This is a genomic window from Caballeronia catudaia (genome assembly GCF_001544755.2).
GTDB lineage: Bacteria > Pseudomonadota > Gammaproteobacteria > Burkholderiales > Burkholderiaceae > Caballeronia > Caballeronia catudaia.
The window spans coordinates 1-55,903 of record NZ_FCOF02000008.1 but is presented as its reverse complement, the minus strand read 5'-3'; the positions used below and the strand labels follow the sequence as shown (position 1 = coordinate 55,903).

Below are 55,903 nucleotides of genomic sequence, written 5' to 3'. Positions count from 1 at the left end.
GCAGACGCTGGAGCCGGGCGAGACGATCGGCTATGGCCGCACGTTCACGGCGGATCGCGCGATGACGATCGGCGTCGTCGCGTGCGGCTACGCGGACGGGTACCCGCGCCACGCGCCAGCGGGCACGCCCGTCGCGGTCGATGGCGTGCGCACGCGCATCGTCGGCCGCGTGTCGATGGACATGCTCACCGTCGATCTCACGCCGTGCCCGTCGGCGGGCATCGGTTCATCGGTCGAGCTGTGGGGCGAGCAGATCAGAGTGGATGAAGTCGCGGAGCCAGCCGGCACCATCGGCTACGAGCTGATGTGCGCGCTCGCGCGGCGCGTGCCGGTGAGCGTCGACGCGGGCGTGCAGAATCGGACCTGAGCGCATACCGCTTGACCCTCACGTAGCGTAAGGTTCTAGCCTCCATTTTGCGCACTGAACGGAGGCTTGCATGCGGTTGAAAGTAGGAGAACTGGCGAAGAGGAGCGGGCTGACCGTCCGCACGCTGCATCACTACGACGCCATCGGCCTGCTCACGCCTTCGGCGCGCGCCGATAACGGCTACCGGCTGTATAACCGCGACGACATCGCCCGGCTGCATCGCATCCAGGCGCTGCGCGGTTTCGGCCTCTCGCTTGCCGATATCGGCGCTTATCTCGCCCAGCCCGATACGCCCCTCGCCGATCTCATCGCGCGTCAGATCGCCATGCTCGACAGTCAGATCGAGAAGGCTGCGCGTCTGCGCGGCCGCCTCGACGAACTGCGCGGCATGCTGATGGACGGCAAGGAGCCCGAGCTGGCCGACTGGCTCAACACGCTGGAGTTGATGACGATGTTCGACCGTTACTTTTCCCAAAAAGAACTCGACCGCCTGCCGATGTATCGCAAATCGCAAGGGCAGCCGTCCGACTGGACCGCGCTCGTCGCCGATGTGCGCGCGCTGATGGACGCGGGCGTGCCGCCCGAGGACACGCGTGCGCGGGCGCTCGCGGACCGCTGGATGACGCTGCTCGCGCGCGATACCGGCGACGATCCGCGCCTGCTCGCCAAGCTGAACCGCATGCACGACAACGAGCCGTCGATGCAGGCGAGCATCGGCATATCGACGGAGTTGCGCGACTACGTGCTGCGCGCGTTCTCGGCGACCAAGATCGCGACCTACGAGCGCCATCTGTCGCCGGACGAGTTTCGCTTCCTGCGCGACAACTACGGCAAGCGCGCGATGGAATGGCCGCAACTGATGGCCGATGTCCGCGATGCGATCGACGAAGGCGCGACACCCGATTCGCCGCGCGCCCAGGAACTGGCGCGGCGCTGGGTGTCGCTCTTTCGCAGCTTCGCGGGCGACGATCCGCGGACGCACGCGAAGATCCGGCATGCGTTGCAGACCGAGCCGGAATTGTCGAAAGGATCTTGGGCGAACGAAACCTTGCTTGCGTTCGTGCGCGACGCAGTGAGACGTCTCGAAAGCGCGCACTAGGCGGCATCGAAAATAGCGGCGGCGCGCGCCGCCCACGCCTCTCCGCGCAACTCAGACGCCTTTGCCGTGATTGGCCAGCAATTCCGAGCGGCCAATCACCTTTCTTCCGTTATCAGCGTCATCTGCATCGGAGAAACCGGCGCCTTCGATGACCGGCGTCAGCGCTTTGAGCGCGACTTGCGGTTTGGCGCTCCGTAACGACGCCATACCTTCATTCCATGCGTGCAACATCTGCTTGGCTATCCAGCGCCATCGCGTTTCGTTTCTTGCCGCTTCGACGATGTCTTTCCCCGTCGACACGGCCGAGTCGCACAGCGCTTCGACCATTTCACGATAACGCTTGGGCGCAATGCCAAGTCGTGTGTTGAAGAAGCGTTCCAGTGTCTTGCCGGACGCCCACGTTTTGCGGCCGTCGACGCTCAACGCAGGAGGATTGTTCGCAAAGCGCGGATAGGCCTCCGTCGTGACGATGTCATAGGCGGGCGTGTAGACGACGTCATCGATGTCCGAATAGAGCAGGGCGATGTTTTTCGAGTGGCAGTCCGCGTTGCGCACGACATAGTTGGTGAGGAGCAGCCAGCCAAGCTGCTCGGCCTCCTGTCTCCAACTGGAAGCGGCGATATAGGGCTTCGTCGCGTTGAGAACCTGTTCGGTCGACGGCCGGTACTTCTCATGCGGCGGCAGACCAAGCAGGCTGCAGGCGTCTTCCACGCCGAGCGCGGGCTTGCCGTCTTCGTCGACATCGAACCGGTCGACGACGAGCACGCGGCCATCGTCCGACATGGTGGTCTTCGCCACTCGGGCGACGCCGAGTCTTGCGAGCACCTGCATCGAGTAATGCTCGTTGAATCCGAGGTAGGGCGTTTGCTCGTCGGAGCCTTTGATGATGTGCCGGCTCGTGCGCAGAGTCTGCTTACCCAGTGGTGCCGGCGCCGATGAGGATTCCGGTGCAAGGAACTTGGGCACGGCGCCTGAAATCGCCGCGCGCGCGTAGTACCGCACGAGCTCCGCGAAGTGGTCGGTCGTGATGTCTTCGTGCAGCAGGCTATTCAGGTCGAGCGGGTCGAGCTCACTGCCCGGCGCACCGCCTTCGGAGCCGACGGTGACGCGGCCAATGCCTGAGCCGCCGATGACCGCCAGAAGCGAGAGATCCGTTCCGTCGAGATAGGGGCCGAACTCCTCGCGAATCACCTGAAGCAGAAAGCCTTCCGGCAGGTTTTGCCGGAAAAAGGGATGTAAATCGCGAGGCCACACCCACGCCTGTTCGCGAACCGGCATGGTCAGGCTGACGAAGTCGTCCGAAGCAGCGTCAGCGGTGTAGCGCAGCGCATAGTCGTCTGCCTGACGATAGAGGTGAGCGACGAGTCTGCCTTTGACGAACACATGAAGGCGCATGCCTTATTCTCCCGCCTTGCGTTGTTCCGTCAGCACGTCGTCCAGCGTGCGAGCATGCCCGCGCTTGACGGTTCGCAAGTCATAGCCGGCGGCTTCGAGAAGTCGGACGAGGGCGGATACGCTCATGTCGCCTCGCGCGAGCGTTTCCATGCGTGCGAGCGTCGTACGCGCGATACCGGCGCGTTCGGCCAGTTCTTTCTGCGAAAGCCCCGCCACTCGACGGGCATCTTTCAACATCTCTCCGATATCGGCCAGCGTGGTCATTTGTAGCCCCGGGGCATCAAAAATGATGCAACTGTCCTGAATTGTAGCCCAAGAGCTACACGGCGAAAAGCGTGGTTGTAGCTCCAGGGCTACAAAAATCGATCAGAAAAGCAATTTTGTAGCTCTCGGGCTACTACGCCCTGAACGCCTACCGCCTCACCACCGCGCCTCCGACGCCCCCGGCGGCCCCGACTCCCGCGCATACCCCGCCGGCGTACGAGCCAGCCGCGCCGCGGGCCGCACCGCGACCAACTCCCCAAACCCCGATCCATACCGCTCGACATACGGCGCGAAATCCGGCTTCGTGATCTTCAATCCGCCATCGACACGCCCGAGCCCTCGTAACCACTTCCCCGTCTGCGCGAGCGAAACCTCCACGTGCCAGCTCCCGCCTTCCCGCTGCTGCTTCCACAACGCCGCCGCGGCCCCGAACGCCATCAAAAACCCGCTCGCCATATCGAGCGTCTGCATCGGCAATGGCCGCGGCTTGCCATCGCCCGCTGCTTCGCCTTCGGCCGCGTTGAACCCCATCGCGGTCTGCACGAGCGAATCGAAGCCGCGCCTCGAAGCCCACGGTCCTTCCGTGCCATAAGCCGTCAGCGACGTATACACGATCCCCGGCCGCCGCTCCGCAAGCGCCTGCGGCCCGAACCCAAGCGCACTGATCCCGCCCGGCCGATACCCCTGCGCGAACACATGCGCCTCGTCGATCAACCGCCAGAGCGTCTCCCGGTCGCGCTCCAGCCGAAGATCGAGCAACGCCGAGCGCTTGCCCCGGCTCGTATCCGCGATCGCGGGAATATTCGGCAGATGCGGCCCGTTCACGAGCATCACATCCGCGCCGAATGCGGCCAGCGCCCGCCCGCCGACCGGCCCCGCGAGAATGCGCGTGAAATCGAGCACGCGAACGCCATCGAGCGGACGCGCATCCTTCGACAACGAAGGCAGCGAGCGAGGCGAAGCATCGCCGATGCGCGTGATCGTCATCAGCGGCTGCGCGGCGATGGCCTGCCCCTGCGGCGTCGCATCCCACTCGTCGAACGTGCGCAGCATCGTGACGACGAGCCCGCGCGCCGCCGCCGCATCCTCGAAATCGCAGCCGCGCCACGTCAGCAACGCGCGCCCGGCATCCTCGCGCGTGGCCGTCTTCGGATCGAGCCCGAGCAGACGCAGCGCGCCATCCTGATGATGTTCGAAGTTCGCGTGAATGCGCACATAGCCATCGGCGCATCGATAGAGACCGGAGAAGCGTCCCCACGTCTCGGGTTCCTTGCCGTCGACGGTGAACGCGCCCGTGCATTCGACGGCCGCATGCGTCATGTCGATCGACACGCGCTGCCGCTCGACGCCGCGCGCCGCGCCGAGCTCGCATGCGGCGAGCGCCGCCGCGCCGATGGTCGCCTGCGCCGCCGTGCCGACCGCAAAGGTGGAAGGAAAAACCGGATCGTGACCGGGAAGGTCGATGTAAGAAAGCGCATCGTCGGGCAAGCCGGCGATGCGCCATATGCTGCGCAGCGTATCGAGAGACGAAGGCATGATGAGCGCTCGCACGTCGTGTGGAGCGCCCATTATCACGCCATAAGCGTCAATGACGCCGCGTCGCCAGCTCCGCGCCCTGTCGCAGCGCTTCGAGCATGCTGCCTTCGTCGGCGATGCCCTTGCCCGCGATATCGAACGCCGTGCCGTGATCGACCGACGTGCGGATCACATCGAGCCCGACCGTCACGTTCACGCCCGCTTCGAGCCCGAGCACCTTCACGGGACCGTGCCCCTGATCGTGATACATCGCGACGACGAGATCGAAATCGCCACGCCCCGCGCGATAGAACAGCGTATCGGCGGGCAGCGGGCCGGTCACATCCAGCCCGCGTTCCTGCAAGACCTTCACCGCGGGAATGATCTTCTCCTCCTCCTCGCCATAACCGAAGAGGCCGTTTTCGCCCGCATGCGGATTGATCCCGCACACGCCGATGCGCGGCTTCGCAATGCCCGCCTTCACGAGCGTCGCGTTGCCGCGTTCGATCGTGCGCTGCACGAGACCCGGCTCGATCTTGCGGATCGCATCAATGATGCCGATATGCGTCGTCACGTGAATCACGCGCAATTGCGGCGCGACGAGCATCATCGAGACTTCGTCGACGCCCGTCAGATGCGCGAGCATTTCCGTATGGCCGGGAAACTTGTGGCCGCCCGCATGCAGCGCTTCCTTGTTGAGCGGCGCGGTGCAGATCGCGTCGATCTGATTCGCCTGCGCCAGTTCGACGGCGCGCGCGATGTACTGATACGCCGCATCGCCCGCGATCGCCGACAGCTCGCCGAAGGGCAGATCGTCGGGAATCAGGCCGAGGTCGATGCAGTCGATCACGCCCGGCTCGTAGCGCGCTTCGGTTGCGTCCTTGATGCGGCGCACCGTCGCCTTGCCGCCGACGAGTTCATTCGCGCGTTCGAGGCGCCGCACATCGCCGATCACGAGGGGACGGCACTGCTTGTAGACCGCATCGTGCGCGAGGCTCTTGACGACGACTTCCGGGCCGACGCCGCTCGCGTCGCCCATCGTGATGCCGATAACGGGGAGGTAGTTGCTCATGATGTGGGGTCTGGTGATGTCTGTTCTCAACGCGCGACGGGAAGGTCCGCGCCGCGCAAATGCAAATAGGCGCCGAGCAGCGCGTGCTCGCTGCCGAACGCGCCCGCTTTCGTGACGATCGAAGGTCCGCTGCCATTCGATGGCCGTCCGAGCGCGACGCCCGCCTCGATCTCGGTCACGAGCTCCAGGCTGCCGACGCTCGCGGCGGCGAGCATCGCGCGCGCGGTTTCGCCGCCGGTCGCGATGAGCCCGCCGAGCGCGTCGAACGAAGGCGCGACGAGCGCCGCCAGCGCATTCGACAAGCGCGCGCCTTCGGCGGGATCGAACGCGTCGTCGCGGCCGATGCGCACGATCGCGTCTTCCTTGCCGCGCACTTTCGCGCCGATGCGTTCGCCCCACGTCCGCCATTCCGGATGCCGCGCGCCTTCGCGCAACACGTCGGGCGGCACGATCATTTCGCAGACGCCGGCTTCGGCGCAGAGCATCGCGCATTGACGCTCCGAAATCGCCGAAAGACTGCCGACGAGCGCGAGGATCGGGCCTTGCGTCGGGTCGATGGCACGCGTCGCTTTCATGGACGCGTTCGCATCGAAGAGATCGGGCAAGGCGGCCAGCTCGCGCGCGAGTCCACCCGAGCCGACCCAGAAAAATTGCGCATCGACCGATGCGGTCGCGCGGGCGAGCGTGGCGAGATCGTCGCTGGTTTCTGCATCGACGATGATCGCGTCGATGCCATTCGCCGTCGCCGCCGACGCCACCATCGCGGCGATGTCCTGCGGCGCGGCGCGCAAAGCATCGAGCGAAACCTGCGCGGTGCGCAAGCCGACCATGTCGAGCATCGCGCGCAGTTCCGCGTTCTGTCCGGCGTTCTCGAGCTTCCACGTTTCGGTGTCTTCGAGCGGCACGCCGCGCACGATCACGCGGCCGTCCCGCACGGTGCGGCCCGTCGCCGGAAACGCGGGCGTGACGATCGCCGGCCCGGCGAGCTTCGTCAGCGCCGCGACTTCGGCTGTCCAGTTGCCGCGCAAGGTCGAATCGATCTTCTTGTACAGACGCCGCCCCGGCGCGCGCAACGCCTGCCACGCGTTCGCCGTGCGCAGCGCCGCATCGGCGGGCGTGAGGCGGCGCGTGTCGGTGTCGGCGGCGATGACGGCTGCGTTATCGTCCGACGCGTTGGCATCGAGCGATACGACCGTCTTCAAACCCGCCGCCGCGAACGCGATCGCGCAGTCCGCGGCGCCCGATAGATCGTCGGCGACGATCAGCAAGCTCTTCATTGCGTGGCCTCGCTCGCCTTCGCGCGGGCCTTCGATTCGGACGACGCGCGCGCCTGATTCCGCGCATTCACGCGCTTCGCGATCGACGCCGTCAGGATCGGCGAGACGATGGCCGTCACGACCACGCATGCCGCGACCAGCAGCGTCGCCGACTTCGCGGCTGCTTCATACACCGGATTGGCCGCCGCGATCAGCGCAGGAACCGCCGCCGCGTTGCCCGCGGTGTTGGCCGCCGCCGCACCCGCGACGCCCGTGCCGCCCGTCAGGCGATCCGCGAAGTAGAGCGGAATGCCCGTCACGATGACGACCGCGAGGCCCAGGCCGATGCCGAGCAGGCCCGCTTGCCACACCTTGTGCAGATCCAGGCCCGCGCCGAGCGCCAGCGCGAAGAACGGAATCATCACGGGCACGGCGCGGGCGAGGAAGTCGCGCATCTCGCGGTCGAGGTTGCCGAGCAGCATGCCGACCGCGAGCGGCAGGATGCTGCCGACGAGCGTCGGCCACGGAAACGCGGAGAGGCCCGCGACGCCGAGCGTGACCATCGTCAGGAACGGGCCGGATTCGAGCGACATGATCGTGTACGCGCCCACGTCTTCCGAGCGTCCGTACTGGCCCATCAGCGCCATGTAGAGGCCGCCGTTCGTGTCGTTCATCGCGGCGACGACGGCGAGCGTCGAAATGCCCGCGAAGAGGCCCGACGTGATCGGCTGCTCGCCGAGGAAATGGCCGAGCACGATGCCCGCGACGATCGCCGTGCCGACTTTCGTCGCGAAGAGCGCACCGCCTTTCTTGATGAGATACGGCGTTGCCTTCACGTCGATGCTCGCGCCCATGCACACGTAGAACACCGCGAGAATCGGCAGCGCGCCGGTGAAGAGCGCGTTCGTGAAGGAGCCGAAGAACTTCGGCATGCCGGGCATGAACGTCGCGATCAGCGAGCCGATCAGGAGCGGAACGATCATCATCCCGCCGGGCACGCGCTCGACGGCGCGCTTGATGTGAATCTGAGCCATGCAAGTCTCCACTGTGGTTTCTGTCCGATTCGGTCATGGATTGATTGAATCGATCAGGTCGGAGTGTAGTCCTCTCGTGATTTTCGCGCAAATCGGTCGGCATACGTGTTTACTCTGATCGTTCTGGACGATTTTGCCTGTTCGAATGACCGAACCGATCAAAACGTGCATCGCGCGTGCGAAGCCGACGAAGCATTCGGCAGACCCGCTACACTGTGCGTCGCCGCCAGAACCGCAAGCATTCAGGGAGAAGGATGAAAGTCGAGAAACGCCGTGAGGCCATGCTCAAGGCCGTGCTGTCCGGCATGAACGATGTCGCCGCGCTGTGCGGGCACTTCGGCATGTCGGAGGCGACGGTGCGCCGCGACCTGCGCGCGCTCGCCGACGAACGGCGCATCGTGCGCACGTATGGCGGCGCGGCGTCGGTCGGGATGCACGAGCCGGAAGAATCGCTCGATACGCGGCGCGAGAGTTTTCGGGAGCAGAAGGAAGCGATCGCGCGCGCGGCGGCGCGGCATGTGCAGGACGGCGACACGATCTTTCTCGACGGCGGCACGACCACGGCCGCGCTCGCGCGCTGCCTCGCGGGGCGCACGGAGATTCACGTCGTGACGAACAATCTGCTCGCGGTGAGCGTGCTGGCGGCGGCGGACGTGCGCGTGACGCTGATCGGCGGCGATGTGCGGCCGTCGAGCATGAGCACGCTCGGGGCGCTCGCGCAGGTGGCGCTCACGCGCGTCACGTTCGACAAGGCGTTTCTGGGCGCGGATGGCGTCGTTGCGGGCCGCGGGCTGTGCGAAGCGACGGCGGAGCAGGCGTTCTTGAAGGAATGCATCGCGAGCCAGGCGGCGGGCTTGTTCGTGCTGGTCACGTCGAACAAGCTGGAGCGCGCGAGCCAGCAGCACTGGACGCCGCTTGCGCGCCACTGGACGCTCGTCACCGATGCGCTGGCCGAAGCGCCGGTGCGCGCGCGCTTCGAAGAGCTGGGGAATGTGACGGTGGAACTCGCGGAGATTACGTCGAGAGAATCGTGACGAGCGCGACGGCCGAATCGCCCGCGAGCTGACCGCCGTTGTTTTCCGCGAGCGCGACTTTCGCGCCGGGCCGCTGCCGCGCGCCCGCCTTGCCGCGCAACTGCTGCGTCAGTTCCACGATCTGCGCGACGCCCGTCGCGCCCACCGGATGCCCGCGCGACAGCAAGCCGCCGCTCGGATTCACGCTGATTCTCCCGCCGATATCCGCATCGCCCGAGCGGATGAGCTTCGGCGCGTCGCCGGGCGCGCACAGGCCGAGATTCTCGTAGTGGATCAGCTCGGCAGGCGCGGACGCATCGTGCAATTCGACGACATGCACGTCCTCCGGTCCGATGCCCGCTTCCTCATACGCTTCGCGCGCCGCGCGCACCGCGACCAGTTCGCCGGAACCGTCCGCTTTCGCTGACACGATCGAGCTCGCGCGGATGAACACCGGCTGGATATCGTGCTTCGCCGCGAAATCCTCGGAGCAGATGAAGACGGCCGCGCCGCCATCGCCGATCGACGAGCACATGAAAAGCGTCAGCGGATCGCTGACCATGCGGCTCGTCAGCACTTCGTCGACGCTGGTTTCCTTGCGGAATTGCGCATGCGGATTGAGCGAGCCCGCGCGACGGCTTTTCACGACGACGCGCGCGAAATCGCTCGCTTCGGCGCCGGTCTTTTCCATCCACTTGCGCGCCTTCGCGGCGTACAGGTCCATGAAGAGCGAGCCGGTGCCGGTCGTCACGCCTTCGGGCAGCGGCTCTTCGAGATCGACGGCCTTCGCGAACGCGCCGAACGAAACCGACTTGTCTTCGTGCGACAGCTTCTCCACGCCGACGACGAGCGCCGTTTCCGCCTGTCCCGACGCCACCGCGAGCCACGCGAGGTTGAGCGCCGAGCTGCCCGACGCGCACGCGTTCTCGACATTGAACATCGGCTTGCCGTCGAGGCCGGTATTGCGCAGCGACGACTGCGCGCGAATCATCTCCTGTCCCGTGACGACGCCCGCCGCCGCGTTGCCGAAGAACACGCGGTCCACATCGTTTACGGTGACGTGCGCGTCCTTCAATGCGAGCGACACTGCTTCTTCCGCCAGCGACTTCAGATTGCGTTCGAGGAACTTGCCGAAGGGCGTCATGCCGACGCCGCCGATCACTACTTTGCGCATGGTTGTCTCCATTGCATTTGAAAAGGGAAGGTCTTAGTCGAGTGTTTTGCCGCGCGTTTCCGGCATGCGCGCATAGACGACGCAGCTCGCCACGCACACGATGGCCACGTAGATCCACAGGTATTGCGCGATGCCGGCGTTGTTCATCGCGGTGACGACTGTCGGCAGCGTGCCGCCGAAGAGCGCCGCCGATACCGCATAGGGAAGCGCGACGCCCGTCGCCCGGACATGCGCGGGGAACTGCTCGGCCATCACGGTGGCGCAGGTCGCAGCGAATCCTGACGACAGCAACATGCCGATGCAGACGATGACCGTCGCGGTCCAGTAGTCGTTGCCGAGAAAGTGCAGCGCGGGCCAGGCGAAGAGCGCGGAGCCGGCGGCGAACGCGATCAGCACGGGCTTGCGTCCGATGCGGTCCGACAGCATGCCGAGCAACGGAATCGCGGCGAGCGACACGACGATCGAGACGACGCTCGCGCTGAACGCATCGCGCAGCGGCAGGCCGCGCATGTGAGCGAGCGTCGGAAACATCACGAGCCAGAGATAGACGCAGAGGTTGCCCGCCATCGCGATGCCGATCACGCGCAGCGCCGCGCGCCGGTGTTCGCGCACGATCGTGACGAACGGATGCCGCGTGTGCTGCCGTGCGGACGCGCTCTTCCTGAACGCATCCGTTTCCGCGACGGCAAGGCGGAACCACAGCGCGACGAAGCCCATCAGCCCGGCGATCGTGAACGCGATGCGCCAGCCCCACGCGGCCATCGAAGGCGTATCGATCATCGACGTGAGCAGCGCGCCGATCGATGCCGCCACGAGCACGCCCGCGTTCACCGCGAAGTGCTGCCACGAGCCCGCGAAGCCGCGCCGCGACGGCGACGCCGATTCCATCAGGAACGTCGATGCCGAGCCGAACTCGCCGCCCGCCGCGAACCCTTGCACGAGCCGCGCGAAGACGAGCACGAGTGGCGCGGCGACGCCGATCGACGCATAGCCCGGACACGCCGCGATGACGAGCGAGCTGCCCGCCATCAGCGCGACGGACAGCGCGAGGCCGTTCTTGCGGCCGTGGCGGTCCGCATACGCGCCGAGCACCGCGCCGCCGATGGGCCGCATCACGAAGCCGACCGCGAACACGGCGAAGGCCGCGAGCAGCGCGATGCTGGCGTTGTCGGCGGGAAAGAACTGCCGCGAGAACAGCGACGCGAACGTCGCATAGATGATCCAGTCCGTGAACTCGACGATGGTGCCGAGCGTGGCCGCGATGATCGCTTTCTTCTGCATTCGCGTAAGCGGCGCCGCGGCGGGTTCCGCGACGTTCGGTAGCGTGGTGTCCATGATGTCGTCTCCGTGTGGGTATGTGATGGACGCATCGTAGGTTTGGCTTATCCGTCGCTCAAACGAGATTTTTTGCGGTTTCGATTGAGTTTTTTTCGATCAGGAAAACTCAATCAAGCGCGCAAAAAATGTCGGTTGAGCGCATGGCGTATGGCGTCCTAGCATCGAGGCATTCGTTCAAGGAGACAGCAATGAATGCAACGGCAAAAGAAGTCGCGATCGTCACCGGTGGCGCGAAGGGCATCGGTTTCGGCATCGCGCAAGGACTGGCGCGCGATGGCAAGCGCATCGCGCTGTTCGATCTCGATCGCGCCGCGCTCGATGAAGCCGCGACGCGTCTTTCAGCGCAGGGCGCGGAGGTGATCGCACTGCCGGTCGATGTCACGGACAGCGCATCGGTGAACCATGCGGTGGAAGCCGTGATCGAGCGCTTCCAAAGAATCGACGTGCTCGTGAACAACGCGGGCATCGTGCGCGACAAGCGCATCACGCGCATGAGCGACGACGACTGGGACGCCGTCATCGACGTGAATCTGAAGTCGCAATTCCTGTGCTGCCGCGCGGTGCTCACGCCTATGAGCGCGGCGAAGTACGGGCGCATCGTGAACATCTCGTCGCGCGCGTGGCTCGGCGGTGCGGGGCAGACGAACTATTCGGCGGCGAAGGGCGGCGTCGTGAGTCTCACGCGCAGTCTCGCGCTCGAATGGGCGAAGGACGGCGTGACGGTGAACGCGGTCGCGCCTGGCATCGTCGATACGCCGTTGTTTCAGGCCTTCGATAGCGAGATTCAGGAGAAGCTGAAGAAATCGGTGCCGGTGCAGCGCATCGGCACGCCCGACGATATCGCGGAAGCGGTGCGCTTTTTCGCGCGGCCCGAGGCGTCGTACATCACGGGGCAAACGCTCTATGTGTGCGGCGGGCGCTCGCTCGCGTCGCCGAGCGTGTAAGGAGCCGACGATGACCTTTCGCTATAGCGTGTCCGATCACGTCGCCGTCGTGACGCTCGATCGGCCCGAAGCGCTCAACGCGCTCGACCTCGACAGCCTCACCGAACTGCGCGCGCAGCTCGCCAATGCACGCGACGATGACGACGTGCGTGTCATCGTCATCACCGGCGCGGGCGCGAAATCGTTTTGCGTCGGCGCGGATCTGAAGCGCACGTTGCCGCCATCGACATCGTTCGGATCGTCGTTCGTGAAGTCGATCGATCGCGCGGGCGCGGAAGGCATCTATGTGCGCCTGATGGAGCTGAGCTCGCTGCGCATCTTCAAGCCGATGATCGCCGCGATCAATGGTTATTGCCTCGGCGGCGGCCTCGAACTCGCGCTGCAATGCGATCTGCGCATCGCATCGAAGAGCGCGGTGTTCGGCCTGCCGGAAGCGGTCGTCGCGAGCATTCCGGCCGTGTGCGGCATTCAGGCGTTGCAGCGCGCGGTGCCATCGGCGATTGCGATGAAGATGCTTTTCACCGGCGCAAAGATCGATGCGGAGTACGCGCATCGGATCGGTTTGATATCGGATATCGCGGAGCCGGAAGCGTTGCTCGACGATGCGCTCACGCTCGCGCGAAGCATCGCGTCGAACGGGCCGCTCGCAGTGCAGATGATCAAGAAGGTCATCGAAACGAGCGCCAACGTGCCGCTCGCGCAGGCGCTCGAATTCACGGAACTCGCGTGGGGCGCGATGCGCGAATCGGAAGACCGCGTGGAAGGGCGCAAGGCGTTCGCGGAGAAGCGCAAGCCGCTTTATCGCGGACGTTGAAACATCACGCGGAAAGCAGCCACGTGCGAAACGCGGCGAACTCGGGATTCGACAGATGCGCGGGCGGATAGATCAGGTAGTACGTGAATGCGCCGAGATCGAGCACGAAGGAAAACGGCATGACGAGCGTGCCCGCCTGCAACTGATCCTCGACGAGCACGCGCTGCGCCATCGCGATGCCGTGCCCTTGCGTCGCCGCGAAGTACGCGAGGATCGAGCTTTCGTAGGAGAGGCCGCCGAGCGGATTCACGCCGCGCACGCCGACTGCGTCGAGCCATGTGGCCCAGTCTTCGCGGCGCGCGAGCGAATGCAGCAGCGGCACGTTGCGCAAGGCTTCGGGCGTGGCGTCGCCGAGCTCGGGATGCGCTTGCAGAAACGCCGGGCTGCATACGGGCACGAGTTCGTTCGGCACGAGCCGGTCGAAACCGAGATCGGATGACGGCGCATGCGAAAGACGAATCGCGCCATCGACGTCTTCGGTGTTGAAGTCGACCGGCTGAAGCGATGTCGTCAGGCTCACTTCGATATCCGGATGATCGCGATGAAACGTCGAAAGACGCGGCAGCAGCCAGTTCATCGAAAAGGTCGTGTAGGCGCGGATTTTCAGCGTACGGCGCTTGCGGGCTTCGGTGAGATTGACGGTCGCGGTGCGCAGCGTGTCGAAGCTGCGGATGACGTCGGCGAGATAGCGCGAGCCCATCGGCGTGAGCGTGATCGCGCGATGCCCGCGCTCGAACAGCAGCACGCCGAGCTGATCTTCGAGCAGCTTGATCTGCCGGCTGACGGCGGCGGGCGTGACGTTCAGCTCATCGGCGGCGAGTTGAATGCTGAGCAGGCGGCCGCAGACTTCGAAGGCGCGCAGCGCGTTGAGTGACGGTAGGGTTCGCATCGAAAAATGGTAGCAACGTGCGCGATGACGCGCCAGCCGTAGAAACAAGGAGACGATCATGCTGGAAGGTTTGAAAGTGCTGGCCTGCGGCGCGCGCGATGCGGTGAAGCTGTGCGCGACGTTGCTCGAACATGCGGGCGCGACGGTGGATTTCACCGCGGCGGATTCGACGGACTACGACGTGATCGTGATTTCGTCGGATGTGGATGATGCCGCTGGCTGGAAAGCATCGGGCGCAGTCATCGTGTGCGATATCACCGCGACGCCGCCGCAGGATTCGCGTGCCGGCGCGCCCTGGTCGGATGCGCAAATCCAGGCGATGAGCGGCCTCATGGACACGACCGGCTTCGCGCACGGTGCGCCGGTGCGTATCGGCATTCCATTCACGGAAGTGTCGGCCGCGCTGTATGCGTCGGCGGCGATTGCGTCGGCGGTGCGGGTGAAGCGCACGCGCGGCATCGTGCAGAACATCGGCGTGACATTGAGCGGCTGCGCGGCGAGCGCGCTCACGACCTTCCTGCCCGCGGCATTCGCCGGTCGCACGGCGGCGCGCGTGGGCAATCGCCATCCCGCATGCGCGCCGTGGAACGCCTACCGCACGCGCGACGGCTGGATTCTGATCTGCACGAGCACCGAAGAGCAATGGCGCAAGCTCAGGCAGGAAGCGTGCGTGCCGCAACTCGACGACGCGCGTTTCGCGACACTCGGCCGTCGCGTGCAACATGTCGATGAACTCGACGCGCTCATCGAAACGTGGACGGCGACGCTCGCCACCGACGATTGCACGCGCATCTGCGAGCGCATCGGCGTGGCGGCGGGGCCGATCGTCGGCATCGGGGAATTGCCGCGCGAGCCGAACTTCCGCATGCGTCATGCGGAGGCTGCGCATGCGATCGAAACGCGCGGCATCGATGCTGACACGTACAAGCACGTTTCCATTTTCGAAACGTCTGCGTTGAGCGAAGCGCGCGCTGTCGCGAGTCGGCCCACGCACGAAGACGCGAACGCAGCGCCGCTCGCAGGCGTAAAAGTCATCGAGATCGGCCAGTACACGACGGCGCCGCTCGTCGCCAGGCATCTCGCGGCGCTCGGCGCGCATGTCGTGAAGATCGAGCCGCCCGAGGGCGAAGTCGCGCGTTCGTGGCTGCCGGGGCAGGGCGGCACGAGCTATTTCTTCGCGCTCAACAACACGGACAAGGAGACGATCGCGCTCGATCTCAAGCAGGAAAGCGATCGCGCGCATTTGCGCACGCTGCTCGCGGATGCCGACGTGCTCGTCGAAAACCTGCGCCCCGGCGCGCTCGCGAAACTCGGCTTCACGCGCGAGACGCTCGGCGCGATCAATCCGCGTCTCGTCTATTGCTCGATATCGGGCTTTGGAATTGCGTCGGCGTATCCGTCGCGGCCCGCGTTCGACACCGTCATTCAGGCGATGGGCGGTCTCATGGATCTCACCCGCAGCGACGGCGCGCCGGTCAAGATCGGCGCATCCGGCGCGGATATTCTCGGCGGCCAGGCGGCGCTTTTCGCGATCGTCGCGCGGCTGGCATCGCGAAGGGAAGAGGCGGGCGCGTTCGTCGAAATATCGATGCAGGACGTCGCCGCGTGGTGCGCGTTGTTCGCGGCGGGCCGTGAGCCATCGCGCGGCCAGGCGCTTGCGTGTCTCGACGGCCACGTATGGATCGATGGCGATGTCACCGACGCCGAACGCGCATGCTGCATCACGTTGCCGAAGCAAGTCGCGGCACAGAAACTTGCGAGAGCAGTGCCGGTCGTGCGCGTCGATGAACTGCTCGAAGACGGCGATTTTCTCGCCGACATGTTGAGCGCCGCGCGCGATGCGAACGGCGCGTTCTGGCCGGTGCTGAAAGTGCCTTATCGGCTGGCGAAGACGCCCGCCAGCGTGCGCGCGGTGCCGGGCGCGGCGCGACTCATCGGACGCGCCCCGCCAGCGCCAGCACGCGCTCCAGTTCCGGAAGATCGACCGGCTTGACGAGATGCGCGTCGAAACCGGCGGCGCGCGTGCGCGCGATGTCTTCGTCGGAACCGAGGCCCGTCATCGCGGCTACGATCACGCGCTTGCCGGGCTTGTCGTCTTCGTCGCGCATGCGGCGGATCACGTCGAAGCCCGTCATGCCGGGCATCGAGAGATCGAGCAGCACGACCTGAGGCCGCGCAGCATCGAATGAATCGAGCGCGCCCGCGCCATCGTAGGCGGCGCGCGCGCTGTGGCCGAGCATGTCGACGAGCAGCGTCATGCTGTCGGCGGAATCGCGGTTGTCGTCGACGACGAGCACATCGAGCTGACGGCTCGCGCTCGCGGACGGGGTCGCGCCCGCCGTCGCGCCGCTCGCGGGCGGCCCGGCGAGCGGCAGCCACAGCGAGAAGGCGCTGCCGCGTCCCACGCCGCCGCTCTTCGCTTCGACATGGCCGCCGTGCAGCTCCGCGATTGCGCGCACGAGCGTCAGGCCGATGCCGAGGCCGCCTTCGTCGGGATGCGCGCCCGGTGGATGCTCCTGCACGAAAAGATCGAACACGATGCCGAGCGCGTCCGGTGAAATGCCGCGGCCTTCGTCGGTCACGCGCACCAGCACCGAGCCGCCGCGCGGGCCGACTTCGAGCGTGATGGTCGAATCGTGCGGGCTGAACTTCGATGCGTTGTTGAGCAGGTTGTTGAGCGCCTGCACGAGCCGCGTCGGATCGCCGTTGACGTAGAGCGGCTGGCCGCCCGCCTGCACGATGATGCGCTGCCCGCGCGCGTCGCACACAGGCTCGCTCGCTTCGACGCTCAGATTCACGACATCGGCGATATCGACCGTCTCCGTCGTCAGGCGGATTTTGCCGGAACTCACGCGCCCGGCTTCCAGCAGATCGTCGACGAGCTTCGTCAGATGCGCGAGCTGTCGATCGACGATCTGGCGGCTGCGGATCACGTCGGCGTCATCCGATGCCTTCAGCTTCAGGATGCTGACCGCGTTGCGGATCGGCGCGAGCGGATTGCGCAGCTCATGCCCGAGCAGCGCGAGAAACTCGTTCATGCGCCGGCTCGATGCTTCGAGCTCTTCGAGACGCCGCCGCGCCGTCATGTCGCGCGTGATCTTGACGAAGCCCTGCGCGTCGCCGTTCGCATTCGGCAGCGCGCTCAGGATCACGTGCGCCCAGAACTCGGAGCCGTCCTTGCGCACGTGCCAGTCTTCGTGCTCGACGCGCCCGCGTTGCGCCGCGAGCACGAGATCCTCGCCTGGACGGTCGCGGCCGTGCTCGTCGGAGGTATAAAAGAGCGCGACGTGGCGGCCGATCGCTTCCGCCGACGTGAAGCCGTAGATCGCGTGTGCGCCGTCGTTCCACGAGCGCACGTAGCCGTTCTGGTCGAGCATGCAGATCGCGTAGTCGCTCACCGAGTCGATGAGCAGACGCAGGCGTTCGTTCGCCTCGGTCGCGGCGCGCCGGTCGGTGATGTCGTGCACGAAGCACGCGAACTGTCGCTGGCCTTCGTACCAGACTTCGCTGATCGTCAGCTCGGCGGTGAATTCACTGCCGTCGCGGCGCAGCGAGGGCAGCTCGACGCGCTTGTTGATCATGCGCGCCTCGCCCGTCGCGAGATAGCGCGTGAGCCCGGCGCGATGCGCGTCGCGAAAACGCTCCGGCACGATGAAAGACGCGAGATCCTTGCCCGTCACCTCGTGCGGTTTCCAGCCGAACAGCAGCGTGGCCGCCTCGTTCCAGTCGACGGTCATGCCGGCTTCGTCCATCGATACGAAGGCCACATGCGCGTTGTCGAGCACCGTCTGACGGCGGCGCATGGCATCGGCGAGCTTCTTTTCGTACTCAATGCGCAGCGACGACTCGACGGTCAGATCCGCCGCGACGTTCGCGTTCTCTTTCAGGAGCTTGCGATTTTCCTGCGCGATCTCTTCCCGCGCGATGGTCTCCGCGATGCACGCGCAGAACGCATTGAGAATGCTGATGTCCGACTGCCCGAAATAGTCGACTTCGCCGGAGATGAGCTTCAGCACCGCCACCGAGCGGCCTTCGTAGACGACGGGCGCGACGACCATCGACACGGCGCCGACCGCCTCGCACGCCGCGCGGTCCACGCGATGATCCGTCGCCGCATGACGGCAGATGAGCGCCTGCTGACGCGTGATGCAAAGTCCCGACAGGCTGCCCGACGTCGGCAGCCGCACGCCGATATGCGCCGCCGCCGCGCCGCTCGCCGCGCGATACAGGAGCTCGTCGCCTTCGATCCATTCCACGACCGCGGACGCGACGCCCGCGACTTCCCTCAGCGTGTCGGTGACTTTCTGGAGATAAGCGGAAAGCGGCAGGCGGCAGTGGGCGAGACTGGCGAAGGTGGCGAACCATCGCTGGAAATGCGCCTGACGCGTGTGCTCCGCCTTGATTTTCCGGTCCGGCGTGGATGCCTCGTATTGTGTCCGCATAGGCCATGTCCAGTCGATGCATCGCGATGGGGTATCGCCGAGGTATCGGGGTTTGTTAGACGGAATATCGGAGCCATTGGAACATAAATCGGCGGCAATCGTTTGCGGACTACGGAAACGCTTAATGGCGTAAAAGGCCGCATTCAATACGCATACCGCCCGACCACGTCCGCCACGCGCGTCAACGCCTGTTCCAACGTCGCCGCATCCACCGATCCCAACGCCAGCCGCAACGCATGCGGCACGTGCGCCGACGTGCAGAACGGCTCGGCCATCGACACCGAAATGCGCTCTTCCGCCAGCGCCGCCGCGATGCGGTCCGCGCGCACGTCTTCCGGCATCGGCAGCCAGACGAAGTACGAAGCCGGATGCGCGACGCGCTTCAGCCGCCCCAGCGCGCGGGCCGCGATGACCTGCCGCATCGACGCATCCGCGCGCTTCTGAGCTTCGAGCCTCTCGACCGTGCCGTCTTCGAGCCAGCCGCACGCGATCGCGGTCATCACGCCAGGCGTGTTCCAGGTCGTCACGCGGATCGCGCGTTCGATCTTGCGCACCCATTCGGGCGGCGCGGCGACATAGCCGACACGCAGTCCCGTCGCGACGTTCTTCGAAAATCCCGACACGTACACCGTGAGTTCGGGCGCGATGACGGCGAGCGGCGGCGGCGCGTCGTCGGCGAGAAAGGCGTAAGCGGCATCTTCGATGATGAAAAAATCATGCTTGCGCGCGAGCGACGCCAATTGCCTGCGGCGCGAAGCCGTCATGACCCAGCCGAGCGGATTGTGCAGCGTCGGCATCGTATAGAGGGCGCGCACACGGCGGCGCTTGCATAGCGCATCGAGCGCGTCGGCGTCCGGACCCGCGCCTGCTGCCGGCAAAGGCGCCAGTTCGAGCCGGTACGCCTCGGCCAGCATCTTGAAGCCGGGATAGGTCAGCGTATCGACGGCAACGACATCGCCGGGTTTCAGCAGCGCCATCACGGTCGTGGCGAGGCCGTGCTGCGCGCCATCGACGAGCATCACGCGATCGCCGCTGATCTCCAGCCCACGCCGCGCAAGATGCCGCGCCACCGACTCGCGGTCGCGCGCGCGTCCGCCGTGCGGCTGATAGCGCAAGAGCGCTTCCAGATCGCCCGCCGATGACAATTGCCGCAACGCATTGCGCAGAAGGTCCGCCTGGCTCGCCAGCGCGGGATAGTTGAAGTTGAGATCGACCATGTCCGACGCGATCGCGACCTGATCGAGGCCGAGCTCCCGCGCGAGCGTCGTTTCCTTCACGAAGGTGCCGCGTCCGGTTTCGCCGCTGACGAGACCCATCGCGCTCAGTTCCGTATAGACGCGCGTGGCGGTCACGAGCCCGAGACCTTCGCGCGCGGCCAGTTGCCGATGCGTCGGCAGTCGCGTGCCCGGCTTCAGCCGCCCGTTGCGGATATCGTCCGCGAAGCGGTCGACGATTTGCTTGTAGCGTGGCGGTTGCGGCATGAGCGGCCCTCGTCGGACGTGGGAGATGTATCCATGACAAGTTTTTGATTGTATTTGTTTATGCCCGTAGCATGGGTCCGTGCGCAACTCATGCGCGAAAGGAGCACATCATGCATATCGCCATACTCACGTTCGACGGCTTCAACGAGCTGGATTCGTTGATCGCGCTCGGCATTCTGAATCGCGTGAAAAAGCCCGACTGGAAGGTGTCGATCGCGTGTCCGTCGGAAGAAGTGTGTTCGATGAACGGCGTCGTGCTGAAGGCGCAGGCGACGCTGGAAGACGCAGCGCTCGCCGACGCCGTGATAGTTGGCAGCGGACGGTTGACGCGCGATGTCGTCGCCGATCCCGCGTTGATGGCGCGCATCAGGCTCGATCCCGCGCGTCAGTTATTGGCGGCGCAATGCTCCGGCACGCTCGTTCTCGCGAAGCTCGGCTTGCTCGATGACGTGCCCGCCTGCACGGATCTGACGACGAAACCTTGGGTCGAGGAAGCAGGCGTGCGAACGCTCGACCAACCGTTCGTCGCGAACGGCAAAGTGGCGACGGCGGGCGGCTGCCTTGCTTCGCAGTATCTCGCGGCGTGGGTGATTGCGCGGCTCGAAGGCGTCGAAGCCGCGCGCGACGCGATGCATTACGTGGCGCCCGTCGGCGAGAAAGAGGCTTACGTCGAGCGCGCGATGAACAACATCGCGCCGTATCTCGATGTCAACGCGCTGGCATGAATCACGCCCGCTTCTTTTCGCGCACCGTTTCGTCCACGCGCTTGCCTTTGCCTTTGCCCGATACAACCTTCAGCTTCTTGCGCGTGAGGGCGAGCGCTTCCGCTTTTGTCGCGACGCACGGTCCCGAGCCGAGCAGAGGCTGCCGCGCGGTTTCGCGCAGTGCGAGCACGGACACCACGCCGATCGCCGATGCCGCCATCAGATAGTAAGCGGGCATCATCAGATTGCCGGTTGCATCGACGAGCCATGCCGTGACGAGCGGCGTCGTGCCACCGAAGAGCGACACCGACACGTTGAAGCCGATGGCGAGCGCGCCGTATCGAATGCGCGTCGGAAACAGCGCGGGCAAGGCTGACGGCATCACGCCGGTGAACGTCGAGAGCAGTGCGCCGAGAATCAGCAAGCCGAAGAACACCGGCAGGAACGCGCCCGTTCGCACGAGCAGGAGCGCGGGAATCGACAGCACCAACAGTCCGACGCAGCCGACCATCATCACCGGCTTGCGGCCGATCATGTCGGAGAGATGGCCCGCGAAAAGCGTCATCGGGATCATCAGCACCATGACGAGCAGCACGAGAAAGAGGCCGTGCGTTTCGTCGAAATGCAGCGTAGCCGATAGAAAGCTCGGCAAGTACGACAGCGCCATGTAATCGGTGACGTTGAAGATCAGCACGAGACCGACGCATTGCATCATCGGCCTGAACTGCTGCGAGAGCAGTTCGAAGAGCGATTGCTTCGGGCGCGACCGTTCATGCGCTTCGCGTGTCTCGGCTTCCTTCTTGAACGCAAGAAGGTGCCGACGGCCATCATGATCATCGTCATGGCGAGGACGCGCTGCCGGCCGATCCTGTCGCCGAGCGGCCCGAACACCATGCCGCCGATGGGCTCGTGAGAGTGTGCGGACCGCGGCGCGTGCGTGCATTCGCCCACGCGTCCGCGAATCGGCTGAAAACGACACCGCGCTTGCGCGCTGTCGGATTGCGCCGTACACGCAGGGGCAAAGCGTTGTCCGCGGTCCGACAGGCGCGCTTTTCGGCGGTGCGGATGCATCGCGTCGAGTGCCTTTGTTTGCGGCGCTTGCAGCGAATTCAAGCGAGCCCGCGATGCCATTGGCATGCGCCATGCATTAAGTGGCGTGGGCGCGATTGGCTCTCGACACAAACACAGTTCGATGTCCGGCGAACGTGCCGATGTCCCGATCGCGCTTCTTTTTTTATCGACATGTTTATCGGAATCGAAATGAAAGCAACGCATCTCGCGGTTTTCATCGCCGCGCACGTAACCTTGTTCGCCGTTCCCGCGTTCGCGGACGAGTGCAGTCCGTCGAGCATCGGCGAATACGGCGCGGCGGCATCGGTATCGGCATCGCAGGATGCGCAGTCGATGCATGCGATGACCGCGAAAACCGTCAAGCACGATTCGCCCGATGTCGGCGGCGCGGATGCGTATAAAACGCAATCGGGCAAGCGCGATCGACGCGACGACAGCATCGATGGATGGTTTCGCGGGGGGTGATCGCGCGGCGCTACCGAAGCGCCTTGCTCATCTCCAGTAGCGGCATACGCGTGATCGAATCGAGAAGACGAACTTCGCCTCCGTTCGGTCGCGCGATCGCATCGACTTCATCGCGAGTCCGGGCGATGTTGTCGTCGAGATCATTGAGCAACTTGTCGAGATCCTTCGCCGCGCCCGTGCGGCTCATGCCCAGTTTCTCGGCGAACATGAGTACATCGGTACGCGAGATTTCGAGGAACCGGTGGGCGTCGCCGACCGGCATCGAAAGCTGGACATTCGGCCAGCGCCCGCCGTGTTCGTTGTAGGTCGGCGTGTTGTAGACCACCGTACTCAGCAGGTCGTAAAACGGTGCGAGCTGATAGCCATTCGCGCGTGAGAAGAACGAGATGTTCTTCAGATGCGCGTCGGCATTGCCGATGAGAATGTTGAAGACCGTCCACCGAAACACTTCCAATCGCGCGCGAGCTTTCGTTCCGAGTCGCGCGATGCAGTCCGCGAGGGCATCGACGTTCGCATTGTTGTACTTGAACGATTTGTCCTTGTTCAATAACTGCGTCGCATCAAGCGTGTGGACGCGACCGGCGGGACGGGTTTCGCGATCCCGGTCGAAGCGGTCGATGATGTAGCACGCAGACGGAACCTTCATGAAATGCGTGTCGGGCACGGTGATCCCGAATCGACGTGCGAGACGCGCGCAGAAAAACTCGTTGATCGCCGAATGCGGATATCCCGTGCTGCGCATGTCCGGCTTCAGGATGTGCATCGACGGTTCGGCGCCCACCGGCTCGAACAACGCATGATTCGGATGCTCGCCCGAGAGTATGGCGAGCAGCTTCTGCTGCGCGCCCGCCGCCGACATGCGCTTGGGAGACGTCGCTGTGAGCGCATGATGCGGCATGTCCTGAATGCGCTTTTCGAGCACGTCGAGAGGCAGCGCCTTACGGTCGCTCGCCGGCTCTTCCTCGCCTTCCGGCAGCAGCGCGAGGGCTCCCGCCGTTTCGCGGCCGTAGTAGGAGAGCAGGCCCCAGGCGTCGTTGACGTCTGTCGATGCTTCCCTGGCCAGCGCCGAGCGCATGCGTTCCTCTGGCAGAAGATTGTCGAAGAACCATTGAACCGGCCGGTCCGACGAGCCGTCGACAATTCGCTCGGAAGCGAGCGGAAAAGCCGGTGAGAGTGGGAAGGCGTCGCTCGACGCGATCCAATGATCGTCGTATCCGAAGCTCCAGACTCCGTTCTCGTCGGTCAATGTGCCTACGCGGCGCTGGTTTGCGTAGGCAACGAGTGTTCTCATCGCCATGTGATGTCTTGGTCAAGCCTGGGATTTGGTTCGGGGCGAACGCCTGCGCCTCAGCGCGGCCTCGAAGCCTTCTTGCGTGATGTTCGTATTCGGGGTCTCGGCAAAAAGATCGATGCCAAGTTCGGCGAGCAGCCTCAACACCTTGCCGAGCTGGGCGGTTTCCTTGCCGGCTTCGACCTGAGAGATGAACTTCGGCGAAAGGCCGGTCGCGGCAGCCAGTTCGTCTCGCCGAAAGCCTTGCGCGATGCGAACTGCTCGCACTAGGGTGCCCAACGCCACGACATCGCGAATCTGGTCTCGTTGCGTCTTCAATTGAGCCTCGCTTCGTACCCGATCGGGAACATTAACTCAGGGGAGGCCTTCGCGCAAGGCGTCCGTTCCCGCTCGGGAACGAAGACCTTCGTTTGGCGATGAAATTCGGATTTCGTACCCGATCGGGAACGATAAGCACCCTCAATCGAGCGTAATTCCATCGAAACGATGCCCGCCGAGCGGGCTGATCAGATAGCCGTGCACGCGCTTCGAGATCGGCTGAAAGATATTGGCGTGCGCGAGCGGTGTGTAGGGCACCTGCTCTTTGAAGACAACCTGCGCTTCTTCATAGAGCTTCGTGCGCGCATTCTGATCGGTGACCAGGCGCGCCTTCGCGAGCAGATCGTCGAACTGCTTGTTGCACCACTTCGCCACGTTGCTGCCGTGAACCGCATCGCAGCCTAGCGTGGTGCCGAGCCAGTTGTCGGGATCGCCGTTATCGCCGAGCCAGCCGTAGAGTATCGCGTCGTGCTCGCCATTCGTTTTCGCGCGCTTGTTGTACTCGGCCCACTCGTACGTGACGATGTTCGCCTTCACGCCGATCTTCGCCCAGTCCGATTGAATCAGCTGCGCCATCAGCCGCGCGTTCGGGTTATAGCCGCGCTGCACCGGCATGGCCCAGAGCGTGATCGTGAAGCCGTTCGGAAAGCCGGCGTCCTTCAGCAGTTGCTTCGCCTTCGCGGGATCGTGCGGCGCGTCTTTCAGCGCCTTGTTATAGGACCATTGCGAGGGCGGCATCGGGTTCGTCGCGACAGTCGCCGCGCCTTCGTAGACGGTCTTGATGATCGCCTGCTTGTCGATGGCCATGTCGAGCGCGCGGCGCACGTTCACGTTATCCAGCGGCTTGTGCGTCGTGTTGTAGCCCACGTAAGCGACATTGAAGCCGACGCCCGACAGCACCGCGAGCTTCGGGTCTTTCTTCGACGCGGCGATATCGGCGGGGCGCGGAAACGACGTGACCTGGCATTCGCCGCCCGCCAGCTTTTGCTGGCGCACGGCGGCATCGGGCGTGATCGAGAACACGAGCTTGTCGATGTGCACGTCCTTGCGGTTCCAGTACGTCGGGTTCGCGTCGTAGCGGATCGTCGAATCTTTCTGATAGTCGCGAAACACGAACGCGCCCGTGCCGACCGGCTTCTGATTCAGGTCTTCGGGCTTGCCCTGCTTCAACAACTGCGCGGCATATTCGGCGGAAACGATGGACGCGAACTCCATCGCGATGTTGCGCACGAACACGACATCCGCCGTCTTGAGCGTGAAGCGCACGGTGTAATCGTCGAGCTTCTCGACCGATGCGATGTTCTTGTCGTAGCCGAGATCGGTCAGATACGGGAAGCTGACCGGATGCGCCTTCTGGAACGGCTCATTCGGATCGATCATGCGTTTGAACGTGAACACGACATCGTCCGCATTGAAGTCGCGCGTGGGCTTGAACCATGCCGTCGATTGAAACTTCACGCCGCGCCGCAGATGAAACGTGAAGGTCTTCGCATCCTGCGACTCGTCCCACTTCTGAGCGAGACCGGGCACGAGATCGAGCGTGCCGCGCCTGAACTCGACGAGTTGATCGTAGACCGAGTGCGCGCCCGCGTCGAAGTCGGTGCTGGTCGTGTACTGCGCGGAATCGAAACCGGCGGGACTGCCTTCGGAGCAGAAGACGAGCGTCCTGTTCGCGGCGGATGCGGCTTGCGCGGTGATGGCAAGCGCGGCGGAAAGAGAAACAACAAAGAAACGTCGTGAAAGAAGCATTTTTCTTGTTTGCTCGGAAGAGTGGGCAAGCCGCCTCGCGGCGGGCGTGAGCCATACTCTACCAAGCAAACGTTCGTGCTTCCCGCTACATCGTGCGCAATGCAAAGCGCTTGAGCTTGCCCGTCTCCGTGCGCGGCAGCGCGTCGAGAAATGTGACGAGACGCGGATACTTGTAAGGCGCGACGTTGCGCTTCACGAAGTCCTGCAATTCGGCGATGAGCGCATCGTTGCCCGCGAAGCCCGCATTGAGCACGACGAACGCTTTCACCACTTGCCCGCGCGTCTCGTCGGGCACGCCGATCACGCCGCATTCCGCGACCGCTTCGTGCTGCATCAGCACGCTTTCGACTTCCGGGCCGGAGATGTTGTAGCCCGCCGATACGATCATGTCGTCGGCGCGCGCCTGATAGAACACGTAGCCGTCTTCATCGATCACGACGGAATCGCCGGGCAGGTTCCAGCCGTCGCGCACGAACTTCGACTGACGTTCGTCGGCGAGATAGCGGCAACCGGTCGGGCCGCGCACCGCGAGCTTGCCGAGCGTGCCGGGCGGCACCGGCTGCATCGCGTCATCGACGGCCTGCACGATGTAACCGGGCACCGCGCGCCCGATCGCATGCTCGCGCACGTCCGCGCCCGCCGACGCAATGAAGATGTGGATCATCTCCGTGCCGCCTATGCCGTCGATCATTTCGATGCCGCTTGCATCGCGCCACAAAGCACGCGTCGAATCCGGCAAGGCCTCTCCCGCCGATACCGTCTTCGCGAGACTCGACATGTCGAAGCGTTCGATGAGCGGCGCCATCTGCCGATAGAACGTCGGCGCGGTGAACATGATCGTCGCGTGAAAGCGTTCGACGGTTTGCAGCAGCGTTTCGGGCGTGAGCTTTTCGAGCAGCACCGTCGATGCGCCGACGCGCAGCGGAAAGCACAGCAAACCGCCGAGACCGAACGTGAACGCGAGCGGCGGCGTGCCGCAGAAAACATCGTTCGATGTTGGCTTCAGAATGTGACGCGGAAAGAGATCGCACATCGCGAGCACGTCGCGATGAAAGTGCATGCAGCCCTTCGGCGCGCCCGTCGTGCCGCTCGTGAACGCGATGAGGCATACGTCGTCAGCGGCGGTATCGCAGGCGTCGAAGTGATCGGGCTTCGATGCCGCAAGCGATTCGAGCGAACCGGGCGCATCGTCGTGAAAATAGAGCACTTGCGTGAGCGCTTCGCAATGGAACTCGTCGCCTTGTTTCGTGCAGCGCGCAAGTTCTTCGGTGAGACGCACATCGCATAGTGCCGCGGAAATCTGCGCCTTGTCGATGATCTGCTTCAACTCCTTCGCGCGCAGCAGCGGCATCGTCGGCACGACGACGAGACCGGCTTTCAACGCGGCGAAGAACGCAACGGCCATCTGCAAGGTATTCGGGCCGCGCAGCAGCACGCGATTTCCCGGACGCAAGCCCATGTCATCGACGAGCACATGTGCGCTGCGATTCACCAGCCCGCGCAACTCGCGATAACTCGTGGCATGCGGCTTTCCGTTCACATCGGACCAGATCGCGGGACGATCGCCATGTCCGCTTTCGATCGCGCGATCCAGCAGTTCCGTCGCGCAATTGACGCGCGCGGGGTAGGCCACATCCGCGTTGTCGAGCATGAATACCGGCCATTGCTCCTGCGGCGGCAGATGATCGCGCGCGAATGTATCGACGTGTGCTGACCGTTCCATCGTGCTCTCCGCTTCAGTTGGGAATGACCGCCGTGGCTTCGATTTCCACCAGTGCATCGTCCTCGATGAGCGCGACGACCTGCACGGCGCTCATCGCGATGTCGTAATCGCCGATCAGTTCGCGAAACGCCGCGCCGATATCCTTCGCCGCCGCGAGATACGCGCGCTTGTCGGTGACGTACCACGTCATGCGCACGAGATGCTCGGGCTCGCCACCCGCTTCGCGCAGCACCGCGACGACATTGCGCAACGCCTGCTCGGCTTGCGCGCCGAACTCCTTGCTGACGAAGCGCGCCTGTTCGTCCCATCCGATTTGCCCGGCGATATACACCTGCGTGCCGCGCACCGCGACGCCGTTCGCATAGCCGCGCGGCTTGATCCAGCCCGAAGGCAGAAGCGTCTGTTTCATGAGCGTGTCTCCTCTTGCTGCTGCTGTTGCATCATGCGGCTCGTGCCTGGCGCAAACTGCTCGATTGCGCGGGCGATATCGCCGGGTATATCGATCGAGCGGCCATCGTCGAGCGATGTCGTCACCAGAACCTGCTTCGCGCGAAAGCGCACTTCGCCGTCGCAACGACAGACGATGTCGATGCGAACCGATCGCTGCCCGACCGAATCGACGGACAGCGTGAGCGTCACCGTTTCACCCATGCGGCTCGGCCGCGAGAAATCGCAACTGAGCTTGACGATGGGCAGCCCGACGCGCCGCTGCGAAATCATTCGCGCATAGTCGATGTGAAGCGCATCGTTGAACCAGTCTTCGACGAGCGCATTGGTCATCACGAGGTATTGCGGGAAATAGACGATGCCGGCCGGATCGCAATGCGCAAAGCGGATACGCACCGGCATATCGAAGGCCGGGGTCATCGTTGACGTTCTCCATGCGCTTTCAACACATCGCGCCCGACGATCAACTGCTGCACTTCGGTCGCGCCTTCATAGATGCGCAGCGCGCGAATCTCGCGATACAGCGATTCGACCGCCATGCCGCTCATCACGCCAAGGCCGCCCCACAGTTGCACGGCTGCGTCGATCACTTGCTGCGCCCCCTCGCTTGCGTGCCACTTCGCCATCGCCGCTTCGCGTGTCACGCCTTCGCCCTGATCGCGCAGCCACGCGGCGCGATAGACGAGCAGCGCGCTCGTGTCGATGGTCAGCGCCATCTGCGCGAGCTTCGCCTGCGTCAGTTGAAAATCGCCGAGCGTCTGGCCGAACATCTTGCGCGATGCGGCGCGATCGAGTCCTTCCTGCATCGCGCGGCGTGCAAATCCGAGCGATGCGGCCGCAACGGACGTGCGGAAAATATCGAGCGTGCGCATCGCAATCTTGAAGCCTTCGCCGGGTGCGCCGAGCATCTGACTGCGCGGCACGCGCGCGTTGTCGAAATGCAGGCGTGCAAGCGGATGCGGCGCGATCACGTCGATGCGCTCCGCGATTTGCAGGCCCGGCGTGTCGGCATCGACGATGAACGCGCTGATACCGCGCGAGCCCGGCGCTTCGCCGGTGCGCGCGAACACGACATAGAAGTCCGCGATGCCGCCGTTCGAAATCCAGGTCTTGTCGCCGTTCAGCACGTAGGCGGAGTCATCGGCCCGCGCGCTCAGCGACATCGCCGCGACATCGGAACCCGCATCGGGTTCGGACAGCGCGAACGCGGCCAGTGCCGTTCCCTTCGCTACGCGCGGCAGATAGCGCTCCTTCTGCGCATCCGTTCCCGCCAGCGATATCGTGCCCGAGCCGAGGCCCTGCATCGCGAAGGCGAAATCGGCGAGGCCGTCATGCTTCGCGAGCGTTTCGCGCAAGAGACACACGGCGCGCGTGTCGATCGTGTCGCGCGATGCGCCGTATCGCGTGCCGCCGATGCAATGCGTGAGCCAGCCTGCATCGCCCAGCATGCGTACGAGACGCTTGCAGGTTGCGTCAGTGTCGGCGTGATCGACGTGTTGCAGATGTTCGATGGCCCATGCGTCGACATCGAGCGCGAGTTCCCGATGACGCTCGTCGAAGAAGGGCCATGCAAGCGCGCTGTGAAGATCGACGTTCAATTCAGTCTCCTTCGAACACGGGGCGCGTCTTGGCCGCGAATGCGCGATACGCGCGCTCGAAATCGCGCGTGCTCATGCAGATGGCCTGCGCCTGCGCTTCGGATTCGATCGCTTCGTCGATGCTCATGCTCCATTCCTGATGCAGCATCTTCTTCGTGATGCCATGCGCGAAGGTCGGTCCCGCGACGAGATCGGAGGCGAGCTTCGCGGCTTCGTCGAGCAAGGTTTCAGGCGTGCAGAGGCGGTTGTAGAAGCCCCATTGACAGGCTTCGTCGCCGCTCGCGGCGCGGCCCGTGTACAGCAGTTCCGCCGCGCGTCCCTGGCCGATGATGCGCGGCAGGATAGAGCACGCGCCCATGTCGCAGCCCGCGAGACCGACGCGCGCGAACAGGAACGCGAGCTTGCTGCGCGCAGTGCCGATACGCATGTCGGAGGCCATCGCGAGAATGGCGCCCGCGCCCGCACACACGCCGTCGACGGCCGCGATAAGCGGCTGCGGGCAATGACGCATCGCCTTCACGAGATCGCCCGTCATGCGCGTGAAGAGCAGCAGTTCGGGCATCGGCAGATCGACGAGCGGCGCGATGATTTCATGCACGTCGCCGCCGGAACAGAAGTTATCGCCCGCGCCGTGAATCACGACCGCTTTCACATCGGTGGCATACGCGAGTTGGCGGAAGAGGTCGCGCAACTCCGCATACGATTCGAACGTCAGCGGGTTCTTGCGCTCGGGCCGGTTCAACATGATGGTCGCGACGCCGTTCGTCACGGACCAGCCGAAATGCGTCGCGCGATAGCCGGCGAGCGTCGTTCTGTTTCCGGCAAGAAGCGCATTCGATGATGTCATTGTCGTCGTCTCCTTCAGTCCTTCAGCGTATTCATCAGATGTTGCTTGAGCTTGCCGAGCCGCTGATGCGTCTGCGACTTCTCGTTCAGTCCGAGGCCGCCGAACATCTCGACGACCCATTGCTCATGCGCGGTCGCCATCTTGTCGAATGCGGCGCGGCCCTGCGGCGTGAGGCGCACGCTGGTCGAGCGGCGATCGTTCGGGTCGGTATAACGCGAGACGAGGCCTTCTTTTTCGAGCTGATCGGTGATGCCCGTCACGTTGCCGCCCGTGACCATCATGCGGCGCGACAGCTCCGTCATCTTGAGTCCTTCTGGATGGCGTTCGAGCTGCGCCATCAGGTCGAAGCGCGGCAAGGTCGTGTCGAACTCGGTGCGCAGGCGCTTGCGCAATTCGGCTTGCACGAGGTTGGTCGTGGTCAGCATGCGCAGCCACAGACGCAGTCCCATGTGGCTGTCGGCGCCCGTGCTCATTTCCAGATCGACGACGTTTTCCGCCGGCTTCTCGATGCCCTTGCGCGGCGCTTTTTCCATGGCGGCAGTGGTTTTTTTATTGCGTGCGGCGTGGGTCACATTACTTCTCCACCTGAGACGGAAATCGATTGGCCGTTCATCGAGCCGGAGCCGGGCGCGCACAGCCATAGCACGGCATTGGCGACTTCCTCCGGCTGCACGAAGCGGCGTTGCGGATTGCTTCGGACGAGCGCATCGCGTGCGTCCTGTTCGCTGCGCGACGTCTTCGTCATGATCTGATCGAGCGATTCGCGCAGCAGTTCGGTTTCGGTGTAGCCGGGGCACACCGCGTTGACCGTGATGCCCTTGGTCGCGACTTCGAGCGCGAGCGCGCGCGTGAGACCGATGACGCCGTGCTTTGCCGCGCAATAAGCGGCGACATACGCATAACCGATCTGACCCGCCGTGCTCGCGACATTCACGATGCGGCCATGACCGCGTTCGAGCATCGCCGGCAACGCGGCGCGCGTGCACAGGAACACGCCGGTGAGGTTCACGTCGAGCATGCGTTGCCAGAGCGCCGCATCGGTCTGCGTGAAGGGCGCGGCTTGCGCGTGGCCCGCGTTGTTCACGAGGATATCGGCCGGACCGGCGCGTTCGAACGCTTCCGCTACGGCGGCTTCATTCGTGACGTCGACGCTGATGCACGCGACATCGCCATAAGAACGCATCGCGTCGCGCTGCGCTTCGAGGCGCGCGATGTCGCGGCCCATCAGCGTGATGCGCGCGCCCGCTTGCGCGAGCGCCACCGCGCACGCAGCGCCGATGCCGCTGCCTCCGCCCGTCACGACCGCGTGTTTATCGACGAGAGCCGTCATGATCAAACCGTTCCTTCGGCGCGTTGCGCGCGTTCTTGCGGCGTGAGGCCCGCATTGCCGGCGGCCATCGCGCGTTCGCGTTCCAGATTGCGTTCGAGTTGCGATTTCGCGGCGGCGTATTGCTTCGGCCACGCGACATCGAAGTAACCGATCTTCGCCGCTTCGTTCAAGGTCCACGCGGGATTCGCGAGATGCGGACGCGCCACCGCGCACAGGTCCGCGCGTCCCGCCGCGATGATGCTGTTCACGTGATCCGCCTCCGATATCGCGCCGACCGCGATGGTCGCGATGCCCGCTTCGTTGCGGATGCGATCGGCGAACGGCGTCTGGAACATGCGGCCATACACGGGCTGTTCTTCCTTGCTGACCTGACCCGAGGACACGTCGATCATGTCCGCGCCCGCGGCCTTGAAGGCGCGCGCGATCTCGACGGCATCGTCGGGCGTCGTGCCGCCATCGACCCAATCGTGCGCCGAAATACGCACCGACATCGGCTTGTCCTGCGGCCACGCCGCGCGCATCGCGGTGAAGACTTCGAGCGGATAGCGCAGCCGGTTTTCGAGCGAGCCGCCGTAGGCATCGGTGCGATGATTGGTCAGCGGCGACAGGAAGCTCGACAGGAAGTAGCCGTGCGCGCAGTGCAGTTCGAGCCAGTCGAAACCCGCTTGCGCGGCCATTTCGGTCGCGCGCACGAATTGCGCTTCGATCTCGCGAAGTTCTTCGTGCGATGCCTCGCGCGACCATTGGCTCACATCGCGCACATATTGTTGCGGTGATGCGGACACGAGCGGCCAGTTGTTATCCGGAAGCGGCTGATCGATGCCTTCCCAGCTCACGCGCGTCGATGCTTTCGCGCCCGCGTGACCGAGCTGCATGCCGATCTTCGCATCCGTTTGCGCATGCACGAAACCGACGATGCGCTTCCAAGCGTCGAGATGCGCCGGCGCATACATGCCGGGGCATCCCGGCGTGATGCGCGCTTCCGGCGACACGCAGGTCATCTCCGTCATCACGAGCGCGGCGCCGCCCATTGCGCGCGCGCCGAGATGCATCAGGTGATAGTCGCCCGCGACGCCATCGACGGCGGAGTATTGCGCCATCGGCGACACGACGACGCGGTTCTTCAGCGTGAGCCCGCGCAGCGTGAAGGGCGTGAACATCGGCGGAACGGAACGCCGCTGCGTCTCGCGTTCGATGCCCGCGCGCGCGGCGAGCCAGTCTTCGAACGAAGCGAGATAACGCGCGTCGCGTTCGCGCAGGTTTTCATGCGAGATGCGCTGCGAGCGCGTGAGCAGCGAATACGCGAACTGCTCCGGCTCGAACGATGCGTAACGGTCGACGTGCTCGAACCATTCCGTCGAATTGCGCGCCGCGTTCTGAATGCGCAACACGTCGACGCTGCGCACCTGCGTGTAATGCGCGAGCGCCCCTTCGAGGTCGCCTTCCTGCTTCGCGAACGCGGTGTCGATGCTGTTCGCGAGCTCGATCGAATCTTCGAGCGCGAGCTTCGTGCCCGAGCCGATGGAGAAGTGCGCGGTGTGCGCCGCATCGCCCATCAGCACGATAGGCGTGCGCTTGCCGTTTGTGTCTTCGCGCCAATGCACCCATTCACGATTCACGACGCGCGGGAAGCGAATCCATTGCGCGGAGCCGCGCAGATGCGTGGCGTTCGACATCAGCGCATGACCGTCGAGATACTTCGCGAAGAGCTTCTCGCAGAACGCGATGCCTTCTTCCTTGCTCATGTCGGCAAGGCCTGCCGCGCGCCATACGCGCTCCGGCGCTTCGACGATGAACGTCGAGGTGCTTTCATCGAAACGATAGGCATGCGCCTGGAACCAGCCCCATTCGGTTTTTTCGAACGCGAAGGTGAAGGCGTCGAAGCACTTGTTGGTGCCGAGCCATACGAAGCGGCAATCGCGCATATCGATGTCGGGCCGGTACGTCGATGCGTATTTCTGACGGATCACGCTGTTCGCGCCGTCGCTCGCGATGATGAGATCGGCGTCGTAGTCGTCGTCGTTCACGACTTGCGTTTCGAAGACGAGCTTGACGCCGAGTTCCTCGCAGCGCGCTTGCAGGATATTCAGCAGACGTTTGCGGCCAATGCCGCAGAAACCATGGCCCGACGAGCGGATCGTGCGGCCGCCGATATGGACTTCGATGTCGTCCCAGTGATTGAAGGCGTCGAGAATGGCGTCGGCGCTTTGCGGGTCCGCCGCGCGCAGATTGCCGAGCGTCTGGTCGGAGAAGACGACGCCCCACCCGAAGGTGTCGTAGGCGCGGTTGCGCTCGACGACGGTGATGTCGTATTCCGGGTGGCGGTGCTTCATCAAAAGGCCGAAATACAGGCCCGCCGGGCCCCCGCCGATGCAGACGATGCGCATGCTTGCTCTCCGACTGTGTTTCCTCGAATCGATAATTTAGGTTTTGATAGTTTAGATGTCAAGTAAATTGATTCGTCTGCACATTGCACGCATGCGCTCGTCAGCGCGCAGCTTGGCTCGGTTCAATGAACTCCGAAATCCGAGCGAATCTTCCTTAACCTGGCCGGCGTGACATTGAATTCGCGCTTGAACAGATTGATGAGATGCGAGCTGTCGCGGAGCATCACGAATTGCTCGCGGCGCTCAAGGAGGGCAACCTTCGTCAGCTCGAGAAAACGTGGAAGCACCACATCAACAGCCAGAACTGCGACGTGGATTACGAGGAAATCATCGAGGAACGCGAAGGAGTGGTGACGGCGCCGGTTATTGTGACGCGTCCGTCAGAGCCGCCTGCGCGACAGGATGAATGCTTCGAGCTCTTCGCGCGCGTGATCGATATGGCGCTTCAGAAGAGCGGCAGCCGCACGCACGTCTCCCGTCCTGCACAAACGCACGAGTTCGCCGTGCTCTTCCTCTGCACGGCGGCAGCTTTCCGCGCTGAGAGACAACTGCAGGCGCGTATAGCGATCGGTCTGTTGCAGAAGGCTCGTCACAATAGAAAGCGTGCGAGGCTGTTCTGCCCGTGACATCAGTACATCGTGCAGACGCGTGTTCAGTTCGCCCCACCGCGCCGGATGCTGAGCGTGCAACTCTTCCTTGTACTCGGCGAGTATCGCATCGAGTTCCGCGAAATCCGCCTGGGTCAGCTTCGGGGCCGACTTTTTCAGCAGGATAGGCTCCAGCAACCCACGCAGTGTGAACAGTTCACTGATTTCAGCGATGGACAGCTCGGATACGACAGCGCCCTTATGAGGAACGATCCGAACCAGTCCTTCCCCTTCGAGTTGAACGAGCGCTTCCCGCACGGGAATGCGACTCACGCCGAACTCGGCAGCGAGCGCATCTTGTCGAAGCTGGAAACCCTCGGGCAACTCGCCCGAGAGGATCTTGCGGCGTAGTGCGTCGGCAGCCTGTTCTGCGACGGTCGTCGCCTGGAGCCGTGAGCTCGTGACAGTGGAATTCATGGCGGATATGTATGCCTTACGCATTGACCTCTTTCGACCAGCCCGCGTACCAGTTGCGGAACAACGCGTACTGGGTTTCGGCATAGCGACGCTGGGCATCGCCGAGCACGTCCGTTTCGTTGAAGTGAAGCGTGTACTCCGCGTCGCCGTTGAGGACCATCAGATACTTGTAGTACAGCACCAGATCGGTCCCTTCGTCGAATGACGAGAGCACGGCCAGCGCCGACTCGAGCTCCCGCGCCTGACGGCGTGCAGTCACATCGCCCTGGGCGGCCTTGCGGCACAGTTCGACCAGTTGCAGCACTTCACGCGGCAATGCATTGCCGATGCCGGTAATGGCGCCGGTCGCGCCGCAGTTGACGAAGCCGTGGAATACCTGCGTGTCGACGCCGGCCATCAAAGTGACTTCGTCATCCTGGCTGGTGATGTGCTCGGCCGCGTAACGCATGTCCGCGGCACCGCCGAATTCCTTGAAGCCGATGAGATTGGAATATTTCGCGCGCAGTTCGAAGAACAGATCGGCGCGCGTCGCGAAACCGTAGTACGGGCTGTTGTAGATGACGGCGGGCAGGTGCGGTGCGGCTTCGAGGATGGCGGAGAAGTGTGCCTTCTGCGCAGCCGGCGAAGCGCCGCGCGACAGCACGCGCGGAATCACCATCAGGCCGCTCGCGCCGACTTTGGCCGCGTGTGCTGCGTGAGAGACCGCTTCCTTCGAATTGACGGCGCCCGTCCCGACGATCGTCGGGATGCCAGCGGCCACCAGACGCGCGACGCCTTCCTGACGCTGTGCTTCGGTGAGCAGAGGCCAATCGCCCATCGAGCCGCAGTAGACCACCGCGTTCATGCCGATGTCGACCAGTTCGCGGCCCTTCTTGACGAGCGCATCGTAGTCGGGGGTGCGGTCGGCCGTGCAAGGCGTCATGAGGGCGGGGATAGTGCCAGTGAAGATGTTGTCGCTCATCGTGTTTCCTTCAAACATTCGTTAGAGGGTTCGGAAGTCATGTACGAGGCCACACACGGGAAACCGTGGTCAGCAAGAAGGCGGGGATTCGTGACAGCGGTCGACCCACGGAAGAATCTTAACGCAAGTGAATATTTTATACAAAATGATAATGCTCAGTGTTAGCACTATGTGCCTCAGCTCTTTGCAGTGTAAGGTCTGCAGTTCATGGGCGGTTCGCGCTGACGGTCCGGCGTGCGGTTGACAGTGTCGTTCACGTGGAATATTTTATACAAACCGCATTCCGCTGTCTCACACTATAGGGCGTATCACATGTTGTCGAACTATGAACTCGATGCTGCGAGGCAAATCGAAGGACGCAGTCTCGTCGGGGGCAGCGCGCAATCGGGTCTGGTCTACTCGACGGTCGGACTGAGTTTCTGGGGCGGAGTAGAACCCTTCACGGGAGAAGTCATCGATCGGCACCATCCGCTGAGCGGAGCGTTCATAGACGGCAAGGTCCTTGCCATCCCCAGCGGCCGGGGCTCATGCACGGGCAGCAGCGTGATGCTCGAGCTCATACTGAATGGACACGCGCCCGCCGGACTGATCCTGGCCGAACCGGACGAAATACTGACGCTTGGCGTCCTGGTCGCTCAGGTGATCTTCGGGAAGTCGTTTCCAGTGCTCTCGATCGGTCGGGAAGCTTTCGCACGGTTGGAAGGCGTGCCTGGAGTGAGGATCGAAGAAGGAACGGTGACTTTGCTAGCCGACCATCCTTCGTCCGCGTGGTCGCGTCCGTCGGCGGCCACGGCTTCCACATCTGTTCCGGAGGCTCTGATTACTCTCAGCGCAGCAGACCATGAAACGCTGCAAGGGCAGCAGGGCAAGGCCGCTCAGGTCGCAATGCAACTGATCCTGAAAGTGGCGCAGCTTCAAGGCGCTCGCGAGCTCATCGATGTAAAGCAAGCTCATATCGATGGCTGCATCTACACGGGGCACGCAAGTCTTCGCTTTGCCCGCCAACTGGTGAACTGGGGCGCAAAGGTGCAGGTTCCGACTACGCTCAACTCGATTTCCGTAGACCAGAGAAGATGGCGGGAACTGGGCATCGACCCGGCGCTCGGTGAACCAGCGAGCGCTTTGGGCGATGCGTACTTGCAGATGGGCGCGAAGGTCAGTTTCACGTGCGCGCCTTACCTCCTCGATTCCAAGCCCGCTTTTGGCGAACAGATCGTATGGGCCGAGTCGAATGCCGTGGTGTTCGCAAACAGCGTGTTGGGAGCGCGGACGCAGAAATATCCCGATTACCTGGACATCTGCATCGCCTTGACGGGGCGCGCGCCACTTATCGGCAGTCATGTCGATGACGGACGAAAGGCAACGCTGCGACTCGACGTGCAGAAACCGGAAGGCGCGGATGACGCGTTCTATCCGTTGCTGGGCTATCACGCCGGCTTGCTGGCAACCACCGAAATCCCCTTATATGCGGGCTCGAGGAGGCGGCGCCCAGTCTGGACGATCTGAAGGCGTTCAGCGCCGCCTTCGCCACAACGTCAGCGGCTCCGATGTTTCACATCGTCGGCATAACGCCCGAAGCTCCGAGCGTCGAAGTGGCGTCGGGAGGGGGCGTTCCGCGTCGACGGATCACCGTGCATCGGAGCGATCTCGCTCGCGCCTGGCGTGAACTCGATAGCTCGCCGGAAGAAGCCGTGCAGCTCATCTCCCTCGGTAATCCGCACTTTTCCATCACGGAGTGTCAACGCCTCGCCGAGTTGTGCAGCGGGCGCGAGAAGTGTCCCGATACCGAGGTGGTTGTGACGATGGGACGTCACATCAACGAACAAGCGAACGAAGCGGGTTATCTGGCCATACTGCGCGACTTTGGTGCAACGCTGATCACGGATACCTGTTGGTGCATGCTGGGCGAACCCGTGATCCCCGAAAAGACGTCCACGTTGATGACGAACTCCGGAAAGTACGCGCATTACGCGCCGGGGCTGGTCGGAAGGCGAGTACGTTTCGGCAGCCTGGCCGATTGCGTCGAAGTCGCATGCACGGGGCGTCGGGAGACGAAGCTGCCGACGTGGCTTTCCTGAGTACCTCGACGGGACTTTTACGCCGACCAACGAGTCGGCGTTTTTCGATATAACCGCTATGCCTCGCCCACGAAAAGCTACGCACAGGCACAAAGTTGAGCGAGGCGGTTATGACCGACTTTATTGTCCGGGATCATCGGCGGCAGGCTTCGGTCCTGCGACAGCCCCGACTGCGAGGGCGGGTTGGCACGCCGCTTGCCATCTCAAGCATCGCCCGGTCTCCAGATCATTCGTCCGAGTCACTGCGCACGAGCGTGGCTGTGCGCACCGTGGCCTATCGGAGCGTGTGAGACCTTTGCCCGAGTCGGGGACTCGAGACCTTTTATCGCCTGTCATTGGGCACGGCTTCACTACCAATGGGAAACAGATGAACATTTTTGACCCTTTCGGCCCGGCGAACACGTTTTGGTCACTCTTTGGATACGCGCCGATTCGGTCCGGCGCGCAATTCATCGGCGATACGGAGACAGCGGTCGCGAGTCCCGCGGATCGACAGCGAGCCGAGCCGCGAGCCGAACGAGCGGAGAAGGCCCACGAGAAGCGCACGGCTGCGCGGTTCGAGGAAAGATTCGTATCGACGGGATCGCCGCAGTGGCTCAGCCAGCGCTTCGATGTCGGCGATGATACGCAATGCTTCAAGATCTTCATCCCGAGCCGTTACCGTGGTCAGCCGCTGCCGCTCATCGTCATGCTGCACGGCGCGCAGCAGGATCCCGACGATTTCGCGGCGGGAACCGGCATGAATACCGTGGCCGAAGACGAGGGCTACATCGTCGTCTACCCGGAACAGTCGGAAAGCGCCAATCCGCTGCGCTGCTGGAACTGGTTTCGGCCTGCGAATCAGACGCGCGAGGATGGCGAGACGGCGACGATCGCGGCGCTCACGCGGCAAGTCATGGAGACGTACAACGTCGATGGTGCTCGCGTCTACGTTGCCGGAATGTCTGCTGGTGGCGCGATGGCCGTCAATCTCGCGGTCACGCATCCGGAACTCTATGCCGCTGCCGCGATTCACTCGGGCATAGCATTCGGGGTCGCTGACGAGCAACTTTCGGCCCTGTGCGCAATGAACGACGGGAAAGGGAAAATCCGCTTGCCCGAGTTGCTATCCGAAGGGCAAACACGGCGCGCGGTGCCGTTGATCGTCTTTCACGGCGATGCCGACAACACGGTGCATCCGCGCAATGGCGATCAGATCGTGGCGATGAACCAGATGTTGTATGGCGATGCCGACGGCATCGAACCGGCCGACTCGATGCGCATCGATCCCGAAGCGACGCATCATGCGTACACCCGGCGAGTCTTTCGCGACCAGCGCGGCGCGCTCGTCGGCGAGCAGTGGCTGGTTCATGGCCTCGATCACGCATGGTCGGGCGGGCATCCCGACGGCACCTACACCGACCTCCGCGGTCCGAGTGCGACCACGGAGATCGTGCGGTTTTTCAGGCAGATTTCGCCTTGAACTCAGGGAGCGGCTCACGCGCTCAGCGGTGCCCGCGCTGTTTGATGAACGCCATCAGCGCTGAAAACGCGGGGGGAACGGAAGGATCGGCGCTGCTCAGCTCCTTCGTTCCGTCCGGTGACGTGATGCGAATGCGATAAGTCCGCCCGTCCGGCACTGGCTTCGATGCCGCTCCGCGCGCGGCGACCGGCTCCGCGCGGGCGGCGGACACGAGCCGCGAAAGCTCGTCGCGTTCTTCAGCCGACAGAGCGTCCTCGTCGAGCACGATTGGCCGCGCGAGACCGGGAAAAAACCCCACGCCTCCGTCGATGAACAGTTCCGCTTGCATCGGCAGCTCCTTCTTCTGCGCGCTATGGGCCGTACAGCCCGCCGCAACGAGACAGGACAATGTGAGCCCGGCCAGTTGGCGGGCCCACATGCCTGTCGCCCGACTCACAGTACACCAACCGTGTCCCAGGCCTTGCTGATGGCTTTCGACTCGGCGCTGCTGGCGCCGTAGAGCCGATTGGCATTGGACACCGTGAGCCGCGCGAAGGTCTTGAAATTGGCGGTCGGCTTGATGTGCGAATCGTTCAGGGTCTCGTACCAGACGCGTCCGGCCTTCTCCCACGCATAGCCGCCGATGCCGAGCGCCGCCAGGCAGAACGCGCGATTGGGAATGCCCGAGTTGATGTGAACGCCATGATTGTCCTGCGACGTATTCACGTAATGAGCCATGTCTGCCGGCTGGGGGTCCTTGCCCAGCACGGGATCATCGTAAGCGGTTCCGGGTTCTTTCATGGACCTCAGTGCGACGCCTTTCACGCCGCTCGCGAGCAGTCCCGCACCGATGAGCCAGTCCGCCGTGTCCGCTTTCTGCTTCAGCGCGTACTGCTTGATGAGCGAGCCGAACACGTCCGACACGGATTCGTTGAGCGCGCCAGCCTGCCCGGAGTAAGCGAGACCGGCCGTATGCTCGGTGACGCCGTGCGTCAGTTCATGCCCGATGACGTCGATCGCGATGGTGAAGCGATTGAACAGCGTGCCGTCGCCATCGCCGAACACCATCTGCTGGGAGTTCCAGAAGGCATTGTCGTACTTGTCGCCGTAATGCACCGTGCCGGTCAATGGCATGCCCGCGTCGTCGATGGAATTGCGGTGGAAAATTTCCAGATAGAACTCGAAGGTCGCGCCGAGCCCGTCGTAGGCCTCGTCGACGCAGTCGTCGTTCGACTTCGGCGCGCCTTCGGATCTCACCAGCTTGCCGGGCAGTGTCTCGGTGTTATTGGCGGTGTAAATGCTTCGGTGTGCGGATGGAACCGCGGGAACGGGTGTCACGGACCCGCCGCGTTTCGGCGCGAGCAGCGCCGCCTGAACCGAGCGGATCTGGCGGAACGTATGGTCCGTCGACAAGGTATCGACGGCGACCGAGCGTTGCTGAGGCGTGCCGTTCTTCGCGATTTCCTTGAGCATATGCGGCGGCAGAATGCAGTAGATCGAGGGAACGCTGTGATGCCCGACGTGATTGCACATGATTCTCTCCCTCCTGAGAGTAAGCGACGGGAATGACGCACGTGGTGTTATCGAACGGTCGATCGGAGTCGGGGCTCGAAACCGCGGCTGTCTCAAGGCATCTTATGCAGTCCGCATAGGAACGATACGTCATTCTTGCGGACTCATCGGCTACGAAGGGAAATGCGCTTCGATATTTAAGCGGTTAAGCAATGTAGCTTGACTAAACAATCGAGCTCGAAATCGACGACGCCACGCGCGACAGAATCGCCTGCTGCAATTGCGTGTTGAACTGATCGAGCGTCGCGCCGCGAGCCGTCGCCGTTTTCGAATTTTTTCGTCGCCCGCGCACGGGCGCTCGTTTCATGTGGACAAGACGGATCGATTCCGCACGAAGCGCTTCGGCTTTCTGCATGCGCTACAGGCTATCGACGACGCATTTGCAAACGAATGACGCAGCATTAGCGGACGAGTCTCGATGCACGCGCCCAAAACGCGCGGATACGACGGGCGCGGTCGTCGAAAAGATAGGACGCGGCCAGCGACAGAAGTCCTGAAACGACCCCGGTCAGCACATGCTCGACGTAGGGCGCCCCGTAGTGGCCCGGATGCGCATAGGCGTCGCCGAGCATGGTCAACAACCCGATGAGCAACGCGTTGCCGTATCGGTTCGCGTAGAGCCTATTCGCGGGCGTGAAGGTCAGCAACACCGCGAGGAGCGCAGTGAGAAGCCCGGTCTCGAACGCGACCTTCCAGTGAGGAAGGCTCAAGACGTTGCCCCAGCTTCCCGGCATGCAACTCATACATGCTCCGGTGGGCTGCCAGAATCGCTGGACGAATAAGGTAACGCGGCGCTTCCATTCGCTTGACATGATCGATGTGCTCGCCGAACGCCGTTGCTCTCGCACTTCAACGAAATGAATACTAGCCGCGTTTTGCGCCGTTCTCTACCAGCGCAATAGTTTCGGTCCCAGCCATGCGCCGATGCCCGCCGGCATCAGCATCCCGATCGCATACCACACGCTCCAGAACGCGGGACTCATCTCCGGACAATGCAGGCAATAGACGATCGTGGCGATCGAACTCGCGAGCAGACCGGCGACGGCGCCCGCAAGCCGCAGTTGCGTCGGCGCGAGCGATTTGACGGCCCAGAACACGGCGGGAAACGTCGGCGCCGAAAGCAGAAGAATGTTGAGCGGGCAGGTTCGCCAGGTCCGGCCGAGCACGAGCGAAAGGCGTGCGTCGGGCGCGGCGCCGTCGAGCACGAAGAGGCTCGCCAGCCACACCGCGACGAACGGCAACGCGATGAGCGCCCACGAATAGCCCGCGCGCGCCCCCGGGCGGCCGAGCCGCATCACGGCGAGCATCGCGCCGACCGCAATCGCCAGCGGATACGCGAGCTTCGCCCAGAATGCGGCCGTGCGCGCGACGGTGCTCATGTCGTGCCGCACGCCGAAGACCACGCCCATCAGGATCAGCGATCCCACTGCGCCGAGCAGCAGCGCCACAGCGAAACGGCGCGCGACGGCGCTGCGGTCGACGCGCGTCACCTGATTCGACAGCAGGCCGATGAGATCGTCGGTTTTCATCGCGGCCCCCGGATGAGCGCGGCGAGCGCTTTCAGACCGCGATGCACGCCGACCTTCACGGCCGATTCGGAAAGACCCGTGATGCGCGCCGTCTCCGTCACCGACAAGCCTTCGAGCTTCACGTGAACGATCGGCAGCCGCTGCTTGTCGGGCAGATGTTCGAGCAGCTTGCCGATGTCGTGACGCGCCCGGGCCGGCTCGTCGTCGGTGTAGGCCAGCAACTCGGCGTCATCGTCGAGCGGATCGTTCAGGGATTCGCGGCGTGCGCGCGAGCGGAAGAAATCCATCAGCTTGTAACGGGCGATCGCGTGAAGCCAGGCGGTCAGCGGCTCATCCTGACGATAGGTGTGACGCGCATTGTGCACCGCGAGCAGAATCTCCTGAACGAGGTCTTCGATGTCGTCATGAAGCTGCGGGATGCGCTTGCGCAGAAAGCCGCGCAAGTGCCGCGTGAGCGCTTGCAGAAAGCTGCGATAAGCGTCGGCGTCGCCGTCGAGACCGCGAACGAATAACGCTTTCAGGCGGCTTTCCGCGTCTTCCAACGTGGCTCCTGTGCAGGCGGGACGGTGCGGCGGTGATCCGTGCGCGCGGCGTGCAGCCGCGGCGGTGCGCGAGGCGCCCGCTTTCAGATCGATCGTTTCGGTATAGCCGAAGCGGTGATGCGCCACTATAGCGCGGTCGTCGTCCATCGTCGTCATCCGGCTCCTTTACGGGCTAATTCGCTCGTCCGCGGTCCCCGGTTACACCTCTCGAAATAAAATTTTCGCGTGCGAGGCTGTAACCCGTTGCGTGTCTCTGTCGAATTGACTGGTATCCGACCCGTCACGGTGATCGACATGGACACGACGAAACCGACTCTCGATGTGATGCACGCGACCGATGCGCGCAATCCGCCGATTCATCCGCTCTGGCTGCGCATCACGCATTGGCTCAATGCGATCGCCGCGCTCGTGATGATGTTGTCCGGCTGGCGCATCTACGACGCGTCGCCTGTGTTCCGGCAAATCGTCATTCCTCCGTCGATCACGCTCGGCGGCTGGCTCGGCGGCGCGCTGCAGTGGCACTTCGCGGCCATGTGGCTGCTGGTGTTCAACGGCATCGTCTATATCGCGCTCAACGTCGCGAGCGGGCGCTTCGTATCGAAGTTCTTTCCGCTGTCGCCGCGCGCCGTGCTGCGCGATCTGATCGGCGCATTGACGGGCAAGCTCTCGCACGCCGATCTGCGCCAGTACAACGCGGTGCAGAAACTCGCGTATCTCACGGTCGTCGTCGATCTTTTCGTGCTCGTGCTTTCGGGACTCGCGATCTGGAAGTCCGTGCAATTCCCGCTCTTGCGCGAACTGATGGGCGGCTACGACAACGCGCGCGTCGTGCATTTCTGCGCGATGGCGCTGATGGCGGCGTTCGTCGTCGTGCACGTGGCGATGGTCGCGCTCGTGCCGCGCTCGCTGCTCACGATGCTGCGCGGCCGCTGATGCCTTCCAGGAATACGCCATGAAAGCCGACAAGAAACGAATCATCGAAGTGGATCGCGCATCCTTGCTCGCCGATGCGCGCCGCGAACTCGACATGCCGTCGCGCCGTCTGTTCGGCAAGCGCATGCTGACCCTGGGCGGCCTCTCGCTGCTGACCGGCTGCTCGATCACCGACGGCGACTCGGTCAACAAATTTCTCACGGCCGTATCGCGCCTCAACGATCGCGCGCAGGCGCTGCTCTTCGATCCGACGCGGCTCGCGCCGACCTACACCGAAGCGCAACTCACACGGCCGTTTCCCTTCAACGCGTTCTATGGGATCGACGATGTCCCCGAAGTGAACGGCGACAGCTATCGCCTGAAAGTCGGCGGACTCGTGACGGGACAGCGCGTGTGGACACTGCCGCAGTTGTACGCGCTGCCGCACGCCGAGCAGATCACGCGGCATATCTGCGTGGAAGGCTGGAGCGCGATCGGGCGCTGGGGCGGCACGCCGTTCGCCGAATTTCTGCGGCGCGTGGGCGCGGACACGACGGCGAAGTATGTCGGCTTTCGCTGCGCCGACGACTACTACGAAAGCATCGATATGCCCACGGCGCTGCATCCACAGACGCTTTTGACCTTCGAGTACGACGGCCAGCGCCTGCCCGCGAAATACGGCTATCCGATGAAGCTGCGCATGCCGACCAAGCTCGGCTACAAGAACCCGAAACACATCGTCGAGATATTCGTGACCAATACCTATCCGGGCGGCTATTGGGTCGATCAGGGATACAACTGGTTCGGCGGGTCTTGAGCGCCGCACCATCAGCCGGTTCCGGATCGTCCGGATGCCATGTTGGACTCACCAAGGAGAGCAGTGATGAAGCGATTGATGACGGCAGTACTGGCGGCGGCGCTGGCGATGGGCGCATCGACGGTATTCGCGCAGGCGAGCGGCGCGATGTCGAACGACGCGATGTCGCATGACACGATGAAGAAAGACAGCATGTCTAACGATTCGATGAAGAAGGGCGCCATGTCGCACGACTCGATGGGCAAGAGCAGCAACATGAAGAAGCAAGACGCGATGGGCAAGGACCATCCGGCATCCGGCGCGATGTCGCAGTAGCGCGCAAGCGAGGGAAAGAGGAAGATGCAGCGCACCCGGCGGCGGATGGGAGGACCCTGTATGATCCGCCGGCGCCCGATCGCGCGGGTCGCTGCATCAACCTCGAATCAGGATCGCCCATGCCATCAGACGCAAAGAAGACATCCGCCCTCCCGAACAAACACGATCTGGAAGCGATGTCGGTGTTTCGCTACGAGCTGCGCAAGTTCTTGCGCGTATCGGAGGAGATCTCCAATGCAGCCGGCATCACGACGCTTCAGTATCAGTTGCTTCTGCACATAAGAGGCTTTCCGGAGCGCCGATGGGCGACCGTAGGCGAGCTCGCGGAGCGCCTGCAGGCAGCGCCCAATGGCACTGCCGCGCTGGTGTCGCGTTGCGAAGCGGCGGGACTCGTGATCCGCAAAACCGACAAGACCGATCGTCGGCAGGTGCAAGTGCATCTCAGCGCAAAGGGCGAACGCTGCCTGCTCAAACTCGCCGCCGAACACAAGGCCCACTACGGTTCATTCGGCTGGGTATTCGGTCATGGACAAGAGGACAGTCAAGCGTGATCCGATAGCCGCATCGAAGCGCGACGCACATTTATGTCACAATGTGCCTTAAATTCGCTTCGACCAACTCATTTCCCTTCCGATGCACATTCCCGGATTCATCGACCGACGCACATTGCTGCGCGGCAGGCGGCTGTGGCTGCATTACGGCGTGTTCTGGCTCGGCGCGGTCGCCACCGGACTCATCGCGGTCATGTACGCACGGCTCATCGACTTCGGGTACGAAGCCTTCCTGCGTATCACGGCCCTTCATTGGTGGCTGCCTCTTTTGCTCACGCCCGCAGTCGGGGCAGTCGGCGTGTGGCTGACGCGCCGGTTTTTTCCGGGCGCGGAAGGCAGCGGCATTCCGCAGGTCATCGCGGTGCTGCACGACGGGCGGCCCTTGGGACCGCGACTGCTGACCATCCGGATTCTCGTCGGCAAGATCGCCATATCGTTTCTGTCGATCCTCGGCGGATTCACCATCGGGCGCGAAGGACCGACCATACATGTCGGCGCCGCGCTCATGTTCAGCCTGCGCCGCTTCTACCCCACGCGCCTGCGCACCATTCACAACGGCGCGCTCGAGCGCAAGCTGGCGCTCGCGGGCGCGGCGGCGGGATTGTCGGCGGCATTCAATGCGCCGCTCGCGGGCGTGGTCTTCGCCATCGAGGAGCTCACGCGCAGCTTCGAACAGCGCACGAGCGGCGTGCTGATCACGGCGATCATCTTTGCCGGTGTTGTTTCGCTCGCGCTGCAGGGCAACTACACGTATTTCGGCACGATCGCGGTATCCCGGCACTTCCCCGATTCACTCGCGCTCGCCGTCATTCTGCTCGGCGTCGTGACGGGCCTGGCAGGTGGGATCTTCTGCTGGCTGCTTTTGAATACGCAGCGCTGGATGCCGTCGCGTCTACTCGGCTGGCGCGAGTCGCATCCGGTGGCGTTCGGTTCGATGTGCGGTTTATTCATCGCCGTGATCGGCGTTGCCGCCGGCGGCCACACTTTCGGCAGCGGCTATGCGGAAGCGCGCGGCATGCTCGAAGGCAACACGCAACTCGGCGCAAGCTATCCGCTGCTAAAAATGGCGTCGATGGTCGGATCGTATCTTCCCGGCGCGCCCGGCGGACTTTTCGCGCCGTCGCTCGCGATCGGAGCGGGCATCGGCAATGCGCTGCATCTGGTGTTCGGCGGCATGCAATTGCCGATGCTGATCGCGCTCGGCATGGTCGGCTATCTCGCCGCGGTCACGCAGAGCCCTATCACCGCGTTTGTGATCGTCATCGAAATGATTGATGGTCACGCGCTCGTGCTTTCACTCATGGCTACGGCATTGATTTCGAGCCAGGTGTCGAGGATGTTCGCGCCGCCGTTGTACGAGGCCCTCGCGCAGCGGTATCTGAGCCGAAATCGTTAGAACAGGTTCGGCGCGCTGCCGTTAGACAAAAAAGCAAACAGGAAGGTCGATCGAGCGAACCGGGGTTCGAGCCGCGTCTGTCGAAGCGCTCGCTCTGAATCGCGTCGTTCCCGCCGTCGGCATCGAGCAACGTAAATCTCTCGAAAGCTGTGGTTGCTAAATTGTCGATTCGACAATGAACGGCGACGCACATGAACCACCAAAATCCCCTTCCCGATGCCGAGCCGATGGATACCGTTCCGTCGACGTCGAGCCCGGGTTACGCGAAAGCGCATCCCGTCACCCGCGCTTTCGATGCCTTCGCGAGCGCCGTGACCCGCTGGGCCGGGTCGCCTGTCGCGTTTGGCCTCGCGGTCATCTCCATTGTCGTGTGGCTCGTGTCCGGTCCCTTCTTCAGATTCTCGGAAGGCTGGCAACTGGTCATCAACACGGGCACGACAATCGTCACCTTCCTGATGGTGTTTCTCATTCAGCAGAGCGCGAACAAGGACAGCGTCGCGCTTCATCTGAAGCTGAACGAGCTGCTGGCGTCGCACAAACGGGCCAGCAATCAGCTGATCGGCATCGAAGACGCGACCGAAGACGAACTGCGCAAGCTCGCCGCGGCTTATCTGCAACTTGCATCGAAGAGAGAGGAAGGCGGCACGCATGCCAGCGACGATGCGGGCGCCGCGGCCGAGATCGCGCGCCGTCTTGCGAAAGTGCAGGCGAAGCACGGGCAGAACACCGGCTGAAGCGTTCGCCCGCGCAGCACATTTCCCCGTTCACCTGCGCACGTGCGCGACGACCGCACCGCTCGCATCGACGATAGCGGTCTCGCCGCTTGTGGATGCTTCGGGATCGTCTTCGAGCACGAGCTTCGGTGTATTCGCGTCCGCTTGCGAAGCGTCGCTGCCCACGGCACAGGCAAGGTCCGTCGCCGTCGCGCTGGCGATCGACAGGGCATCGTTGACATACGAGAAGGCCATGCACGGCAAGCCGACGACCAAGGCCGGCAGCGGCGATTCGGCCGCGTTCGCGCCCCATGGCGTGCGGATGTCGGCGAGTGCGGACTGCATCGTCTTCTCGTTCAGTTCACCGATCTGCCGCATGCCGCTGGCGAAAGTGGACGCGACGCGCAGCCACGTTTCGACATTGGCGCGCGCGACGGAGAAAAACGGTTGCATCATGACGGAATACATCGGGCCTCCTGGGAATGAGTGTGCGACGTGTTGCCGGCGCTGCCTTCGCGTTTCAGGCGGCGCCGGCTGCGGCTTTTAAAGCAGGTTCGCTTTGCCTGCGCCGAGATCCGCGCCGGTCGTCGGATCGGCAGACGGGTCCGAAGCGGTGCGCGATGCCATCGCCTGCAGCACCTCCACGTCCTGCTCCGTCACGGTCACGGTCGCGGTGCCGTCACCGCCATCGACGGCCGGTTGCGGATCTTCGACGAACTCCCAGTCGCTGCCCTGGTTCCACGGCCCGCGCGCGTCGTCGCCCTTGGACAGGTCGTAGTAGACGCTCGTGAACTCCGGATTGCCGGGCAGCTTGCCTTGCGGAAAGTTCGGCTGAATCGAGTGCAGCGCCTTCTCGAACGACTTCTGATGCGCGATTTCGCGCGTCATCAGAAAGCCCAGCGCGTCCTTGATGCCGGCATCGTCCGTCACGTTGATGAGCCGTTCATAGACGATCTTCGCGCGCGCTTCGGCAGCGATGTTCGAGCGCAGGTCGGCGGTCGGCTCGCCGATCGTGTCGATGTACGCGGCAGTCCACGGCACGCCGGCGGAGTTCGTCAGCGGCGAGCCCGCGCCGTACAGGACCTGCGTGATGTGCGAATCGTTGCCAGCGCCGGTCAGCGAACGATACAGCTCCGCTTCCTGTTCGACGGCCTCGGCAAGTTGCCCTTTCGCGCCCTTGTTCAGCATCGCGACGATCGAGCCGATGATTTCCAGATGGCTCAGCTCCTCCGTCGCGATATCGAAGAGCAGGTCCTTGCGGCCCGGATCATCTTCGCTGACGGCTTGCGTGAAGTAGCGCATCGCGGCGGCAAGCTCGCCTTGCGGCCCGCCGAATTGCTCCAGCAGCAGATTGGCGAGGCCTGGATTGGGTGCGCCCACGCGGACGGTGTATTGCAGGCGTTTGTTATGGACGAACATTTGAACGACTCCTTTTTAGAGCGAGCGAAGTCCTTCGCAGGGCTTCGCGCGAATCATCGAAAAGTTGAAATGTCCTGCCCGCAGCGGCCAAGAGGATCGCGGATGCGTCGCTTACGGCCGTGATGCTGCGGTCTCAGCGCGTCGGAATCGCGCTGGCGTCGTGCGGCGGGAACCGCTTCGTCAAGTGAGGGCCGCTGTGCCGATGAGTTCGGCGGCATCGGCCCGGAAGTGGATCAGCAACGCGTATGCCATCGAAGGCAGCGGGAGTCGCGTTGCCGTGTGAGCATCGCAAGGCTCAGTCCTGAAACCCTCGCAGCACCGCGCCGAGCTCTTCGAGCGTGAAGGGTTTGCGCAACGCCGCCCATCGAAACGACATGGATGGCAGCGCCGGCATTTCATAGCCCGATGAAAACACGACGCAGACCGACGGCCGTTCCCGCGCCGCTTGCCGCGCGAGTTCGACGCCGTCCATCGCGGGCATGCTGAGGTCGGTCATCAACACGTCGAACGCCTCCTGCTTGAGGCGGTCGAGTGCCTCATGCGGCGATGTCGTCGCTGTCGACGCATGGCCGAGCAGACGCAATTGCTCGTTCATCGCTTCGCAAAGATTGGCGTCATCGTCGACGAGCAGCACGCGCAGCGTGCGCCCGCCGTTCATTGCCGTGGCCGGGGGATCGCTCGCTTCCTTCGCGCCCTTCGCACGGTCGAGCATCTGCCGGACCTTGCGCGCGAGCTGATCGCGGCCGTATGGCTTGCTCAACAGCTCGACGCCCGGATCGAGCCTGCCGCCGTGAACGATCGCGTTCTGCGTATAGCCCGACGTGAACAGCACTTTCATGCGCGGCAGCATGCGTGAAGCCTGCGCCGCCATCTCGGTGCTGCTGACGGGACCGGGCATGACCACGTCGGAAAACAGCAGATCGACGTCGATGCCGCTGCGCAGCACCGTGAGCGCCTGTTGCGCGTCGTCGGCCTTGAGCACGCGATAGCCGAGTCCCGTCAGCGTATCGACGGCGGTTGACTGCACCTTCGGATCGTCTTCGACGACGAGAATGGTTTCGCTGCCGCCCTTCACCGGCGCGGCGCGCGCACGCGACGGCGGCTCGATGGCCTGGCCCGTGGAGCGTGGCAGATAGACCTTCACGGACGTGCCGTGGCCGAGCTCGCTGTAGATCTTGATATGGCCGCCGCTTTGCTTGACGAAGCCATACGCCATGCTCAGGCCGAGACCCGTGCCCTTGCCTTCGGTCTTCGTCGAGAAGAACGGATCGAACGCGCGTTCGAGCACGTCCTGCGGCATGCCCGTACCCGTATCGGTGACGGCGAGCATCACGTATTGCCCTTCGGCGACATCGGGCTCGGTGGCGACGTAGTGATCGTCGAGCATGGCGTTCGACAGCTCCATCGTCAGCTTGCCGCCCTCGGGCATCGCATCCCGCGCGTTGATGGCGAGATTCAGGATGACGTTCTCGAGCTGATGAATATCGACGGACGTGTTCCACAGTCCGCCCGCGACCACCGTCTCCACGCGCACGGTTTCGCCGAGCGCGCGGCGCAGCAGATCGTCCATGCCGCGCAGCGCCGCCGCCAGGTTGATGATCACGGGCTGCAACGGCTGCTGGCGGCCGAACGCCAGCAGTTGCGACGCGAGCTTGGAGCCGCGCTCCACGGCCTCGATCGCCTTCGTGATGCGGTCGCGCGTCCATGCATCGCGATGATGCCGGCTGTCCAGCAGTTCGAGATTGCCGCGCAGCACTTGCAGCACGTTGTTGAAATCGTGCGCGACGCCGCCGGTCAGCTTGCCGACGGCCTCCATTTTCTGCGCCTGAAACAGCGCCTTGCGCGTTTCTTCCAGCATGCGGCTGGCTTCCATGCGCTCGGTGATATCCCGCGTGATCTTGGCGAAGCCGGCGAGCACGCCGTGTTCATCGCGGATGGCGTCGATCACGACATGCGCCCAGAAGCGCTTGCCGTCCTTGCGCACGCGCCAGCCTTCGGCTTCGAAGCGTCCTTCGCGCGCCGCGATGGATAGACCGCGTTGCGGCAGCCCGGCCGCCGCATCTTCCGGCGTGTAGAAACGCGAAAAGTGCGAACCGATGATTTCATCGGACAGATAGCCTTTGATGCGCCGCGCGCCCGCGTTCCAGTTCGTCACGATGCCTTCGGGCGACAGCATGAAGATCGCGTAGTCCGTCACGCCGTTCACGAGCATGCGAAAGCGCTGCTCGCTCTCGACGACGGCTTCGTGCGCGATTCTCTTGTCGGTCATGTCGCGGACGATCTTCCCGAACCCGAGCAGGCGGCCGCCTTCGTCGATGAGCGCGGTGATGACGACGTTGGCCCAGAAACGCGAGCCGGACTTGCGCAGCCGCCAGCCTTCGGCCTCGACGCGCCCGTCGCGCCGCGCGGCGTCGAGCAGGGCGGCGGCGCTGCCCCTCGCGCGATCTTCCGGCGCATGGAAGATGTCGAACGACCGGCCGATGACTTCCTCGGCCCGAAAGCCGTGGATATGAAGCGCGCCCACGTTCCACGTCTCGATGATGCCTTCGGGGGAAAGCCCGATCACCGCATAGTCGCGGACGCAATTGATCCACCGGCGGCACCAGTCGTCGGGAATGGAGAAGTCGCCGGGTTCGTCGCCGCGCATGTCTGGTTCCGTTTTCTGCATGGTTTTCGCGTTGAGCATGGCGCAAAGTAAAGTGGCGCAAGCATGCACCATGCCTCGCCTTCGACCACGAATCTGTCGTGCTGCGCTCCTTCACGCGCGGACGCGGCCTTGGCCCCGCTCGCTTCGCCGGTGTCACGACGGTTCAATACGCACGATGCAACCGAAATGCATCCGATACGTACTCGAACATAGCAGGTTTGCGCGGGGCGTGAGCCGGTCCGTCCGCGCCGACGCGTGTAGCAAACGAGGCTGAGCGCGACAAAATCATCAGCGCGTCCGGGCTGGCATCGCCGATGCTTCGCCGTTCGCCGATGACAGCTCGCCCGCCTCGCTGCCATGAACGCGGGCGAATCGCTTCAAGTGTGCGACCATTCATGCCCCGAAACATAGTCGGAGCACCGCCTTGCTTGCCGCGCTCGCCACCTTGCTCGTCTTCCAATGTCTGGGAGAAGGCCTTTCGTATCTGTTCCACATTCCCGTGCCGGGGCCGGTGGTCGGCATGCTTCTGCTGCTCGGCTATGTCGCGTTGCGTCCTGCCAGCGCCGCGACGCTCGAAGGCACTGCGCTGGAAATCCTGAAACATCTGTCGCTGCTGTTCGTGCCGGCGGGCGTCGGCATCATGGTGTCGGCGAGTGCGCTGCGCGGCGATGTGCTTGCCGTCGCGCTGTCCGTCGCGATCAGCACCGCATTGGCGATCGCCGTGACCGCGCTCGTCATGCGCGCGATGCTGCGGCGTCAGCGCCGTCTGTCCGGCGGGCCGGGAGAACGGGCATGACCGGCGTGCCGCGCATCGGCGCGATCTGGGTGTATCTCGCGGCCACGCCGCTGCTCGGGCTGACGATCACGCTGCTCGCCTATCTCATTGCACAGCGCATCTATGCGGCGTGCCGTTTCAATCCGCTCGCCAATCCGGTGCTGATCGCGGTGGCCATTGTCGTCGTCGTGCTGAAGACCAGCGATACGCCTTACGAGACCTATTTCGATGGCGCGCAGTTCGTCCATTTCCTGCTGGGTCCGGCGACCGTCGCGCTGGCGCTGCCGCTCTACCGGCAGTTGCCCAATTTGAAGCGGCTGGCGTTGCCGATCGTCGTGAGTCTCGCCGCGGGCTCGCTGACCGCGATCGTCTCGGCGGTTTCGGCGGCGGCGTTGCTGGGCGCGTCCCGTCAGTCGATCGCATCGCTCGCGCCGAAGTCCGCGACGACGCCCATCGCGATGGCCGTCGCGAAGGCGATCGGCGGCGTGCCGTCGCTGACGGCGGTGCTGGTCATCACGACAGGCGTGTTCGGCGCGGTCACGGCGCGAGGCATTCTGAATCTGCTGCGCGTCACCGATGTAGAAGCGCGCGGCTTCGCGCTCGGTGTCGCGTCGCATGGAATCGGCACGGCGCGCGCGTTCCAGGTCAGCGAGGAAATGGGCGCGTTCGCCGGGCTCGGCATGGGGCTGAACGGCATCTTCACGGCGTTCGTCGTGCCCGTCATGTTGCCGGTTCTGTCGCGGTTGCTGTGATCGCGGACGGCGGGAACGTCGCTTGCAAGCGAGCGCAAGATTCGTCTGTATCGCTCTCTGGAAAAAGCATGCGATCTTCACCCAACGAAACAAAGTCGTCTCGCAGTCCGCTGATCGGCGGCGTAGCCCTCGCGTCGCTCGGCATCGCGGCGTGGACCGCCGTGCGCGCGCGGCGGGCCGAGCGCGACTATCCGCCGACCGGGCAATTCATCGAAGTCGATGGCGTGCGCCTTCATTACTTCGACAAGGGCGAAGGCCCCGTCGTCGTGCTGCTGCACGGCAATCTGGTCACCGCGCAGGACTTTCTCGCGTGCGGGCTGTTCGATCGGCTTGCGCAGCGGCATCGCGTCATCGCCTTCGATCGTCCGGGCTTCGGATTCAGCACGCGGCCGCGCGATCGCGTGTGGACGCCGCAGGCACAGGCCGAGCTGTTTCAGCGTGCGTTAAAGAAGATGGGGCTTGCGCGGGCGGTGATCGTCGGGCAGTCGCTCGGCTGTCTCGTCGCGCTGGCGATGGCGCTCGATGCGCGCATCGACATTCGCGGGCTGACGCTCATCGCCGGCTACTACTACCCGAACGCGCGTGCCGACGTTGCGATCAGCGCGCCCGCCGCGATTCCGCTCATCGGCGACGTGATGCGTTACACCGTTTCGCCGGTCGTCGCGCGCCTGATGTACGACACGACCGTGCGCGCCATGTTCGCGCCGCGCGAGACGCCCGCGCAGTTTCATGCGAGCGTGCCGCGCGAGATCGTTTTGCGTCCGTCGCAGATGCGCGCGACGGCGCAGGACGCCGCGTTCATGATTCCGGCGGCAGCGGCGATGTCCGGGCAGTACCACAAGATCGCCGTACCGGTGCGCATCTTCGGGGGCAGCGACGACGCGATTGTCGATACGACATCGCAGTCGGGGCGCCTCTCCGGCGACATCGGGCAAAGCGTGCTTTCGGTCACGCCGGGGCTCGGCCATATGCTGCATTACGACGACGCCGGGCGAATCGGCGATGCGGTCGAAACGATGGCGATCGAGTGAAGGCACGGCCGTTGCTCTGGTGAGCGTGCAGGCACTTCAGGAGTCGTCGCCACATTTTTCGCGTATTGGAGGAAGTCATGGACGAGCAGAAAGAGCTGGACCGCATCCGTCGCCGCGCCTATGAAATCTGGGAACGCGAGGGCAGTCCGGAGGGACGCGCGGAGGAGTTCTGGCAGCAGGCGTTAACGTCGCTCGAAGCGGAGGATTCGGAAGGCGGCAACGGCGCGCAACACGCGACTGCCGATGCTGACGCCGATGCCGGACGGCGCGAGCGCCAGGCCGAAGAGAAGAACGCCGCGACGGGAAAGTAGCGACGGCGCATCGAGTCTGTCCGCATGGAGACCGCTCGTCCGCCCCGGCGAGCGGTCTCATTTGCCTGGCGTCATCGGCATCCGTCGATGGCGTATGACGGGGAGCGCGCAGCGGGTCATTCATGAGCGTTCGACCCTGATTGATCATCGAGATCGCTTCTCACACGCTCGTAGTGCTCGACCTGCCGGATTCCATACTCGACGGCATGCTGCTTGGCCTCCGACGCGTTCACGAATCGTTCCAGAACGCCGCTCGTCAATTGATCGCCGTTCGGCAGGCGCAGAATGAGCAGGGATGCGAACATCGAGCCGTCGGGAATCGCCAGTCCCGTCAGCAGGTAGCCCTTGAAGCTCGCTTCGATAGCGTGTTCCATGAGAGCCTCCGATCTATTCGCGCTTTCCCTGCTTTCCCTGCTTTCCCTTCGGATACAGCCAGCGTCGCGCCTGGAGGGCGTGCTTCGGACCGTCGGGCAGTGTTCGTATGGCGTACCTTCGCGTGGTGCGGACGGGGATTTCAGGAGGGCGCTATTTGCTCCGTTCGGACTGGATCCTGGCGGGTGCGACCGCGCGCGCTGTGGCCGCAATCCGCGTTGTTGCGTTCGGGCAAGCCAGCTTGCTTCATGCACATGGGGCGAGTGATTCGCGGTTTGACTCCTGTCCGCTCGCTGTGTGCGTTCCGCTCGGTTTGTAGTTCTTTGAGCTATCCGAAGCATTGTTCGTGAGGCGTGGGAGAGCGCTAATAGAAGCAGCCGATGCCCCGGTTAAGAGCATCGGCTGATTAATCGCGCTGATCAGGCGATCAGTGCTGCCGCTCGATTATCGGCCGCGGCCGCCGCCGCCGCCATTGCCACCGCCGCCGTTGCCGCCGCCGCCGTGACCGCCGCCGCCGCCGTGACCGCCGCCCGAGCCATTGCCGCCGCCCGAGCCGTTGCCGCCGCCCGAGCCGTTGCCGCCGCCTGAGCCGCCACTTCCGTGACCGCCGCCGTTGCCACCGCCGCCATTGCCACCGCCGTTGCCGCCGCCGCCGTGACCACCACTTGAGCCGCCGCC

General features: G+C 64.0%; 53 protein-coding genes and 2 pseudogenes (1 of these 55 cut by a window edge). 20 read left to right on the top strand and 35 right to left on the bottom strand.

Annotated features, from left to right (window positions below; all coding sequences use genetic code 11):
- Both alr and AWB75_RS11045 read left to right on the top strand, forming a co-directional pair.
- Positions 1-367: the end of an alanine racemase gene (alr, locus tag AWB75_RS11050; protein WP_061124123.1), read on the top strand. Its footprint begins 722 nt before the window's first position; the window shows 367 of its 1,089 coding nt (coding positions 723-1,089); the start codon falls outside the window, past its left edge; its stop codon occupies positions 365-367.
- 70 nt (positions 368-437) lie between these two features.
- Positions 438-1,466: a MerR family transcriptional regulator gene (locus AWB75_RS11045; RefSeq protein WP_061124122.1), complete on the top strand. Its 1,029-nt coding sequence runs from the start codon at positions 438-440 to the stop codon at positions 1,464-1,466.
- Between the two features lie 51 nt (positions 1,467-1,517).
- On the opposite strand, the gene AWB75_RS11040 is transcribed toward AWB75_RS11045, so the two are convergent.
- The 6 genes from AWB75_RS11040 to AWB75_RS11015 form a co-directional block, all read right to left on the bottom strand.
- Positions 1,518-2,861, bottom strand: a complete 1,344-nt coding sequence (locus tag AWB75_RS11040) for a type II toxin-antitoxin system HipA family toxin (protein WP_061124121.1) — start codon at positions 2,859-2,861, stop codon at positions 1,518-1,520.
- Between the two features lie 3 nt (positions 2,862-2,864).
- Entirely contained in the window at positions 2,865-3,125 is a 261-nt protein-coding gene (locus AWB75_RS11035; protein WP_061124120.1) for a helix-turn-helix domain-containing protein, read from the bottom strand.
- Positions 3,126-3,281: 156 nt separating this feature from the next.
- On the bottom strand, positions 3,282-4,661 hold the full coding sequence (locus AWB75_RS11030; protein WP_061124300.1) for a CoA transferase: 1,380 nt from the start codon (positions 4,659-4,661) through the stop codon (positions 3,282-3,284).
- A 49-nt stretch (positions 4,662-4,710) separates the two neighbouring features.
- Positions 4,711-5,712 (bottom strand): 4-hydroxythreonine-4-phosphate dehydrogenase PdxA, encoded by a 1,002-nt coding sequence (gene pdxA, locus AWB75_RS11025; RefSeq protein ID WP_061124119.1) that lies wholly within the window; start codon positions 5,710-5,712, stop codon positions 4,711-4,713.
- A gap of 26 nt (positions 5,713-5,738) precedes the next feature.
- A complete protein-coding gene (locus AWB75_RS11020; protein ID WP_061124118.1) occupies positions 5,739-6,989 on the bottom strand; it encodes a four-carbon acid sugar kinase family protein in 1,251 nt (416 codons plus the stop codon).
- On the bottom strand, positions 6,986-8,002 hold the full coding sequence (locus AWB75_RS11015) for a 2-keto-3-deoxygluconate permease (RefSeq protein WP_061124117.1): 1,017 nt from the start codon (positions 8,000-8,002) through the stop codon (positions 6,986-6,988). The genes AWB75_RS11020 and AWB75_RS11015 overlap by 4 nt, the downstream gene beginning before the upstream one ends.
- A gap of 254 nt (positions 8,003-8,256) precedes the next feature.
- On the opposite strand from AWB75_RS11015, the gene AWB75_RS11010 reads away from it, so the two are divergent.
- Positions 8,257-9,036 (top strand): DeoR/GlpR family DNA-binding transcription regulator, encoded by a 780-nt coding sequence (locus AWB75_RS11010; RefSeq protein WP_061124116.1) that lies wholly within the window; start codon positions 8,257-8,259, stop codon positions 9,034-9,036.
- Here AWB75_RS11010 and AWB75_RS11005 read toward each other — a convergent pair.
- Positions 9,017-10,189, bottom strand: coding sequence for a thiolase family protein (locus tag AWB75_RS11005; protein ID WP_061124115.1), 1,173 nt, complete (start codon positions 10,187-10,189; stop codon positions 9,017-9,019). The genes AWB75_RS11010 and AWB75_RS11005 overlap by 20 nt on opposite strands.
- 33 nt (positions 10,190-10,222) lie before the next feature.
- Entirely contained in the window at positions 10,223-11,524 is a 1,302-nt protein-coding gene (locus AWB75_RS11000) for an MFS transporter (protein ID WP_061124114.1), read from the bottom strand.
- Positions 11,525-11,715: 191 nt separating this feature from the next.
- Here AWB75_RS11000 and AWB75_RS10995 point away from each other — a divergent pair, with 191 nt between their 5' ends.
- Positions 11,716-12,471 carry an SDR family oxidoreductase gene (locus AWB75_RS10995; protein ID WP_061124113.1) on the top strand — a complete coding sequence of 252 codons (756 nt, stop codon included), beginning with the start codon at positions 11,716-11,718 and terminating at the stop codon, positions 12,469-12,471.
- A gap of 10 nt (positions 12,472-12,481) precedes the next feature.
- The gene (locus AWB75_RS10990) at positions 12,482-13,285 is read left to right on the top strand and encodes an enoyl-CoA hydratase/isomerase family protein (protein WP_061124112.1); all 804 of its coding nucleotides are present in this window, start codon (positions 12,482-12,484) and stop codon (positions 13,283-13,285) included.
- 4 nt (positions 13,286-13,289) lie between these two features.
- Here AWB75_RS10990 and AWB75_RS10985 read toward each other — a convergent pair whose 3' ends face one another.
- Positions 13,290-14,174 carry a LysR substrate-binding domain-containing protein gene (locus tag AWB75_RS10985; protein WP_061124299.1) on the bottom strand — a complete coding sequence of 295 codons (885 nt, stop codon included), beginning with the start codon at positions 14,172-14,174 and terminating at the stop codon, positions 13,290-13,292.
- A gap of 58 nt (positions 14,175-14,232) precedes the next feature.
- On the opposite strand from AWB75_RS10985, the gene AWB75_RS10980 reads away from it, so the two are divergent.
- On the top strand, positions 14,233-16,167 hold the full coding sequence (locus AWB75_RS10980) for a CaiB/BaiF CoA-transferase family protein (protein ID WP_087086575.1): 1,935 nt from the start codon (positions 14,233-14,235) through the stop codon (positions 16,165-16,167).
- Here the strand turns inward: AWB75_RS10980 and AWB75_RS10975 are convergent.
- Both AWB75_RS10975 and AWB75_RS10970 read right to left on the bottom strand, forming a co-directional pair.
- Entirely contained in the window at positions 16,106-18,616 is a 2,511-nt protein-coding gene (locus tag AWB75_RS10975; protein WP_061124111.1) for a hybrid sensor histidine kinase/response regulator, read from the bottom strand. The two genes, AWB75_RS10980 and AWB75_RS10975, sit on opposite strands and share 62 nt — an antisense overlap.
- A gap of 143 nt (positions 18,617-18,759) precedes the next feature.
- Positions 18,760-20,097: an aminotransferase-like domain-containing protein gene (locus AWB75_RS10970; RefSeq protein WP_061124110.1), complete on the bottom strand. Its 1,338-nt coding sequence runs from the start codon at positions 20,095-20,097 to the stop codon at positions 18,760-18,762.
- 110 nt (positions 20,098-20,207) lie between these two features.
- Between AWB75_RS10970 and AWB75_RS10965 the strand changes: the two genes are divergently transcribed.
- Positions 20,208-20,822, top strand: coding sequence for a DJ-1/PfpI family protein (locus AWB75_RS10965; RefSeq protein ID WP_061124298.1), 615 nt, complete (start codon positions 20,208-20,210; stop codon positions 20,820-20,822).
- 1 nt (position 20,823) lies between these two features.
- Here AWB75_RS10965 and AWB75_RS10960 read toward each other — a convergent pair.
- Positions 20,824-21,707: pseudogene (locus AWB75_RS10960) on the bottom strand (MFS transporter); the annotation flags it as partial.
- Between the two features lie 354 nt (positions 21,708-22,061).
- On the opposite strand from AWB75_RS10960, the gene AWB75_RS10955 reads away from it, so the two are divergent.
- Positions 22,062-22,337 carry a hypothetical protein gene (locus AWB75_RS10955; protein ID WP_087086585.1) on the top strand — a complete coding sequence of 92 codons (276 nt, stop codon included), beginning with the start codon at positions 22,062-22,064 and terminating at the stop codon, positions 22,335-22,337.
- A gap of 10 nt (positions 22,338-22,347) precedes the next feature.
- On the opposite strand, the gene AWB75_RS10950 is transcribed toward AWB75_RS10955, so the two are convergent.
- From AWB75_RS10950 to AWB75_RS10890, 13 genes are all read right to left on the bottom strand, one after another.
- Positions 22,348-23,634: a HipA domain-containing protein gene (locus AWB75_RS10950; protein ID WP_061124107.1), complete on the bottom strand. Its 1,287-nt coding sequence runs from the start codon at positions 23,632-23,634 to the stop codon at positions 22,348-22,350.
- 12 nt (positions 23,635-23,646) lie between these two features.
- Positions 23,647-23,946 (bottom strand): helix-turn-helix domain-containing protein, encoded by a 300-nt coding sequence (locus tag AWB75_RS10945; RefSeq protein WP_235012063.1) that lies wholly within the window; start codon positions 23,944-23,946, stop codon positions 23,647-23,649.
- 141 nt (positions 23,947-24,087) lie between these two features.
- The gene (locus AWB75_RS10940; protein WP_061124106.1) at positions 24,088-25,695 is read right to left on the bottom strand and encodes an ABC transporter substrate-binding protein; all 1,608 of its coding nucleotides are present in this window, start codon (positions 25,693-25,695) and stop codon (positions 24,088-24,090) included.
- Between the two features lie 85 nt (positions 25,696-25,780).
- Entirely contained in the window at positions 25,781-27,418 is a 1,638-nt protein-coding gene (locus AWB75_RS10935) for an AMP-binding protein (protein WP_061124105.1), read from the bottom strand.
- Positions 27,419-27,431: 13 nt separating this feature from the next.
- Positions 27,432-27,827 carry a RidA family protein gene (locus AWB75_RS10930; protein ID WP_061124104.1) on the bottom strand — a complete coding sequence of 132 codons (396 nt, stop codon included), beginning with the start codon at positions 27,825-27,827 and terminating at the stop codon, positions 27,432-27,434.
- Positions 27,824-28,285, bottom strand: a complete 462-nt coding sequence (locus tag AWB75_RS10925; protein ID WP_061124103.1) for an acyl-CoA thioesterase — start codon at positions 28,283-28,285, stop codon at positions 27,824-27,826. The genes AWB75_RS10930 and AWB75_RS10925 overlap by 4 nt, the downstream gene beginning before the upstream one ends.
- On the bottom strand, positions 28,282-29,463 hold the full coding sequence (locus tag AWB75_RS10920) for an acyl-CoA dehydrogenase family protein (RefSeq protein WP_061124102.1): 1,182 nt from the start codon (positions 29,461-29,463) through the stop codon (positions 28,282-28,284). Before AWB75_RS10920 ends, AWB75_RS10925 begins: the two co-directional genes overlap by 4 nt.
- A gap of 1 nt (position 29,464) precedes the next feature.
- A complete protein-coding gene (locus tag AWB75_RS10915; RefSeq protein WP_061124101.1) occupies positions 29,465-30,310 on the bottom strand; it encodes an enoyl-CoA hydratase family protein in 846 nt (281 codons plus the stop codon).
- 14 nt (positions 30,311-30,324) lie between these two features.
- Entirely contained in the window at positions 30,325-30,843 is a 519-nt protein-coding gene (locus tag AWB75_RS10910) for a MarR family winged helix-turn-helix transcriptional regulator (protein ID WP_087086584.1), read from the bottom strand.
- A 35-nt stretch (positions 30,844-30,878) separates the two neighbouring features.
- The gene (locus tag AWB75_RS10905; protein ID WP_061124099.1) at positions 30,879-31,640 is read right to left on the bottom strand and encodes an SDR family NAD(P)-dependent oxidoreductase; all 762 of its coding nucleotides are present in this window, start codon (positions 31,638-31,640) and stop codon (positions 30,879-30,881) included.
- A 2-nt stretch (positions 31,641-31,642) separates the two neighbouring features.
- Complete coding sequence (locus tag AWB75_RS10900) at positions 31,643-34,027, bottom strand: bifunctional salicylyl-CoA 5-hydroxylase/oxidoreductase (RefSeq protein WP_061124098.1); 2,385 nt, start codon at positions 34,025-34,027, stop codon at positions 31,643-31,645.
- A 380-nt stretch (positions 34,028-34,407) separates the two neighbouring features.
- Positions 34,408-35,091, bottom strand: coding sequence for a GntR family transcriptional regulator (locus tag AWB75_RS10895; RefSeq protein ID WP_087086583.1), 684 nt, complete (start codon positions 35,089-35,091; stop codon positions 34,408-34,410).
- 16 nt (positions 35,092-35,107) lie between these two features.
- On the bottom strand, positions 35,108-36,052 hold the full coding sequence (locus AWB75_RS10890; RefSeq protein ID WP_061124296.1) for a dihydrodipicolinate synthase family protein: 945 nt from the start codon (positions 36,050-36,052) through the stop codon (positions 35,108-35,110).
- Between the two features lie 312 nt (positions 36,053-36,364).
- Between AWB75_RS10890 and lhpI the strand changes: the two are divergent.
- A pseudogene (lhpI, locus tag AWB75_RS10885) lies at positions 36,365-38,130 on the top strand (cis-3-hydroxy-L-proline dehydratase).
- Between the two features lie 367 nt (positions 38,131-38,497).
- Positions 38,498-39,592 (top strand): extracellular catalytic domain type 1 short-chain-length polyhydroxyalkanoate depolymerase, encoded by a 1,095-nt coding sequence (locus AWB75_RS10880; RefSeq protein ID WP_061124095.1) that lies wholly within the window; start codon positions 38,498-38,500, stop codon positions 39,590-39,592.
- A 22-nt stretch (positions 39,593-39,614) separates the two neighbouring features.
- Here AWB75_RS10880 and AWB75_RS10875 read toward each other — a convergent pair whose 3' ends face one another.
- The 5 genes from AWB75_RS10875 to AWB75_RS10850 all read right to left on the bottom strand — a co-directional run bounded on the left by AWB75_RS10875 (position 39,615) and on the right by AWB75_RS10850 (position 43,214).
- Positions 39,615-39,920 (bottom strand): protealysin inhibitor emfourin, encoded by a 306-nt coding sequence (locus AWB75_RS10875; protein ID WP_061124094.1) that lies wholly within the window; start codon positions 39,918-39,920, stop codon positions 39,615-39,617.
- 104 nt (positions 39,921-40,024) lie between these two features.
- Entirely contained in the window at positions 40,025-41,104 is a 1,080-nt protein-coding gene (locus tag AWB75_RS10870; RefSeq protein ID WP_061124093.1) for a M4 family metallopeptidase, read from the bottom strand.
- Between the two features lie 440 nt (positions 41,105-41,544).
- A complete protein-coding gene (locus tag AWB75_RS10860; protein ID WP_061124092.1) occupies positions 41,545-41,955 on the bottom strand; it encodes a hypothetical protein in 411 nt (136 codons plus the stop codon).
- A 75-nt stretch (positions 41,956-42,030) separates the two neighbouring features.
- Positions 42,031-42,672 (bottom strand): DUF1109 domain-containing protein, encoded by a 642-nt coding sequence (locus AWB75_RS10855; RefSeq protein ID WP_061124091.1) that lies wholly within the window; start codon positions 42,670-42,672, stop codon positions 42,031-42,033.
- Entirely contained in the window at positions 42,669-43,214 is a 546-nt protein-coding gene (locus AWB75_RS10850) for a sigma-70 family RNA polymerase sigma factor (RefSeq protein WP_061124295.1), read from the bottom strand. Before AWB75_RS10850 ends, AWB75_RS10855 begins: the two co-directional genes overlap by 4 nt.
- Positions 43,215-43,508: 294 nt before the next feature.
- Here AWB75_RS10850 and AWB75_RS10845 point away from each other — a divergent pair, with 294 nt between their 5' ends.
- From AWB75_RS10845 to AWB75_RS10820, 6 genes are all read left to right on the top strand, one after another.
- Positions 43,509-44,147, top strand: coding sequence for a cytochrome b/b6 domain-containing protein (locus AWB75_RS10845; RefSeq protein ID WP_061124294.1), 639 nt, complete (start codon positions 43,509-43,511; stop codon positions 44,145-44,147).
- 19 nt (positions 44,148-44,166) lie between these two features.
- A complete protein-coding gene (locus AWB75_RS10840) occupies positions 44,167-44,943 on the top strand; it encodes a molybdopterin-dependent oxidoreductase (protein WP_061124090.1) in 777 nt (258 codons plus the stop codon).
- A 66-nt stretch (positions 44,944-45,009) separates the two neighbouring features.
- A complete protein-coding gene (locus AWB75_RS10835) occupies positions 45,010-45,258 on the top strand; it encodes a pentapeptide MXKDX repeat protein (RefSeq protein WP_061124293.1) in 249 nt (82 codons plus the stop codon).
- Between the two features lie 119 nt (positions 45,259-45,377).
- Complete coding sequence (locus AWB75_RS10830) at positions 45,378-45,809, top strand: MarR family winged helix-turn-helix transcriptional regulator (protein ID WP_061124089.1); 432 nt, start codon at positions 45,378-45,380, stop codon at positions 45,807-45,809.
- An 82-nt stretch (positions 45,810-45,891) separates the two neighbouring features.
- Entirely contained in the window at positions 45,892-47,205 is a 1,314-nt protein-coding gene (locus AWB75_RS10825; protein ID WP_061124088.1) for a chloride channel protein, read from the top strand.
- A gap of 191 nt (positions 47,206-47,396) precedes the next feature.
- A complete protein-coding gene (locus AWB75_RS10820; RefSeq protein WP_061124087.1) occupies positions 47,397-47,939 on the top strand; it encodes a low affinity iron permease family protein in 543 nt (180 codons plus the stop codon).
- A 30-nt stretch (positions 47,940-47,969) separates the two neighbouring features.
- On the opposite strand, the gene AWB75_RS10815 is transcribed toward AWB75_RS10820, so the two are convergent.
- From AWB75_RS10815 to AWB75_RS10805, 3 genes are all read right to left on the bottom strand, one after another.
- On the bottom strand, positions 47,970-48,386 hold the full coding sequence (locus AWB75_RS10815) for a hypothetical protein (RefSeq protein WP_061124086.1): 417 nt from the start codon (positions 48,384-48,386) through the stop codon (positions 47,970-47,972).
- 75 nt (positions 48,387-48,461) lie between these two features.
- Positions 48,462-49,337, bottom strand: coding sequence for a manganese catalase family protein (locus tag AWB75_RS10810; protein ID WP_061124085.1), 876 nt, complete (start codon positions 49,335-49,337; stop codon positions 48,462-48,464).
- 295 nt (positions 49,338-49,632) lie between these two features.
- Positions 49,633-52,005, bottom strand: a complete 2,373-nt coding sequence (locus AWB75_RS10805; RefSeq protein WP_407642143.1) for a hybrid sensor histidine kinase/response regulator — start codon at positions 52,003-52,005, stop codon at positions 49,633-49,635.
- A 403-nt stretch (positions 52,006-52,408) separates the two neighbouring features.
- On the opposite strand from AWB75_RS10805, the gene AWB75_RS10800 reads away from it, so the two are divergent.
- The 4 genes from AWB75_RS10800 (at position 52,409) to AWB75_RS10785 (ending at position 54,853) form a co-directional block, all read left to right on the top strand.
- On the top strand, positions 52,409-52,780 hold the full coding sequence (locus AWB75_RS10800; RefSeq protein ID WP_061124084.1) for a CidA/LrgA family protein: 372 nt from the start codon (positions 52,409-52,411) through the stop codon (positions 52,778-52,780).
- Positions 52,777-53,511 carry an LrgB family protein gene (locus tag AWB75_RS10795; protein ID WP_061124083.1) on the top strand — a complete coding sequence of 245 codons (735 nt, stop codon included), beginning with the start codon at positions 52,777-52,779 and terminating at the stop codon, positions 53,509-53,511. The genes AWB75_RS10800 and AWB75_RS10795 overlap by 4 nt, the downstream gene beginning before the upstream one ends.
- A 68-nt stretch (positions 53,512-53,579) precedes the next feature.
- Entirely contained in the window at positions 53,580-54,542 is a 963-nt protein-coding gene (locus tag AWB75_RS10790) for an alpha/beta fold hydrolase (RefSeq protein ID WP_061124082.1), read from the top strand.
- Between the two features lie 77 nt (positions 54,543-54,619).
- Positions 54,620-54,853: a DUF2934 domain-containing protein gene (locus AWB75_RS10785; protein WP_061124081.1), complete on the top strand. Its 234-nt coding sequence runs from the start codon at positions 54,620-54,622 to the stop codon at positions 54,851-54,853.
- 116 nt (positions 54,854-54,969) lie between these two features.
- Here the strand turns inward: AWB75_RS10785 and AWB75_RS10780 are convergent, their stop codons facing one another.
- Positions 54,970-55,227: a hypothetical protein gene (locus AWB75_RS10780; protein ID WP_061124080.1), complete on the bottom strand. Its 258-nt coding sequence runs from the start codon at positions 55,225-55,227 to the stop codon at positions 54,970-54,972.
- 442 nt (positions 55,228-55,669) lie between these two features.
- A partial coding sequence (locus AWB75_RS37680) for a hypothetical protein (RefSeq protein WP_200822963.1) occupies positions 55,670-55,903 on the bottom strand: 234 nt, incomplete at its 5' end.

Excerpts from the sequence above, each read along its gene's own strand:
- AWB75_RS11045 (WP_061124122.1), top strand. The coding sequence starts at position 438 with ATGCGGTTGAAAGTAGGAGAACTGGCGAAGAGGAGCGGGCTGACCGTC.
- AWB75_RS11040 (WP_061124121.1), bottom strand. The coding sequence starts at position 2,861 with ATGCGCCTTCATGTGTTCGTCAAAGGCAGACTCGTCGCTCACCTCTAT.
- AWB75_RS11035 (WP_061124120.1), bottom strand. The coding sequence starts at position 3,125 with ATGACCACGCTGGCCGATATCGGAGAGATGTTGAAAGATGCCCGTCGA.
- AWB75_RS11030 (WP_061124300.1), bottom strand. The coding sequence starts at position 4,661 with ATGCCTTCGTCTCTCGATACGCTGCGCAGCATATGGCGCATCGCCGGC.
- pdxA (WP_061124119.1), bottom strand. The coding sequence starts at position 5,712 with ATGAGCAACTACCTCCCCGTTATCGGCATCACGATGGGCGACGCGAGC.
- AWB75_RS11020 (WP_061124118.1), bottom strand. The coding sequence starts at position 6,989 with ATGAAGAGCTTGCTGATCGTCGCCGACGATCTATCGGGCGCCGCGGAC.
- AWB75_RS11015 (WP_061124117.1), bottom strand. The coding sequence starts at position 8,002 with ATGGCTCAGATTCACATCAAGCGCGCCGTCGAGCGCGTGCCCGGCGGG.
- AWB75_RS11010 (WP_061124116.1), top strand. The coding sequence starts at position 8,257 with ATGAAAGTCGAGAAACGCCGTGAGGCCATGCTCAAGGCCGTGCTGTCC.
- AWB75_RS11005 (WP_061124115.1), bottom strand. The coding sequence starts at position 10,189 with ATGCGCAAAGTAGTGATCGGCGGCGTCGGCATGACGCCCTTCGGCAAG.
- AWB75_RS11000 (WP_061124114.1), bottom strand. The coding sequence starts at position 11,524 with ATGGACACCACGCTACCGAACGTCGCGGAACCCGCCGCGGCGCCGCTT.
- AWB75_RS10995 (WP_061124113.1), top strand. The coding sequence starts at position 11,716 with ATGAATGCAACGGCAAAAGAAGTCGCGATCGTCACCGGTGGCGCGAAG.
- AWB75_RS10990 (WP_061124112.1), top strand. The coding sequence starts at position 12,482 with ATGACCTTTCGCTATAGCGTGTCCGATCACGTCGCCGTCGTGACGCTC.
- AWB75_RS10985 (WP_061124299.1), bottom strand. The coding sequence starts at position 14,174 with ATGCGAACCCTACCGTCACTCAACGCGCTGCGCGCCTTCGAAGTCTGC.
- AWB75_RS10980 (WP_087086575.1), top strand. The coding sequence starts at position 14,233 with ATGCTGGAAGGTTTGAAAGTGCTGGCCTGCGGCGCGCGCGATGCGGTG.
- AWB75_RS10975 (WP_061124111.1), bottom strand. The coding sequence starts at position 18,616 with ATGCGGACACAATACGAGGCATCCACGCCGGACCGGAAAATCAAGGCG.
- AWB75_RS10970 (WP_061124110.1), bottom strand. The coding sequence starts at position 20,097 with ATGCCGCAACCGCCACGCTACAAGCAAATCGTCGACCGCTTCGCGGAC.
- AWB75_RS10965 (WP_061124298.1), top strand. The coding sequence starts at position 20,208 with ATGCATATCGCCATACTCACGTTCGACGGCTTCAACGAGCTGGATTCG.
- AWB75_RS10955 (WP_087086585.1), top strand. The coding sequence starts at position 22,062 with ATGAAAGCAACGCATCTCGCGGTTTTCATCGCCGCGCACGTAACCTTG.
- AWB75_RS10950 (WP_061124107.1), bottom strand. The coding sequence starts at position 23,634 with ATGGCGATGAGAACACTCGTTGCCTACGCAAACCAGCGCCGCGTAGGC.
- AWB75_RS10940 (WP_061124106.1), bottom strand. The coding sequence starts at position 25,695 with ATGCTTCTTTCACGACGTTTCTTTGTTGTTTCTCTTTCCGCCGCGCTT.
- AWB75_RS10935 (WP_061124105.1), bottom strand. The coding sequence starts at position 27,418 with ATGGAACGGTCAGCACACGTCGATACATTCGCGCGCGATCATCTGCCG.
- AWB75_RS10930 (WP_061124104.1), bottom strand. The coding sequence starts at position 27,827 with ATGAAACAGACGCTTCTGCCTTCGGGCTGGATCAAGCCGCGCGGCTAT.
- AWB75_RS10925 (WP_061124103.1), bottom strand. The coding sequence starts at position 28,285 with ATGACCCCGGCCTTCGATATGCCGGTGCGTATCCGCTTTGCGCATTGC.
- AWB75_RS10915 (WP_061124101.1), bottom strand. The coding sequence starts at position 30,310 with ATGACATCATCGAATGCGCTTCTTGCCGGAAACAGAACGACGCTCGCC.
- AWB75_RS10910 (WP_087086584.1), bottom strand. The coding sequence starts at position 30,843 with ATGGAAAAAGCGCCGCGCAAGGGCATCGAGAAGCCGGCGGAAAACGTC.
- AWB75_RS10905 (WP_061124099.1), bottom strand. The coding sequence starts at position 31,640 with ATGACGGCTCTCGTCGATAAACACGCGGTCGTGACGGGCGGAGGCAGC.
- AWB75_RS10900 (WP_061124098.1), bottom strand. The coding sequence starts at position 34,027 with ATGCGCATCGTCTGCATCGGCGGGGGCCCGGCGGGCCTGTATTTCGGC.
- AWB75_RS10895 (WP_087086583.1), bottom strand. The coding sequence starts at position 35,091 with ATGAATTCCACTGTCACGAGCTCACGGCTCCAGGCGACGACCGTCGCA.
- AWB75_RS10890 (WP_061124296.1), bottom strand. The coding sequence starts at position 36,052 with ATGAGCGACAACATCTTCACTGGCACTATCCCCGCCCTCATGACGCCT.
- AWB75_RS10880 (WP_061124095.1), top strand. The coding sequence starts at position 38,498 with ATGAACATTTTTGACCCTTTCGGCCCGGCGAACACGTTTTGGTCACTC.
- AWB75_RS10875 (WP_061124094.1), bottom strand. The coding sequence starts at position 39,920 with ATGCAAGCGGAACTGTTCATCGACGGAGGCGTGGGGTTTTTTCCCGGT.
- AWB75_RS10870 (WP_061124093.1), bottom strand. The coding sequence starts at position 41,104 with ATGTGCAATCACGTCGGGCATCACAGCGTTCCCTCGATCTACTGCATT.
- AWB75_RS10860 (WP_061124092.1), bottom strand. The coding sequence starts at position 41,955 with ATGTCAAGCGAATGGAAGCGCCGCGTTACCTTATTCGTCCAGCGATTC.
- AWB75_RS10855 (WP_061124091.1), bottom strand. The coding sequence starts at position 42,672 with ATGAAAACCGACGATCTCATCGGCCTGCTGTCGAATCAGGTGACGCGC.
- AWB75_RS10845 (WP_061124294.1), top strand. The coding sequence starts at position 43,509 with ATGGACACGACGAAACCGACTCTCGATGTGATGCACGCGACCGATGCG.
- AWB75_RS10840 (WP_061124090.1), top strand. The coding sequence starts at position 44,167 with ATGAAAGCCGACAAGAAACGAATCATCGAAGTGGATCGCGCATCCTTG.
- AWB75_RS10835 (WP_061124293.1), top strand. The coding sequence starts at position 45,010 with ATGAAGCGATTGATGACGGCAGTACTGGCGGCGGCGCTGGCGATGGGC.
- AWB75_RS10830 (WP_061124089.1), top strand. The coding sequence starts at position 45,378 with ATGCCATCAGACGCAAAGAAGACATCCGCCCTCCCGAACAAACACGAT.
- AWB75_RS10825 (WP_061124088.1), top strand. The coding sequence starts at position 45,892 with ATGCACATTCCCGGATTCATCGACCGACGCACATTGCTGCGCGGCAGG.
- AWB75_RS10820 (WP_061124087.1), top strand. The coding sequence starts at position 47,397 with ATGAACCACCAAAATCCCCTTCCCGATGCCGAGCCGATGGATACCGTT.
- AWB75_RS10815 (WP_061124086.1), bottom strand. The coding sequence starts at position 48,386 with ATGTATTCCGTCATGATGCAACCGTTTTTCTCCGTCGCGCGCGCCAAT.
- AWB75_RS10810 (WP_061124085.1), bottom strand. The coding sequence starts at position 49,337 with ATGTTCGTCCATAACAAACGCCTGCAATACACCGTCCGCGTGGGCGCA.
- AWB75_RS10805 (WP_407642143.1), bottom strand. The coding sequence starts at position 52,005 with ATGCAGAAAACGGAACCAGACATGCGCGGCGACGAACCCGGCGACTTC.
- AWB75_RS10795 (WP_061124083.1), top strand. The coding sequence starts at position 52,777 with ATGACCGGCGTGCCGCGCATCGGCGCGATCTGGGTGTATCTCGCGGCC.
- AWB75_RS10790 (WP_061124082.1), top strand. The coding sequence starts at position 53,580 with ATGCGATCTTCACCCAACGAAACAAAGTCGTCTCGCAGTCCGCTGATC.
- AWB75_RS10785 (WP_061124081.1), top strand. The coding sequence starts at position 54,620 with ATGGACGAGCAGAAAGAGCTGGACCGCATCCGTCGCCGCGCCTATGAA.
- AWB75_RS10780 (WP_061124080.1), bottom strand. The coding sequence starts at position 55,227 with ATGGAACACGCTATCGAAGCGAGCTTCAAGGGCTACCTGCTGACGGGA.